Annotated in this window: 50 protein-coding genes and 1 tRNA gene (1 of these 51 running past the window's edge); 34 read left to right on the top strand and 17 right to left on the bottom strand. The window is 49.4% G+C overall.

Translation table 11 applies throughout. The annotated features are described in order from the left end of the window. A protein-coding gene (locus DEF47_RS11530; RefSeq protein ID WP_012188269.1) for a helix-turn-helix transcriptional regulator crosses the window boundary here: on the bottom strand, nucleotides 1-870 show its 5' portion. Its footprint begins 90 nt before the window's first position; the window shows 870 of its 960 coding nt (coding positions 1-870); the start codon lies at nucleotides 868-870; its stop codon lies off the left edge, out of view. Nucleotides 871-1001: 131 nt separating this feature from the next. On the opposite strand from DEF47_RS11530, the gene DEF47_RS11525 reads away from it, so the two are divergent. From DEF47_RS11525 to DEF47_RS11500, 6 genes are all read left to right on the top strand, one after another. Continuing rightward, the gene (locus DEF47_RS11525; RefSeq protein WP_012188268.1) at nucleotides 1002-1448 is read left to right on the top strand and encodes a VOC family protein; all 447 of its coding nucleotides are present in this window, start codon (nucleotides 1002-1004) and stop codon (nucleotides 1446-1448) included. A 282-nt stretch (nucleotides 1449-1730) separates the two neighbouring features. Beyond that, nucleotides 1731-2744: a sensor histidine kinase gene (locus DEF47_RS11520; protein WP_012188267.1), complete on the top strand. Its 1014-nt coding sequence runs from the start codon at nucleotides 1731-1733 to the stop codon at nucleotides 2742-2744. A 22-nt stretch (nucleotides 2745-2766) separates the two neighbouring features. Next, entirely contained in the window at nucleotides 2767-3489 is a 723-nt protein-coding gene (locus DEF47_RS11515) for a response regulator (RefSeq protein WP_012188266.1), read from the top strand. An 88-nt stretch (nucleotides 3490-3577) separates the two neighbouring features. Then, nucleotides 3578-4684, top strand: coding sequence for a DegT/DnrJ/EryC1/StrS family aminotransferase (locus DEF47_RS11510; protein WP_012188265.1), 1107 nt, complete (start codon nucleotides 3578-3580; stop codon nucleotides 4682-4684). Between the two features lie 190 nt (nucleotides 4685-4874). Beyond that, entirely contained in the window at nucleotides 4875-5783 is a 909-nt protein-coding gene (locus tag DEF47_RS11505; protein WP_012188264.1) for an undecaprenyl-diphosphate phosphatase, read from the top strand. 31 nt (nucleotides 5784-5814) lie between these two features. Further along, nucleotides 5815-6501 carry a hypothetical protein gene (locus tag DEF47_RS11500; protein WP_012188263.1) on the top strand — a complete coding sequence of 229 codons (687 nt, stop codon included), beginning with the start codon at nucleotides 5815-5817 and terminating at the stop codon, nucleotides 6499-6501. A 46-nt stretch (nucleotides 6502-6547) separates the two neighbouring features. On the opposite strand, the gene DEF47_RS11495 is transcribed toward DEF47_RS11500, so the two are convergent. The 3 genes from DEF47_RS11495 to DEF47_RS11485 all read right to left on the bottom strand — a co-directional run bounded on the left by DEF47_RS11495 (nucleotide 6548) and on the right by DEF47_RS11485 (nucleotide 8344). Beyond that, a complete protein-coding gene (locus DEF47_RS11495) occupies nucleotides 6548-7153 on the bottom strand; it encodes a DUF333 domain-containing protein (protein WP_012188262.1) in 606 nt (201 codons plus the stop codon). A 116-nt stretch (nucleotides 7154-7269) separates the two neighbouring features. Then, a complete protein-coding gene (locus DEF47_RS11490; protein ID WP_012188261.1) occupies nucleotides 7270-7671 on the bottom strand; it encodes an EVE domain-containing protein in 402 nt (133 codons plus the stop codon). A gap of 70 nt (nucleotides 7672-7741) precedes the next feature. Beyond that, nucleotides 7742-8344: a superoxide dismutase gene (locus DEF47_RS11485; protein WP_012188260.1), complete on the bottom strand. Its 603-nt coding sequence runs from the start codon at nucleotides 8342-8344 to the stop codon at nucleotides 7742-7744. A gap of 466 nt (nucleotides 8345-8810) precedes the next feature. Between DEF47_RS11485 and DEF47_RS11480 the strand changes: the two genes are divergently transcribed. Continuing rightward, entirely contained in the window at nucleotides 8811-11336 is a 2526-nt protein-coding gene (locus DEF47_RS11480; protein ID WP_012188259.1) for a U32 family peptidase, read from the top strand. A gap of 95 nt (nucleotides 11337-11431) precedes the next feature. Here DEF47_RS11480 and DEF47_RS11475 read toward each other — a convergent pair whose 3' ends face one another. Both DEF47_RS11475 and DEF47_RS11470 read right to left on the bottom strand, forming a co-directional pair. Then, nucleotides 11432-12316 (bottom strand): alpha/beta hydrolase, encoded by an 885-nt coding sequence (locus DEF47_RS11475; protein WP_012188258.1) that lies wholly within the window; start codon nucleotides 12314-12316, stop codon nucleotides 11432-11434. A 2-nt stretch (nucleotides 12317-12318) separates the two neighbouring features. Continuing rightward, nucleotides 12319-13821, bottom strand: a complete 1503-nt coding sequence (locus tag DEF47_RS11470) for a protein kinase domain-containing protein (protein ID WP_012188257.1) — start codon at nucleotides 13819-13821, stop codon at nucleotides 12319-12321. A 264-nt stretch (nucleotides 13822-14085) separates the two neighbouring features. On the opposite strand from DEF47_RS11470, the gene cas10 reads away from it, so the two are divergent. The 8 genes from cas10 to csx15 all read left to right on the top strand — a co-directional run bounded on the left by cas10 (nucleotide 14086) and on the right by csx15 (nucleotide 22544). After that, the gene (gene cas10 / locus DEF47_RS11465; protein ID WP_012188256.1) at nucleotides 14086-15936 is read left to right on the top strand and encodes a type III-B CRISPR-associated protein Cas10/Cmr2; all 1851 of its coding nucleotides are present in this window, start codon (nucleotides 14086-14088) and stop codon (nucleotides 15934-15936) included. A 25-nt stretch (nucleotides 15937-15961) separates the two neighbouring features. After that, on the top strand, nucleotides 15962-17416 hold the full coding sequence (locus tag DEF47_RS11460) for a type III-B CRISPR module-associated protein Cmr3 (RefSeq protein ID WP_012188255.1): 1455 nt from the start codon (nucleotides 15962-15964) through the stop codon (nucleotides 17414-17416). Beyond that, nucleotides 17406-18902 (top strand): type III-B CRISPR module RAMP protein Cmr1, encoded by a 1497-nt coding sequence (gene cmr1 / locus DEF47_RS11455; RefSeq protein WP_012188254.1) that lies wholly within the window; start codon nucleotides 17406-17408, stop codon nucleotides 18900-18902. Before DEF47_RS11460 ends, cmr1 begins: the two co-directional genes overlap by 11 nt. Beyond that, a complete protein-coding gene (gene cmr4, locus DEF47_RS11450; protein ID WP_012188253.1) occupies nucleotides 18902-19783 on the top strand; it encodes a type III-B CRISPR module RAMP protein Cmr4 in 882 nt (293 codons plus the stop codon). Before cmr1 ends, cmr4 begins: the two co-directional genes overlap by 1 nt. 10 nt (nucleotides 19784-19793) lie before the next feature. Next, nucleotides 19794-20264 carry a type III-B CRISPR module-associated protein Cmr5 gene (cmr5, locus tag DEF47_RS11445; protein ID WP_012188252.1) on the top strand — a complete coding sequence of 157 codons (471 nt, stop codon included), beginning with the start codon at nucleotides 19794-19796 and terminating at the stop codon, nucleotides 20262-20264. Beyond that, complete coding sequence (gene cmr6, locus DEF47_RS11440; protein WP_012188251.1) at nucleotides 20261-21202, top strand: type III-B CRISPR module RAMP protein Cmr6; 942 nt, start codon at nucleotides 20261-20263, stop codon at nucleotides 21200-21202. Before cmr5 ends, cmr6 begins: the two co-directional genes overlap by 4 nt. Before the next feature lie 63 nt (nucleotides 21203-21265). Then, nucleotides 21266-22120, top strand: a complete 855-nt coding sequence (locus DEF47_RS11435) for a PDDEXK family nuclease (RefSeq protein ID WP_012188250.1) — start codon at nucleotides 21266-21268, stop codon at nucleotides 22118-22120. A 34-nt stretch (nucleotides 22121-22154) separates the two neighbouring features. Beyond that, entirely contained in the window at nucleotides 22155-22544 is a 390-nt protein-coding gene (gene csx15, locus DEF47_RS11430) for a CRISPR-associated protein Csx15 (RefSeq protein ID WP_012188249.1), read from the top strand. A gap of 220 nt (nucleotides 22545-22764) precedes the next feature. On the opposite strand, the gene DEF47_RS11425 is transcribed toward csx15, so the two are convergent. From DEF47_RS11425 to DEF47_RS11410, 4 genes are all read right to left on the bottom strand, one after another. Further along, the gene (locus tag DEF47_RS11425; protein WP_012188248.1) at nucleotides 22765-23523 is read right to left on the bottom strand and encodes a class I SAM-dependent methyltransferase; all 759 of its coding nucleotides are present in this window, start codon (nucleotides 23521-23523) and stop codon (nucleotides 22765-22767) included. 23 nt (nucleotides 23524-23546) lie between these two features. Further along, on the bottom strand, nucleotides 23547-25286 hold the full coding sequence (locus DEF47_RS11420; protein WP_012188247.1) for a DUF7407 domain-containing protein: 1740 nt from the start codon (nucleotides 25284-25286) through the stop codon (nucleotides 23547-23549). Between the two features lie 153 nt (nucleotides 25287-25439). Next, a complete protein-coding gene (locus DEF47_RS11415) occupies nucleotides 25440-26165 on the bottom strand; it encodes a cyclic di-GMP-binding domain-containing protein, MshE-related (RefSeq protein ID WP_012188246.1) in 726 nt (241 codons plus the stop codon). 17 nt (nucleotides 26166-26182) lie between these two features. Next, entirely contained in the window at nucleotides 26183-27532 is a 1350-nt protein-coding gene (locus tag DEF47_RS11410) for a CoA-disulfide reductase (protein WP_012188245.1), read from the bottom strand. A gap of 61 nt (nucleotides 27533-27593) precedes the next feature. Here DEF47_RS11410 and DEF47_RS11405 point away from each other — a divergent pair, with 61 nt between their 5' ends. Beyond that, nucleotides 27594-28367 carry a lysophospholipid acyltransferase family protein gene (locus DEF47_RS11405; RefSeq protein ID WP_012188244.1) on the top strand — a complete coding sequence of 258 codons (774 nt, stop codon included), beginning with the start codon at nucleotides 27594-27596 and terminating at the stop codon, nucleotides 28365-28367. A 123-nt stretch (nucleotides 28368-28490) separates the two neighbouring features. Here the strand turns inward: DEF47_RS11405 and DEF47_RS11400 are convergent, their stop codons facing one another. Further along, nucleotides 28491-29222 carry an SIR2 family NAD-dependent protein deacylase gene (locus DEF47_RS11400; RefSeq protein WP_012188243.1) on the bottom strand — a complete coding sequence of 244 codons (732 nt, stop codon included), beginning with the start codon at nucleotides 29220-29222 and terminating at the stop codon, nucleotides 28491-28493. Between the two features lie 368 nt (nucleotides 29223-29590). On the opposite strand from DEF47_RS11400, the gene DEF47_RS11395 reads away from it, so the two are divergent. From DEF47_RS11395 to lon, 4 genes are all read left to right on the top strand, one after another. Beyond that, nucleotides 29591-29893, top strand: a complete 303-nt coding sequence (locus DEF47_RS11395) for a hypothetical protein (protein WP_012188242.1) — start codon at nucleotides 29591-29593, stop codon at nucleotides 29891-29893. A gap of 96 nt (nucleotides 29894-29989) precedes the next feature. Next, a complete protein-coding gene (locus DEF47_RS11390; protein ID WP_012188241.1) occupies nucleotides 29990-31504 on the top strand; it encodes a YifB family Mg chelatase-like AAA ATPase in 1515 nt (504 codons plus the stop codon). A gap of 163 nt (nucleotides 31505-31667) precedes the next feature. Continuing rightward, nucleotides 31668-33464, top strand: coding sequence for an ABC transporter ATP-binding protein (locus DEF47_RS11385; RefSeq protein ID WP_012188240.1), 1797 nt, complete (start codon nucleotides 31668-31670; stop codon nucleotides 33462-33464). A 139-nt stretch (nucleotides 33465-33603) separates the two neighbouring features. Further along, nucleotides 33604-36036 carry an endopeptidase La gene (gene lon, locus DEF47_RS11380; RefSeq protein WP_012188239.1) on the top strand — a complete coding sequence of 811 codons (2433 nt, stop codon included), beginning with the start codon at nucleotides 33604-33606 and terminating at the stop codon, nucleotides 36034-36036. Between the two features lie 254 nt (nucleotides 36037-36290). On the opposite strand, the gene DEF47_RS11375 is transcribed toward lon, so the two are convergent. The 4 genes from DEF47_RS11375 to DEF47_RS11360 all read right to left on the bottom strand — a co-directional run bounded on the left by DEF47_RS11375 (nucleotide 36291) and on the right by DEF47_RS11360 (nucleotide 40047). Next, on the bottom strand, nucleotides 36291-36776 hold the full coding sequence (locus DEF47_RS11375; RefSeq protein WP_012188238.1) for an NUDIX hydrolase: 486 nt from the start codon (nucleotides 36774-36776) through the stop codon (nucleotides 36291-36293). A 10-nt stretch (nucleotides 36777-36786) separates the two neighbouring features. Further along, nucleotides 36787-38646 (bottom strand): ATP-dependent nuclease, encoded by a 1860-nt coding sequence (locus tag DEF47_RS11370; RefSeq protein ID WP_012188237.1) that lies wholly within the window; start codon nucleotides 38644-38646, stop codon nucleotides 36787-36789. Between the two features lie 141 nt (nucleotides 38647-38787). Further along, the gene (locus DEF47_RS11365) at nucleotides 38788-39705 is read right to left on the bottom strand and encodes a DMT family transporter (RefSeq protein WP_012188236.1); all 918 of its coding nucleotides are present in this window, start codon (nucleotides 39703-39705) and stop codon (nucleotides 38788-38790) included. A gap of 266 nt (nucleotides 39706-39971) precedes the next feature. Then, nucleotides 39972-40047: transfer RNA gene (locus tag DEF47_RS11360), tRNA-Asn, on the bottom strand. A 994-nt stretch (nucleotides 40048-41041) separates the two neighbouring features. Here DEF47_RS11360 and DEF47_RS11355 point away from each other — a divergent pair. The 14 genes from DEF47_RS11355 (at nucleotide 41042) to DEF47_RS11290 (ending at nucleotide 53734) form a co-directional block, all read left to right on the top strand. Then, nucleotides 41042-41905 (top strand): tyrosine-type recombinase/integrase, encoded by an 864-nt coding sequence (locus DEF47_RS11355; RefSeq protein ID WP_012188235.1) that lies wholly within the window; start codon nucleotides 41042-41044, stop codon nucleotides 41903-41905. A 96-nt stretch (nucleotides 41906-42001) separates the two neighbouring features. Beyond that, nucleotides 42002-42568 carry a hypothetical protein gene (locus DEF47_RS11350; RefSeq protein ID WP_041303992.1) on the top strand — a complete coding sequence of 189 codons (567 nt, stop codon included), beginning with the start codon at nucleotides 42002-42004 and terminating at the stop codon, nucleotides 42566-42568. Nucleotides 42569-42722: 154 nt separating this feature from the next. Further along, the gene (locus tag DEF47_RS11345; RefSeq protein WP_012188233.1) at nucleotides 42723-44318 is read left to right on the top strand and encodes a DUF3987 domain-containing protein; all 1596 of its coding nucleotides are present in this window, start codon (nucleotides 42723-42725) and stop codon (nucleotides 44316-44318) included. A 285-nt stretch (nucleotides 44319-44603) separates the two neighbouring features. Further along, entirely contained in the window at nucleotides 44604-45740 is a 1137-nt protein-coding gene (locus tag DEF47_RS11340; protein ID WP_012188232.1) for a toprim domain-containing protein, read from the top strand. Nucleotides 45741-45808: 68 nt separating this feature from the next. Continuing rightward, nucleotides 45809-46798 carry a ParM/StbA family protein gene (locus DEF47_RS11335; protein ID WP_012188231.1) on the top strand — a complete coding sequence of 330 codons (990 nt, stop codon included), beginning with the start codon at nucleotides 45809-45811 and terminating at the stop codon, nucleotides 46796-46798. Then, nucleotides 46795-47187, top strand: a complete 393-nt coding sequence (locus DEF47_RS11330; RefSeq protein ID WP_041303989.1) for a hypothetical protein — start codon at nucleotides 46795-46797, stop codon at nucleotides 47185-47187. Before DEF47_RS11335 ends, DEF47_RS11330 begins: the two co-directional genes overlap by 4 nt. A 112-nt stretch (nucleotides 47188-47299) precedes the next feature. Beyond that, the gene (locus DEF47_RS11325) at nucleotides 47300-47749 is read left to right on the top strand and encodes a hypothetical protein (protein ID WP_012188230.1); all 450 of its coding nucleotides are present in this window, start codon (nucleotides 47300-47302) and stop codon (nucleotides 47747-47749) included. Beyond that, nucleotides 47739-48851, top strand: coding sequence for a hypothetical protein (locus tag DEF47_RS11320; RefSeq protein ID WP_012188229.1), 1113 nt, complete (start codon nucleotides 47739-47741; stop codon nucleotides 48849-48851). Before DEF47_RS11325 ends, DEF47_RS11320 begins: the two co-directional genes overlap by 11 nt. Nucleotides 48852-48871: 20 nt before the next feature. Continuing rightward, nucleotides 48872-49408 carry a hypothetical protein gene (locus tag DEF47_RS11315; RefSeq protein ID WP_012188228.1) on the top strand — a complete coding sequence of 179 codons (537 nt, stop codon included), beginning with the start codon at nucleotides 48872-48874 and terminating at the stop codon, nucleotides 49406-49408. A gap of 326 nt (nucleotides 49409-49734) precedes the next feature. Beyond that, nucleotides 49735-50724 (top strand): hypothetical protein, encoded by a 990-nt coding sequence (locus tag DEF47_RS11310; protein WP_012188227.1) that lies wholly within the window; start codon nucleotides 49735-49737, stop codon nucleotides 50722-50724. 46 nt (nucleotides 50725-50770) lie between these two features. After that, a complete protein-coding gene (locus tag DEF47_RS11305) occupies nucleotides 50771-51709 on the top strand; it encodes a replication-relaxation family protein (RefSeq protein ID WP_012188226.1) in 939 nt (312 codons plus the stop codon). 225 nt (nucleotides 51710-51934) lie between these two features. Beyond that, nucleotides 51935-52612 carry a hypothetical protein gene (locus DEF47_RS11300; protein WP_041303985.1) on the top strand — a complete coding sequence of 226 codons (678 nt, stop codon included), beginning with the start codon at nucleotides 51935-51937 and terminating at the stop codon, nucleotides 52610-52612. A gap of 10 nt (nucleotides 52613-52622) precedes the next feature. Beyond that, the gene (locus DEF47_RS11295) at nucleotides 52623-53315 is read left to right on the top strand and encodes a hypothetical protein (RefSeq protein ID WP_012188224.1); all 693 of its coding nucleotides are present in this window, start codon (nucleotides 52623-52625) and stop codon (nucleotides 53313-53315) included. After that, nucleotides 53300-53734, top strand: coding sequence for a hypothetical protein (locus DEF47_RS11290; RefSeq protein WP_012188223.1), 435 nt, complete (start codon nucleotides 53300-53302; stop codon nucleotides 53732-53734). The genes DEF47_RS11295 and DEF47_RS11290 overlap by 16 nt, the downstream gene beginning before the upstream one ends. A 746-nt stretch (nucleotides 53735-54480) precedes the next feature. Here the strand turns inward: DEF47_RS11290 and DEF47_RS11285 are convergent. Then, nucleotides 54481-56247, bottom strand: coding sequence for a hypothetical protein (locus DEF47_RS11285; protein WP_012188222.1), 1767 nt, complete (start codon nucleotides 56245-56247; stop codon nucleotides 54481-54483). Between the two features lie 11 nt (nucleotides 56248-56258). Then, a complete protein-coding gene (locus DEF47_RS11280) occupies nucleotides 56259-57626 on the bottom strand; it encodes a hypothetical protein (RefSeq protein WP_287045137.1) in 1368 nt (455 codons plus the stop codon). Nucleotides 57627-57671 lie beyond the last annotated feature (45 nt).

Genomic DNA, 57671 nt, shown 5'->3' with positions numbered 1-57671 from the left:
TGGCAGATCGATTTGTAACAAGCGGTGGGCAATCGAGGTTAATTCGTAGGTTTCCCGCCGCCAAATAATCCCAACCTCACTTTGCTCAAAGGTTCCGGCTGCGGGTGGCAGCACATGGCGCACCTGTTCCATGGTTGCTGCAAAAACAATCTCAACCGCATATGGCCCTGCCATGGTGGCCAACGTGGTGTGCATATGGTGTAACGCATCGAAATCTTGGGGACGCTCAAATGACTGATTAAGCAACTTTAGCTCTTGAATGCGATCAATGCGAAACGTGCGCAGATCATTGCGTTGGTGGCAATAGCCAACGCTGTACCAATACCCTTGATAATAGACGATGCCATAGGGATCAAACACCCGTACCGATGCATCCCCATTGTATGTTTGATAGCTCAGCCATACCTGCTGGCGCGTATGCACCGCCACACTTAAGCTGGCGACGATGCTTGGCTGCAAGAGGGCAGGCGGTGGAGCAACATGAAACGTAATCGCCTCTTGAAAAGCCCGTACCTGATCAAGCAGAATTGTTGGCATAACCCGTTCGAGTTTGGCGATCGCACCCTCAATTGCGGTCGCATCAACAGGAAATTGCAAAGCGTGAATCATGCGCAATCCCAGTACCAGCGCCAATGCCTCAGTCGGATTAATCATCAGGGGTGGGATGGTATAGCCGCGCCCAAGATAGTAAGCACCATCAGGGCCGCGTTCAGCCTCGACCGGAATTCCCATATCTTGGAGCATCACCACATAGCGACGCACGGTGCGTTGGCTAATTTCGAGGCGGCTGGCAAGTTCAGCACCGCGCATTCGCTGATGCGATTGTAAGAGCTCAAGGATGGTTAACAAACGGGTTGTTGGGCTATACATCGATTTAGAGTTCCTTGAATTAATTAGGTCTAATTCTGACCGCATTATACATTATACTCACGGAGTAAGATCAATTTATGAATGACTGACACAGCAAATAGTGACAGTCGTGAATGACCAAGGAGCAAATTATGACGATCGCTGTTACCCCTCATCTCAACTTTCATGGCAATGCCCGTCAAGCGCTTGAGTTTTATCAGGCTGTGTTCGAAGGGGAGCTTGTGCTTACCACTTACGCTGACGTTGGTGCACCAAAAGACACGCCGATCGCTGATACGATTATGTGGGGACAAGTAACGACGGCCAGCGGTTTCCGGCTGATGGCCTACGATGTTCCAACCACAGAGCAGCTACCCGCACTACAAACCGTGACTTCCCGCGCCCATGGGCTAACGCTGACTCAAGCATCATTCTTTATCTCGCTCCGTGGGCAACAGGTTAACGAGGTTATGGAGTTGTGGGCCAAACTGGCTGAGCAGGCAACAATCATCGAGCCGATTACCCAAACGCCTTGGTCACAGCTATTTGGCATGCTTACCGATCGTTTTGGGATTACCTGGGTTGTCGATGTGGTATAGCGGTTAAAGCGCCAATTAATCTATCTAACCCCCTAATCAGCATCTCTAGCATCCGACGGAATAGATTCGCCCTGAAAAGCAGGCTATTCCGTCGGCTGGAACTATTGATGGTTAATAGGCTAGACTACACCAAAAAACCGAGCGATTAATTATTGTTAACTTTTGACCCCATCCACCGATTAAGATCACCCCTATTCCTATCGCCAATCGGCTGTTGCATCACCCGTACAGCGTGCTATACTTCAGATCTCAGAACTAGCACCATGTAGGAAGGAAGTCCTTGTGGCCGATGCAGCAGCGTTACTTGCACAAGCACAGACCCAATTGGCAAATGCCTTGCAGGCCTTGCGAGGTGAGGCCGCCCAACTGCGCGAGCGCCATACGGCAATTGCCCAACAAGGTCGTCAGATGTATCGAACTGCCGATGAGTTAGCGGTTCAGCGCACCTTCGCCGAGCAACTTGGAACGCCAGCGGTCGGGCGGTTGCGCCAACAAGAGGCCGAGCTACGCAGCAAAATGGCCAACCTCGATGCTGAAACCAGTGCCACCGCCGAAGCCCTCAAGCGGCTCGAACAATTAATTCGCCAGATCGAAATGAGCAGCACCAGCCTCAGTGGCACAACCACAATAGGCCAACAAAATGACCCTTGGGCCTTGGCCTTACGTGGTCAAATTATCCAAGGCCGTGAAGACGAACGCTTACGCCTGGCCCGTGAAGTACACGATGGGCCAGCCCAAGTTTTAGCGAACGTACTGATGGGCCTCGAACATGCTATGAATTTGCATCAAAGCAATTCGCCGCAGATCGAGCCATTTTTGCACGAACTACGCAGCGCTGCCCGCCAAGGCTTGCACGAAGTTCGTGGCTTTATCGCCGATTTACGGCCGGGCGCGCTCGACCAAGGCTTCCCTACTGCCCTCGCTGACTATGTTCAAAAATACCAACAAACCACGAAGGTCAAAGTTACGATTGACCTGCTCCACTGGCCAAACCGCCTTCCGGCTGAAGCTGAGATTGTGCTCTATCGGGTAACACAAGAAGCATTGCAAAATATCCATAAACATGCTCGCAATGCCAATGTTTTGATCCGCAGTATGTTGCAAGGCAACCTGCTGATCGTCACCATCCGCGACGATGGCCCGGGCTTTGATCCACGAGAAGTTGTGCGGCGCTCTGGCAAAGAGAGTTGGGGATTGACCAGTATGCGCGAACGAGTCGCCTTACTTGGCGGAGATTTTGCAATTGCTTCACGCCCCGGGGCTGGCACTGAAGTTACTATTCGGATTACGATCTAAGCTCATCCAGAAGGAGATACCCATGGAGCTAATTCGCGTTCTTATCATTGATGATCATCCACTTTTTCGCCAAGGCATCTGCTGGAGCCTCGGCCAAGAAAAAGATATCGAGGTGATCGGCCAAGCTGAAAATGGCGCTGAGGCCATTAAGCTCACTGAAACCCTCAGCCCTAATGTTGTGTTGCTAGATATTAATTTGCCAGGCTTGAATGGCTTGGAAGTTGCTCGCGTGCTCAAACGCCGAGCTCCACGCATGGGCATCATTGTGTTGAGTATTCACGACGATGATGAGCAATTGTTCAACGCCATCAAGGCTGGCGCTGCTGCTTACGCTTCCAAGGAAATCGATCCCACGCAGCTGGTGGGCATGATTCGCGATGTTGCCCATGGCCGCTATGTGATCAACGAAAGCGTCATGTCAAAGCCGCATGTGGCCACCCGCGTGCTCAACCAATTCCGCGAGCTTTCTAACGTGGCTAACAACAGCGAAGATACCTCGTCGATGTTTGCGCCATTGACCAGCCGCGAAATTGAAATTCTCGATTGTATTGCCCGTGGCCTTTCCAACAAAGAAATCGCCAATCAGCTGTCGATCAGCGGCCAAACCGTCAAAAACCACATCACCTCAATTCTTAGCAAGCTCCAAGTCAACGATCGCACGATGGCCGTTATTCACGCTATTCAACAAGGCTGGATCAAACTAGGCTATGATGAAAGTCGCGAAAGCCGCAGCCGCACCGCTTGACGAACCAGCCTGCTCTCGGTTAAAGTTGGCCTATCGCTGTTAATTCGCAGCCTCGCAGTAGCGAGGCTGTTCTTTTTGGAGCAGAGTAATGTCGATCGCATTTAACGACCTTGGGCGACATGTCGCCACCATGGCCGAGGAGATCGAAGCAGCCAGCACCCGGGTGTTGCGCAGCGGTTGGTTTGTTTTGGGCCCAGAAGTTCGCGCCTTTGAAGCTGAATGGGCAGAATATTGTGGCGCACGCCATTGCATTAGCCTGGCAACTGGCACCGATGCCTTGATTTTAGGGCTACGGGCCTTGGGCTTGCAAGCTGGCGACGAAGTGCTGACCGTAGCCAACGCTGGCAGTTACACCACCTTCGCCACCCATACCGTTGGCGCAACTCCACGCTATGTTGATGTTGATCCTGTGAGCTATACGCTTGATCCCAGTCAATTAGCGGCTGCGATTACCCCACGCACCAAAGTCATTGTGCCGGTACATTTGTATGGTCAGGTTGCCGATCTTTCGGCGATTTTGGCGATTGCCGCCGACCACCAATTGCCAGTGCTCGAAGATTGTGCCCAAGCCCACGGGGCACGCTACCAAGGCCAACACGTCGGCACATTCGGCGCTTTAGCCACATTTTCGTTCTACCCAACCAAAAATTTAGGAGCGTTGGGCGATGGCGGGGCCATTATCACCAACGACGATGCCTTAGCCGCCCAAATCAAACAATTGCGCACCTATGGCTGGTCCAGCAAATATCAAGTAACCATCGAAAAAGGCACCAACAGCCGCCTCGATGAACTTCAAGCAGCCATTTTGCGCGTCAAATTAGCTCATCTTGATGCCCAAAATGCCCGTCGCCAAGCCCTTGCTGCTCGTTATAACGCTGGTTTAGCCGCAACTCCGCTGCAATGCCCACAACTTAATACTGCTCAGCATGTCCAGCATTTGTATGTGGTGCGCGTCGCCGCCGATCAACGCAATGCCCTGCGCCAACATTTACAAGCAGCAGGTATCGGCAGCGATGTGCATTACCCAATCGCCGACCATCAACAGCCAGCTTGGGCCGAGCGCTACCAAGATGTGAGCTTGCCGATCACCGAAGCTTTAAGCAATGAAATTCTGTCGTTGCCATGCTACCCTGAACTCAGCGATGCCGAAGTTGATCAGGTAATCGACTGTATTCAAGCTTTTTTTGCTGATTAACAAGTATTACCGCTCATTGGGCAGCAGCCAAACAAATATGCGGCATTAATCGCTGCTGCCTAGCATTCATACCTCAAGCGCCTATTTGTACCCCACACTGCTTCAATTGCCATCCGCTGCATCCTGCGTATAATGCAAACGCTGATCATCGGTTCGATGATCGTTAATTTGAACATTTCAAGGATGAGGTATGGCTCAGACATCACTCGAACAAACCGACTTATCGCCACGTCGCGAGGCCTTACAACTTTGGATTCCTTTGGGGATTGTGCTGCTTTTGACACTGGTGACGGCCTTTTTATTAACAGGCCAGTATCAAATTGCCGCCGGCAAGGGCATTGTCCAAGGCTTGGGCGAGCCGTTACCAATTTCGTCATCGGCACATTTAATTGTTGTGCCATGGTTTTTTGATTGGCAAGATCCCTTTTTTCAAACCCAAACCTTTGATGTTGCGCTGCATATGGGCACATTAATTGCTTTGCTGTTGTTTTTTTGGCGCGATTGGCTGAATTTAATTATGCATATGCATCAACCACGCAGCCAACAAGGCCGCATGTTTTGGTTTATCGTGCTGGCATCAATTCCAGCTGGGATTGTCGGTTTGCTCTTAGATAGTTTGGCGGAAGAGTATTTTCTTGATAAATATTTGGTGATTGCTGGCACAATGAGCATTATGGGCGTTGTGCTCTATATTGCTGATCGCTTTGCCCCGCGCCGTTATGAGCTGAGCGACTTGACTTGGAAACATGCCTTGTTGGTTGGTTGCGCTCAAGCATTGGCATTAATTCCTGGCGTTTCGCGCTCTGGCAGTACCATGACGATGGGGCGTGCCTTGGGTTTTACCCGCGAAACTGCCGCACGTTTCTCGTTTTTGATGGCAATTCCCATTACCTTTGGGGCAGGTGTGCTTAAATTGCGCGATATTGATAGCTCGCAATTGACTGCACCCTTTTGGCTGGGAATTAGCGTCTCATTTGTGGTGGGAGCATTAGCGGTTGGCTTTTTGCTGCGCTATGTTCGTACCAACTCGTTTTTGCCGTTTATTATTTACCGCCTTGTAATTGCAGCGGTGATTGTGGCCGTCTATCTCGCCCGCTAACTATTCTGGCGCAATCCGTGCAGGAGGAAGCATGATTTGTAGCGCGTGCCAAGCCAACATTCGGGATACAGCTCAGCATTGTACTGCCTGTGGTGCAAAAATTAATCAGCCAAGTGCCGCAACTGGACCATTGCCGCAAGCCAAACTAGCCAAACCACGGCGGCGCTGGGTTAAATCATGGTGGAGTTTTATTCTGGGCGTTCTAAGTACAGGCTTGATCTTGCCGCTCATCGGGATTATCGCTTTGTGGATTTTTGGCGGCACGAATGAGGCTCGCACGCCGTCGCCAGTACCCGACGAACGACCTGATATCAGCGTCGATATTGATCATAGCTATATCGAACAAGCGATTGCGACCAACCCTGATTTTCAAAATCCCCAAGTGATTTTGGGCAATCATCCCAAGGGCGGGGTGGCAATGACTGTCACGCTAGGCTACCCATTGCCCTTGGTTGGCGTGCAAGATATTCAAGCCCGTACCCAAATTGCCGCGATCGATGGCAAGTTGGTGGTAACAACCGAACATGTTGGTCTAGGTGAAAATGGTCGGCTGAGCATCCCAGGCTCGATCATTGAAAATATGCTTAGCTCAACCCTCAACCAAGAGATTGATAAGCGCCTGCGTTCAAATCCACAGCTGGAGATTGCAATCATCAACACAAGTACCAGTAATCAGGTCTTGCGGGTAGCCGCAATTATCACCACCAAACCAAAGTAAAACCCTTCTCCTAGGAGCGAGAGAAGGGTTTGCTTGGCAAGTTTGGTTATTCGGTAACCTCAACCTCAATTAAAAAGAGTTGGTTGGGGTCAGCATTCTCAAAGCCACGCTGGTACGCCAAGGCAAAACTGCCTGAACCAACTTCGACCGCTTGGAAATAGAAGGTTTCAGTGCCGCCAGAGCCTGGTTTTGGATTCGGATCTGAGGATTGAAATTGCGCTGCGCCTTGTTGCTGCAACAGTTTGCCAGCATCAGGGCCAGTGCTCCAAGCAAAGCCCGTGCTGGGGTTGCTTGCCAGCACAATTTCGATGATCTCGCCTTTTTTTAGGGTAATTTTGCTATTGTTATCTTGCATGGTCAGCCGCTTGACGCTGGCATCGCTGCCTGCTTGATTTTGGCTGGTTGGGCGACATTCGCCACGCTGAAAGGCCCATTCTTCACATTCGCTGCCATCGGGAAAGCCACAAAAACCCGTTTGATTGCCAGCTGCGTCTTGGCGAATATTCAGCGTGCCCCCGTTTTGCGTACAAAATGCCGAAGCCGGATTAACCATATTGGCCGCAGGCACGGCGGTTGGTTGATTCGCGCCACAAGCGATCAAGAGACTCGCGCACAGCCCAAGGCCCAAACCAAGAATTGATTGACGGATCATGTATTTTAGCTCCATTGCCAGATTTCCACGGGAGAACGTTCTCGTTGTTTGCAATTGCACTAGCCTAACGTGCTAGCTAGCTAGATTGTTCCCAACCTGGCAACGGCATTTTAGGATCAAGCTTGGGCGATAATCCAAGCCCATTGTTCAGGGTTGCATGGCACAACCGAAAGCCGCGATTGACGCACCAAGGCCCAATCGGCCAAGCTGGGTTCGGCTTTGATTTGGGCTAAACTTACTGGCTGAGCAAGCGGGCCAACTGGCTCAATCTCGACCACTACATGCTTGGGGTTTTCGCTGTTGGGGTCGGGGTAGGCGGTGCGACTAACCCGCGCAATGCCCACAGCAGCCCGTACATCGCCACTGTGATAGATCAAACATTGGTCATCAAGCTGCATGGCACGCAGATTAATCAAGGCTTGGGCGTTGGTTACGCCATTCCAAACCGTCGAACCATCGCGCAGCAAATCCTCCCAACTAAACTCATTTGGCTCAGTTTTGAGCAACCAAAACGCCATTTGTATCCTCCTTAACTCAAAAGCACGGATGGCAACAACCACCCGTGCTCAAACCTGTGGTTAATCAGGCTTACTTATCGTTTTCAGCAACTTTGTTCCAATCCAACACTTCCCACCACGTTTTGATGTAGTCGGGGCGGCGATTTTGGTAGCGCAAGTAGTAGGCGTGTTCCCAAACATCCAAGCCCAACAAGGGAGTTTGGCCTTCCATGACTGGTGAGTCTTGGTTGGCGGTGCTGGTTACGGCCAATTTACCTTCGCTAGTGCGAATCAACCAAGCCCAGCCTGAGCCGAAGCGAGTGGTTGCAGCCTTGGCAAATTGTTCCTTGAAGGCATCGAGTGAGCCAAAGGTCGCGTTGATTTCATCGCCAAGTTTGCCGGTTGGTTCGCCGCCGCCGTTTGGGCTGAGGATGTTCCAGAACAAACTGTGGTTGGCATGGCCGCCGCCGTTATTGCGCACAGCGGTGCGAATATCTTCGGGCAAGCTGTTCAAATCGCTGATCAACTCGTGCAATGATTTGCTTTGCAATTCGGGATATTTTTCCAAGGCAGCGTTGAGGTTATTCACATAGGCAGCGTGGTGCTTGCCATGGTGAATTTCCATGGTTTGCGCATCGATTGCTTTTTCTAAGGCATCGGTTGCATAGGGCAACGCTGGCAGTTCAAAAGCCATTGTATGGACTCCTTTTGATCTCAAGGATGCGACTTTGCACGCATCAACACACGGTTCCCACTTCTATTGTAGCAGAAGTTGGGCCATGCTTGATGCACAATCATGGGCACATTTGAAATCAGGGTTCGGGGTTCAGATAGCAGGGGTCAGGGATTAGGGAACAGGAACCGCGAAGAACGCAAAAAGCACGCAGGCTGGGGATCGGGAATCACTCAGTTTTAGGTTCATCAGGCAACCACTGAAAATCAAAAATTGAACTTTAGGGGGTGCAGGGGGATGAAAACCCACTGCGTTTCCCTCCGGCGGAGGGACGGAAGGGTGGCGAATCAAAGAGCTAGGAAACCGATATTAGAGGTCAGCGAGAAGATCATAAAATAACCAATTGGCTAAAATGTGTTAAGCTTAATCCCAACGATGATTAATCCCATGCAATCCCAATTGCTACCACAATAGATGTAGGAACTTCATGAGCGAACAACGCCGTTTTTCCAAGCCCGAAGTGATGAGTCCAGCGGGCTATTGGCCGCAGTTGCATGCCGCAATCGAAGCAGGTGCAGATGCGGTTTATTTTGGTTTGAAGCATTTTACCGCCCGCGCCAAGGTGGGTTTTACGCTCAGCGAGTTGCCCGACGTAATGCGTACCCTGCATCAACGTGGTGTGCGCGGCTTTGTGACCTTCAATACCTTGGTGTTTGAACACGAATTGCGCGAAGCCACCCGCTCGTTGGCAGCAATTGCCGAGGCTGGAGCCGATGCGGTGATTGTGCAAGATATTGGCATCGCTCAGCTTGCCCGCCAAATCGCCCCCGAAATGGAAGTGCATGGCAGCACTCAAATGAGCATCACCAGCGCAGAAGGGGTTGAATTAGCGCGTCGTTTCGGAGCCAATCGGGTAGTTTTGGCCCGTGAATTATCGCTGGCTGAAATTGCCGCAATTCGCCAAGCCACCGATTGCGAGCTAGAAATGTTTGTCCATGGAGCCTTGTGCGTCTCGTATTCGGGCCAATGTTTCTCCTCGGAAGCATGGGGCGGGCGTAGTGCCAACCGCGGCCAATGCGCTCAAGCCTGTCGGTTGCCCTACCAATTATTGGTTGATGGCAAGCACAAACCCTTGGCCGATGCACGGTATTTGCTCTCGCCAGGCGATTTGTATGCTGTGCCCTTGATGCACGATATTATCAAATTGGGTATTTCGTCGCTGAAAATCGAAGGCCGCTACAAAGATGCCGATTATGTGGCCTTGACTACCAGCGCCTATCGCAAGGCGGTTGATGAGGCTTGGGCTGGCTTGCCCTTGAGCATTACACCCGCCGAAGAGTTGCAATTAGAGCAAGTCTATTCGCGTGGCTTAGGCACATTTTTCATCGGCGGAACCAATCATCAAACCGTAGTCAATGGCCGTGCACCGCGTCACCGTGGCGTATTGATCGGTACTGTCAGCGATATCTATGGCGAACGGATTGTGCTCAAGCCCCACGAAAATCACGCCATCGCCCCGCTCAAGGCTGGCGATGGCGTGGTCTTTGATGCCGCCAACTGGCGCAGCCCTGAAGAACGTGAAGAAGGTGGGCGAATTTATGGCATCGAAGCCTTGCCAACTGGCGAAATTGAGCTACGTTTCGGTCCGCAAGCAATCAAGCCTAACCGCATTCGCATTGGCGATTTGATTTGGCGTAGCCACGATCCTGAGCTTGATCGCGCTGCCAAGCCGTTTTTAGAGGCCGCCGCGCCTGTCGCCAAACAACCTTTGCAGGTGCATGTTGTAGCCCACGAAGGCCAGCCTTTACAATTAACCTGGACGGTCAGCAATTATCCTCAATTCAGCGTAACCGTGCAATCGCCTGAGCCATTGCCACGCTCGCAGAACCGCGCCTTGACCAACGAATTTCTGTTTGATCAAGCTAGCCGTTTGGGTAATACCGCCTACAGTTTGGCCGAAATGAATGTTGATAGTAGTGGCCAGCCGTTTGTGCCCAGCTCGTTGCTGAATAACCTGCGCCGCCAAGCAATCGAACAACTTAGTGCCTTGCAAGCCGCCACGCCAACGCGCCAGATTCAAGCGCCACTTGAGGTTTTGGCCCAAGCACAGCAAACTGTTCAAGCAACTCCAAGCCTCAGCAATACGCCTCAATTGCATATTTTGGTACGCACGCCTGAGCAATTACAAGCTGCCATCGCCGCCAAACCGGACAGCATCACCCTCGATTATTTGGAATTGTATGGCTTGAAGCCAGCAGTCGAGTTAGTCCAAGCTCATGGAATTACGGTGCGCGTGGCTAGCCCACGGGTGCTCAAACCTAGCGAACAACGAATTATTCACTTTTTGCTCAAGCTTGGCTGCGAAATTGTAGTACGTTCAACGGGCTTACTCGAAGCCTTGCGCCAAGAGCAACACCCAGCCTTGATTGGCGATTTTAGTCTGAACGCCGCCAATAGCATTACCGCCAACACCCTGCTCGAATTAGGCTTAGAGCGGATTACGCCGACCCACGATTTGAATGCGGCCCAAGTTGCGGCCTTGGCTGAGCAATTGGGCAGTGCAGCGGTTGAAGTGATCGCCTATCAACATTTGCCTGTATTCCACACCGAGCATTGTGTGTTTTGCCGCTTCCTCTCAAATGGTACGAGCTTCAAAGATTGTGGCCATCCCTGCGAGAAGCATCGGGTCGAGTTACGCGATCTGAATGGGCGGGCGCATCCAGTAATGGCTGATGTTGGCTGTCGCAATACGGTGTTTGGTGCTGAAGCACAAACGGCTGTGGAGCATCTTGATGCTTGGCGAGCTGCTGGTATTGTGCATTATCGCTTGGAATTTGTGCACGAAACGGCTGAACAAGTAGCGGCAATTATTGCAGCCTTTGATCGCACCTTGCTCGGCCAACAACCCAGCAGTGTTTTGGCCGAGCAATTACGCAAGGCAGCGCCGCAGGGCATCACCCAAGGCAGTTTGTTTATTCCCAATGATTATCTGCGCGTACCATTGATGCAGTAGTGAGCAAGGGGTCAGGGGCTAGTTGTCAGGGGTCAGAAAAAGTAATGCTAAATTCCTCAATTTCTGGCCCCTAGCCCCTGAAACCTAGCACCTCGTCACAAATAGCGCTCGAAAAACTCGGCGACTCGTTTAACATAGGCTGGGCGATCAGCGAAATACGCTCCGCAATGAGGCATGTCTTCAACAATCCACAGTTCTTTCGGGCCTTGGGCGGCGGCATACAAATCATAGGCATCAACCACGGGAATCACCGTATCACCAGTGCAATGAATAACCAGCAATGGCCGTTGCCCATAGCGAATCAAGGCCTCGATTGGCCGCACGGCCTCGAAGCGATAGCCATAACGTTGGGCAGTAATCTGGTCGGCTAAAGCTCGCAATGGGCGAGGCGGCAAACGCCGATTGGCCAAAGCAAAATCAACCAAATTGGCCATTTCGGCAAAGCTACTATCAGCAACGACAGCCTTAACCGCTGGCTGATCGGCGCTGCCTAACAGGCTGACCGCCGCACCCATTGAATAGCCAATCACCCCAATTTGCGCTTCGGGCAAGCGTGCTTCAACATACTTGATCGCGCCATGCAAATCGCCAACCTCGTGATAGGCCAACGAACAAATTGAATCATCGCTCTCGCCACGCCCGCGAAAATCGAAAATTAGCACATTCATGCCTGCTCGCCACAAGCCTGAACCAATGCCAAGCAACTCGTCTTTGCGGCCCCGATGACCATGGCAGCCAATCACGACCCGCTTGCTTTCAGGGCGGCCAAGCCACCATGCTCGAATTTGCAAGCCATCGACCGAATTAAACCGAACTTCTTCCCAATCAACCCCGGTTTCAAACGGCGTAAAAGCAAACAGCGTTTCACGTTTGAGCGCGGCAGTTGGGCCACTTAAACGATGGGCGGCATAGGCCGCGATGCCAGCAAGTGCACTGGCGGCGGCACTCAGGCCAGCCCCAAGCCATAATTTACGTTTCATAACTACTCGATACTAAAAACCATTTCAACATCACCAATCCGAATCCGGTCGCCAGGCCGCAGATGGTGCGGTTGATAGGCAGTCATCGGCACGCCATTGATGCTTGTGCCATTGATGCTGCCCAAATCAATTAATAAATGATGGTCACCCTGTTGTTCGATCACGGCATGGCGGCGCGAGGCCACGCCCCGATCATGCTCAGCCAAATCGATCTCAGGATGATGATTTTGCGCCGGATCACGCCGCCCAATCCGGCAAGGAAAATGAGTTAATGCCAATTCCCACACCGCGCGGGGCGAGGTAATGACCAGCTTGGGCACAGCCCGTTTGATTGCCGCACCACAACCAGCGCAAAACCGCGCATTGGGTTTATTCATACGGCCACATTGATCGCAAATTGGGCCATTAGCTTGGGGCGGCGGTGACCAAGCAGGGGTTTGAACTGGCGGTGCCCACGATGGTGGCGCAGGCTGGGGCACTGGTTGTTGGTAATTCGGCGGATTATTGCCCCAGGCTGGTGCTGGATTGGGATTGCCCCAAGCTGGCGCAGGGTTTGGATTGGGATTCGGATTACCCCAAGCTGGCGCAGGATTTGGGTTCGGATTGGGATTATTAAGAACTGGTGCGGGCATCGACATCATGGTGGGATCATCGCGCTTATCGGGCACAATCACCCCACGATCAACCGCCAACAACGCTTGCTCAAACGAAGCCATGGTCTGAAAGCGTTTTTCGCGATCCATCGCCATTGACCGAATAATTACCTGCTCCATCTCTGGCGTAACCGATTGATTGTGCTTAATCAACGAGCCATCTTTAGGAGTCTGCAGCGGCACAGGTGGCAGATTGGTCAGCATATGCAGCAGGGTTGCGCCCAAAGCATAAATATCGGCTCGTGCATCGGTTTGGCCCTTGCCATATTGCTCCGGTGGCGCATAGCCCGCCGACCCCATGGCTACTGTATCTTTACTTTTATTGGTTTTGTAGGTTCGCGCCACGCCAAAATCGATCAGCTTAATAATACCTTCAGGCGTGAGCATCACATTTGGCGGCTTCATATCACGAAAAATAATTGGTGGATTTTGGCTATGCAAATAATTGAGTACGCGGGCAATCTGCACACCCCAATTCAGCACATCACGTTGAAAAAATGGCGCATTCATTTCACGCTGCTTATCTTCGAGCGTTTTGCCTTGGACAAACTCCATCACCAGCGTGGGGCGACCAGCCTGCTCAAATGAATCGACGACTTTGGGCAAGTTGGGATGATCGAGCGTTTGCAATAATTGCGCTTCTTGGTCAAAGAGCTTGCGATTTTCGGCAATTTCCTCGGGAGCGGCCTCGATTGGCGGGCGCATCTCTTTAATCGCCCAGGTCGAGCCATCGCTGAGGCGCTCGCCGCGATAGACCGCGCCCATGCCCCCGCGCCCGATGATGCCGAGAATCCGATATTGATCGTGTTGTCCTTGAAGGATCGTGCCATCAGGCAGCAAATCAGCAAACACAGTTTCCCCCGCCGCTACATGATTGCGTAGCCTGTATTATCAACGATTGATACGCCAAAAGTCAAAGGGTTGTGGCAACCATTAATCAACAATTAAGCAAAAAATACTCACATTGGATACAAAAAATCACTCGAGATTGCATCTATACCTAGTACAGGCTGTGATTGACAATCCTTGGTAGGATAGGACATAGCTCCTACCATTCCACCAAGCCACGCCAACTATACCACTCTCTGTTGCCAGTTAGTTCTTTGGGGAGTTGTAATGTCTCATTTATTACTAATCGCGATTGGCCCAGTTCAAGATTTCATCGCCAGTGCTCGTCGCACCCGCGACCTCTGGTTTGGTTCGTGGCTACTCAGCGAATTAGCCAAAGCAGCGGCAAAAAGCATTTATCAAGCTAAAGGCAATTTGATCTTTCCTTATCCAACCAATCCAGCCCAAGATTTAGCGCCAGAAAGTGCCTTCAATGTGCCTAACAAAATTTTGGCCAAGGTAGAGGGCGATATTAAAAAGATTGCTGACACAGCTAAACAAGCCTTGGAGCAACGTTTAAATCAGATTCGTGATGGCGCATTTGATCAAGTTAAAGGAACGTTCTACGATGAACAAGCTGCTGATCAAATCGCCGCATTGGTTGAATTCAATTGGGTTGCCCTGCCCTTAGGGACTGATTATGCGAAAACTCGCGAGCAGCTTGAGCACTTAATGGCAGCCCGCAAAAATACCCGTAATTTTAGCGAGGTGACGTGGGGCACAAACGCGCCAAAATCCTCAATCGATGGCGAACGTGAATCGGTAATTGATGAAAAATACTATCCCCCTGCTGGGATGGCGAATACCTCGCCAGAATACGCCAAAATCGTGGCTAGGCTCTATCGTGATTATGGCATCAACGTCGGTGAACGTTTATCAGGCGTTGATATGCTCAAACGGCATGGTCAAAAAGGTATCGATTCAAGGTTTCCAAGTACCTCACATATGGCGGCAATTCCGATGTTCAACTTTTTAAATAAATATGATGAGGCAAATGCCAATATCAGTCTTATTGATCCATGGAATAGATACATTAATTTTTTCAATACAAATTCCACTCTGATAAAATATATTGACAATGAAAGAACCCCAAAATCACAAAAGAATTTCGGTAATATAGATGGATCACTCTTATTTGCTGAGCGATTTAACGACACATTAGAAGGTAATGATCTATCCGATGCTCAAAACGCATTGGAAGCATTCTATACCGCTTTAGGTGTTAAAAAACGTCCCATTCCCTACTATGCAATCCTCCATGCTGATGGCGATGCGATGGGTAGTGTGATTAATAACCAAGAGGTAATTGAAAAACATCAGGAAATATCAAAAGCCTTAGCAAAATTTGCAGATAATAAACGTGACATCAATCCTTTGAATGATTCTGAAGAGCGATCTGTTGCAACCATCGTCGCAAAACATCAAGGAGCCTTAGTCTATTCGGGCGGCGATGATGTTTTAGCATTTTTACCGTTGCATACTGCATTGGAATGTGCCGATGCGTTGGCTAAAAGGTTTCAAACGCTTTTAAGTAACTTTAAAGATAAAACAGATCGTTCGCCAACGCTCTCGGTTGGCATTGCAATTGTCCATCACCTTGAGCCATTATCCGATGCCTTAGATTTGGCACGCGCTGCTGAGAAAAAAGCCAAAGGCTTTGTAGGCAAAAATGCGCTGGCAATCAACCTCAGCAAACGTGGCGGTGCAGATCGAATTATCGTTGGCTCATGGATTGAAAGCAAATATTCATTTTACAATCGACTTAAAAAATTAATTGAATGGCATCAAACCGATCAAATCCCCCTTGGTTTTGCCTTTGAACTGCACGATTTATCTATTCGCCTAAAAGACTTGCCCGCCAACATTTTTCACGCCGAAGCCAAACGAATCATCGAGCGCAAGCATACAAGCAACGGAATAAAGGTCTCGTCGGCGATTGCTACAGAATTATTAGCTATGATTAACGATTTGGTTCCAGAAACGCTGACCCAAGCCCACATAATGATCCAACAATTTGCAGATGAAGTAATTATTGCAGAATTTATTGCCGACGCACAAAAGCTCGCCAATGGTAATTAATTCAACAAGTTTTCGGAGGATTGTGATGAATACACGCCGCGAACGTTCTAAGCAAAAGCAACAAGCCAAAAAGCAAAATAGTAGCAATACCCAAGTCATTGCGCAAAATTTAGTAGCCCCAATCAATGATCAAGTAGATGAATTGATAAGTGTGTCCAACAATTCAATTCAACCTGAGGCAAGCGCGGATCAACCAGCCAATGCTGAAATTACAACTCAGCAAGCGTGGCTGATTGAGCCACGTGACCCGTTGATTGTGCGCGATGGCCGACCATTTAACAATACACCTGGAGCACGCGCCTATACTCAGTCGTTTCCACCACCATCGGTTTTGGCTGGGGTTATTCGCTCCCAAACCGCCTATGCTTCAAAACTCCAATTTACTCGTAACTCCGATGACAACCGACATCAGGGAAATAAATTACAGCCAATTCAAATTTATGGGCCAGTATTAGTTGAGTTGTTAGAGCCAAATGAAGCCAATGCTGAAGCTGAATTCTTATGCCCTGCACCCGCCGATGCACTGTTGTTTGAGCCTGAATCAAAAATCGAAGATAAACCATCCGAGTCTGTGCCTTGGCTCCGCCGTTTAATCCCAATTCAGGCTCCTGCGAAGCTCGTCAGTGATTTTAACGAGCTTGGCTTGGTTGGTTTAGTTGAACCCGATCCGCGTAAGCCCGCCAAAGAGCAACCGCACTTTTGGTATTGGAAGCGTTTTTTGCAATGGTTGCAAGATCCAGCAGGATTGATTGATCAAACTCAAACTGCCGCAGTACAAAAAAGCACTGACTTGGGAATTCAAGGCTTGCCAATTGATCAACGGACGCATGTTGAAATTAAACCTGATAGCCAACAAGCCGAAGATGGTCGTCTATTTCAAACCCGTGGCTTGAGCTTTACCCAAGCCAATGATCAACGATTAGCAGAAGCACGACGTTTGGCATTATATGTGCACGCCGATTACCGCGATACAACTGGTTTAACTATTCCACAGCCAAGCATTGCACCTTTGGGCGGCGAACGCCGTTTGGCGCGTTGGGAGCCAACTGAGCGTCAGTTGCCAGCATGCGATCAAGCTATTCTCGATGCAATCGTAAAAGCCAACGCCTGCCGTGTAATTCTGCTCACCCCAGCGATGTTTGCAAAGGGCTATCGCCCAACTTGGCTATTCGAAGATCCCCGAGGTGTCCAGCCAAAGCTTGCAGCAATCGCGATCAAGCGTGCTCAAGGTATTTCAGGCTGGGATTTAGCAATTCATAAGCCGAAACCAACCCGCCGCCTAGCTCCCGCTGGCACGGTCTTTTTCCTTACATTCCCTGAAAAGGAAAATTCGGCTGCAATTGAAGCGTGGGTTCGCAACTATTGGATGCATTGTATTAGCGATGCTGAGCAAGATCGCCGCGATGGCTTTGGATTAGCAGTGCTCGGCGCGTGGGATGGGAAGTTGGCTAAAATCAAGGGAGTACCAAATGAATCGTAAACCTAAATTCTCACCACTAAAAATAGCATACGAGCATCCAAGCTATAAAGCTGGGAAGAACCCTAGCGCATTTACCGTTGGCGAACACACCTATATCACCGAAACCCGCAGCTATAGGTTGATCACCCCATTATTTGGTGGCGGCGTTAAGGCTGGGGTGAATGACCCAATTACGCCAATTCGCGCCAGTGGCATTCGCGGTCAATTGCGCTTTTGGTGGCGAGCTATTCGCGGCGGCGGCTATCGCTCAATTGATGATTTACGGGCAAAAGAGGCTCAGATTTGGGGTAGTGCCAATACTTCATTCTCTTCTGAAAAAGAAAGAGAGGATGAAGATTCTGGCAATCTGGTAGATGATAAAAATCAAGAAAATAATAAATTAAAAAATATCATTCCTATTCAAATCTCTGTTGAGATAAGTTCTGATGGAGAAGAAAAATATCCATATGTTATGAAAAAGAATGCTATAGGAAATTATAACCCAGAGCCTATATCTAGTACTGCGCCTGCATATGCATCTTTTCCATTAAAACCAGAAATGAACGCTATAAGAAAATATGGACCTAAAACTCCTATCAATCCTATTCGTAATAAGATTATTTTTAGATTAAAAATTACCTACTATCAGCATCATAAGCTGGAAATTCAGGCTGCACTGTGGGCATGGGAAATGTTTGGTGGAGTCGGTGGTCGTACCCGACGTGGATTTGGTTCGATCACTCAGTGTGATAGTGATAATAAACCACAAAATGCAGAATCAGTTGCGCAATGGTTAAAACAAAACATTAAAAATTATACAGAAGATATTTCAAAAAGAGGTTTTAATTGGATTAATGATATTCCTAATATTGTAGAAAGTATTAACGAGAGTAAATTTTTCTGCTCATCAAAAGGCTTAAATGGTATACGTATTTGGAATAATATGATAAATACGTTACAAAAATTTCGCCATCAACGAAATCAGTATGGCAAAAAATTTGGTAGAAATCATTGGCCTGAGCCAGATTTTATTCGAGAAATCACGGGGGAGCAATCTAATGATCATCAAGAAGCTATTATTAAGGTTGACAAATTCCCACGGGCAGCCTTTGGATTACCAATAATATTCCATTTTATCAATCGTAAAGATAAAAAAAATCCTAATGCTCCTAGAGATCCTTATGATACAACGCTAGTGCCCAAAGGTTTTGAGCGCTTTTCTAGCCCTTTGATTATTAAGATTATTCAATGTGCTGATGAAAGTTATGTTGGAATTGCACTTATTTTGAGCAAAACCCAAGTCCCTAATCAATTACAACTGAAAAAGGGTGGAACTCCATTGCTCAATCCTAACGATCAAACCGAAGATTTTCAACATCTCTTGACACCTAATGAAGCACAACAAATCAAGCAAATTGAAGCTAATAAAGCGTCAGGTTCACTACTGAATCAAGGAACCGATATTCTTAAAGCATTTTTAGCCTATCTTGCGAAGGAGCTACGATAATGACTACTAAACTCGTTTTTGTGCATGCGCTTTCACCACTTCATGCTGGCACTGGCCAAGGCGCTGGAGTTATCGATTTGCCGATTGCTCGCGAAAAGGCCACTAATTTGCCCTATTTGCCTGGCTCATCGCTCAAAGGCCCGTTGCGCGATGGCTACACTGGCGCTCGTAAAGATGAAATCTTTGGAACTGCATCAGATAACGCCACTGGTAATGCAGGTTTTGTTCAATTTTCCGATCTGCGCTTGTTGTGCATGCCAGTGCGTAGCTTGTATGGCACCTTCGCATGGGTCACTTCGCCGTATATTCTCAATCGCCTTGCCCGCGAAATCAAAAATCTTTTTACTGAAAACACCCCACCAAGCTGGATCGAAAACCCTGATGTGGATCAATGTTTTGTCGTTGCTGGATCAGCACTTAAATCAAACTTACCAAAATCAGCAAAGCGCAAGGATATTTATCTAGAGGATTTAGATTTTGAATCTCAAGCGGATCAAGCTGAGCTAGTAACCCAATGGGCTGATTGGCTGAAAAAACGTATTTTTGGCGATTCACCAGAGTGGCAAACGATGTTTGTTGAGCGTTTCTGCATCGTCAATGATGATGTATTTAGTTTCCTTTTGAATACTGCCACCGAAATAACCGCCCGCATTCGGCTCAACGATGAGACCAAAACAGTTGCTGATGGTCAACTTTGGTATGAAGAAGCTTTGCCAGCCGAATCGATTTTGGCTGGCTTGATGTTGATTGCCCCGCCAGCCTCAAAAACAGACTTAATTCAAAGCATTACGACTGAGCTACCACGCCTGTGGCAAAAACCAATTCAGCTTGGAGGCAAGGCCACCGTCGGGCGCGGAATTTGTCGCGTGATTGTGAAATAGGAGCAGTAGCATGAGTAATTCAGTCTTTCAAACTCGTGATCAACAATATGCTGCTTCAGCGTATGCTCATATTGAAGAAGTTCTAGAAAAATATCCAAAGCTGGATGTTAAATCAGGTGATACACTCGCACTGTTGTACAAAAAAAATCGCAAACGCTACGGGGTCATAGCACATAAATTGCCTATATTAATTAGAACTGCTGGTTTAACTCAAGCATTGGCATTTATTAGTTCACGGAGTAAGAAAAAGAAAACTGGCAAAGAAGATGAATTTAGTTTATTCCTAAGCCATCTTGCAAAAACAATAAACATAGATACAAATGATCTTGTTCAATATAGTATCCAACAACACCTATCAAATTATATGTACATAACCCAACAGGTGCTTGATGCACTTTTATGGTATAAGCGCTTTGCTCAAAGTGTACTTGATGTTGATCCGACTGATCAACTTGATGACGAGCAGGGAGCTGAAGTATGAGAAGTAGTCGTTTAGATATTAAATATGAGCATATTTCAACAAAAGATAGGCCTAGTGATTGTAATGCAGGTTTATGGCTTGATCGCTATTTGCCCACCCAATCCAAGCAATTAACTAACGCAGAGCAATCAATTAATTCATTACCCCAGCATTTTGCCGATGTTACCAAAATTGCGCACCAAATGCATAGCTCTAAACTGTATCAACAATTTTTTGCCCGCTGGTTGAACACATTAAAGGAAATTCCCGATATTTGTTTGCTGAAGGCGGAAGTCAAGGGTCGCATGGTCGTGGGGCTGGGAGCCGAAAGTGTGCTCGAAAACTCAATTGCCTTGCAACGCACCTATGGCATGCCCTACATCCCAGGTAGCGCATTAAAGGGTTTGGCATCGAGCTTCGCCCACCAACGCCTTGGCCAAAGCCCAGCCAATGCAGCTCCTATCAACGATTGGGCTAAGGGTGGCAAATTTCATCGCGAATTATTTGGCACAACCGAGCTAAGTGGTTGCGTCAGCTTTTACGATGCCTTGTATATTCCTCCTGATACCCCAAAACCAGATGGCCCTTTATATTCCGATGTGATTACCGTGCATCATCGTGACTATTATCAAGGCAAGAAAAAAGTCTCTTCCACAGATGGTCAAGCGCAGAGCAAAAAGCAAGCTTTTTCCAACAGGAATCAAGAGCAAAGTATGCCGCCAGCCGATTGGGATAGCCCAACGATTATTCCATTTCTCAGCGCAACTGGCCACTATTTGGTAGCACTCAGTGGAGTAGAAGGTTGGCGTGATGCCGCCCGCACGTTGCTAGCCAATGGCCTGACGCATATGGGTATTGGCGCAAAAACATCTAGTGGTTATGGCCGAATGAAACTTGGGGAAATGTGTAAGAACGAGCAACAAATCGAAGCCCTACTTCAACGTTTGAATAAAAAATAAGAGCGCTTTTGATGAGTTAAAAAGGTTCTTCATTAATTTTTATTTTCACTCAAGGAGTCATCGATGAAAATTCTTTTATCGCTAGTTGGTGCCCAACCTTTGCCGAACCTTATTCCTATCTATCACCTTAAACCAGATTTAGCATTGCTTATTTATACTGGTGGAACAGTCAAACAAGCTAATAATACTGCGGCGCTTCTAAGATCTAAAAATATTGAAACTGAAATTATATGTACGGATTCTTATGATATCTCAAAGATTACCCGACAGATAGAGGAAGGTATTTCTAATTTCAGCGCAGGTAATGAGATTTACTTTAATGTTACTGGTGGAACAAAACCGATGTCATTTGCCGCTGCCCAGGTAGCACGAAAATATAACTTTCCTGTGGTTTATCTTGAGAGCGAAGCAGGCAAAAGTAAGTTGCATACATATGCTTGGAAAGATTTTGAATTCCATCTCATAAAAGAAGATTCTATACCACCTTGTATAGCACTAGAAGATTGGCTAGATGTTCATTTAGGCTTAGAAAATTGGTCTATCGAGAAAGTAAAAGAACCTTTTGAACAAGCAGTTATAGGTATTCTGGAAAAGAATAATATTGAAATATTATCAGCTGTACGCTCTTTCTCAGGACAGATAGATTTAGATGTAATTTATCGTAAGGGTAATCATTTTGGTATTATTGAAGTGAAATTCGGAGAAAAAGGTAAAAAAATTGAAGGTATAAGACAACTTAATACAACGGGTTTACACTTAGGTATTTATTCAAATAAGATTCTAATTATTACAGAACAACCTGGGAAATCTCAATTAGCCCTTGCAGATGCATCAAATGTGCAAATTCTTTCAGTTAATTTTAATGGCTCTACTATTGATGAAGAGTCCGAGTTAAAGATATTAAATATTATTAAGTGATACTATTCGAGTGGAATTTAACAAAGGAAACCCTATGCTTTTGATTAACTTTGCGCATCCATTGACTGATAAACAGTTTGCTCAAATTGTAGCGATTGTCGATGAAACACCCGAAATTCGCTTTGTTGATACCCAAGTGAGCCGCATGCGGCCTTTGGCTGAGGTGGCTTACGATTTGATTGAAAGCGTTGGCTTAAAAACCGCCGATTGGCAAACCATCCCAATTATTATCAATCCGCCAGGCTTGGCTCCACTGGCTTTGGCCATCATCGCTGAGTTGCATGGGCGTTCTGGCTATTTTATGCCAATCATCAATATGCGCCCCGTCCACAATGCCACATCACCAACATTCGAAGTAGGCGAGATTTGTAATTTAGATGCAATTCGTCAAGTTGCCCGCACCCGACGGATTCCTAAACTGTAACTGATTAGGTGAATTCCCTCACCCCAACCCCTCTCCCACTGCGGCGGGCGAGGGGAGTTCCACCGTTCATGCTGAATGGGTTCCCCCTCTCCTCGCTCTGCGGGAGAGGGGGCTAAGGGGGTGAGGGCATGGCAATCGGCGGTACTCCCACCCAATCATTGTTAAAAACATAACCTTGAATAAAGGGGCTAGGGGGTAAGGGCAGTATGAACCGTTACATCTAGCTAAACTGCCCGACATACACCGTTGTTGTATATAAAAAGGCTACTTTGCCTTCAACCTGATGCTGTTGCCAAGCCTCAATCAGCCCTTGGCGTAGCGGATGATAGGTGGGTTGCTCAGGCGTGGGCGTGTACGACGAGGAAAAGGCCCGACCCAACAAACCAGCTTGATCAAAATATTGGGCGTTTTGGGCGGTGTAGCATGCTGGTTGGTTGCCAAAGAAATCGGCGATGCGTTGTGGTTCGATGTTGGTATGTTTGACGCTGGCGTAATCGCTGCCAAATTGGTGTAATAGCGCTTCGTATTGCTGCAAAAATGCTGTGCCATCAAGCGAACGTTGGTTCCAAATTAAGCCTACCCAGCCCTCAGGTTGTAAAATTCGTTGCCATTCGCTGCGCGTCGCCTGTGGCTCAAACCAGTGAAATGCTTGAGCCGCCGTAATCCAATTGACGCTCTGATCGGCCAAGCCTGTGGTTTCGGCGCTGCTATCAACCGCTTGAAATGTAGGATAACGCTCGGTAAGTTGCAAGCTGGCTTCGCGCATCGGTGCGTTGGGTTCAATCGCATAGACAGTTGCCCCATGCTGGAGTAGTTGCTCGCTCCAAATCCCTGTGCCTGCCCCAACATCGGCCACAACTGAGTTTTGGCCAAAGCCATGGTGTTGTTGCAAGGGCACGAATATTTCGCTAGGGTAATTTGGGCGAAATTGCACATAATCAGCTACCCGATTGCTGAAGCGCTGACGATTATCGGTCATTGGGCTACTCCTTCAAGCAAATACTACGATCGAAAGCTATACCACCATTCAAAAATCAATCCGACCAAGGCCAAACCAACCAGCATCGGCCATAATGGCGTACCTTGGGGCGGCAAGCGATCACCCTCAGGTTGCGGGCTTTGGCTAATCGTTGGCTGGGTTTGTTGTTGCAGATTTGACTCCTGTGGATCGCCAAAGTTGACCGCAATCCCGCCACGATTACTCCCAACGACCCGATACAAACCTGCTTGATTCAGGCGCTGATCAAGCGCTTGGGCCTCGCTATCAGGGCGGGTTAGCGGCGTATTGGGGGCAAAACTGCCCGCCGCCAGTTGCTCAGGCAATGATCCACCCGTTAAGTTGGCGATGCTGGCCGCTGTCAACAAAGGAAATGCCAATTTTGCGCTAAGGTTCGCATTATCTAAATTAAACAGCCAAACGATGGTTGCTCGCTCTTGCCATGTGCCACGCAGCACCAAGGGCGCTTGCGTATCAGTTTCGATCACACTGCTCAAGCCTGCGGGAATATCTTCACGCTTGATCGGGCGACGACCACCCCATTGCACACTTGAAAGGTCGATGCCAGCAAAATCGGCATCCAAGACCGCGCTGCTAGCCTGCTCACCTAGCACACTATCTTGGGTTGGCAAGCGTGGGTCGCTCGGCGGATTGACAATCAACAAGGCGCTGGTTGGCAATTGCTGCGGTAAAACTCCATTCAACACAGTCAAATCCACCCGTTGATTGCTGACGCTTGGGCCAACGCTTAGCTCAATATTGGGCAAACTGCGCAGCATTCGTTCAAGTGGCGAGGGAGTTAATGTGGCCAAATGAACTCGCAATGAGCCAGAGCGACTGAGCGCAAGCACCGCCCGATCATCAAGCGCATAACCATCGTTAGGGCTAAGTTGTAATTCAGCCAACTCGCCATTGGCTACTTCCCACGTGCGCTCCTCGCTGCCACCAGGCTGAATGACCAAATTTTGCTCCGATTCAATTTCACCATCAACCAAAAGAGTCAAGGTTCGGGCCGCAGGCAGATCGCTAAAATTGGTCACACGGGCATACAGGGCGTTGCGCTGGTTGGGCAAACGGCGGCTCGCAAAATTGACAATGCCACTGTTGGCGGTGCTTTCGCCCAACATCCGCCATTCTAATTCGGCGGCAACCGATAACGGCGTGCTGTTGGCGGGCAATGCGCCATCGCTTAGTACAATCAGTTGGTTTTGGCGATCGTTGGCGAGGGTGGCATTGGCAATGCTCAGCGATTGAGCCAAGTTGGCATTATTACCAGCGGGAGCCAGCTCGGCCACAATTTGGCGCAATTGTTGGCGTTCAGCATAGCCGCCATAGCCAAGCAAACGCGCTTCGTGATTCAGCTCAACCAGCGCCAGGCTATCATCACGCCCCAAATCGTTAATCAAATCCTCGGTTTGTTGTTGAGCTTGAGTAAATGAGCGATTGGCCGCCATACTAGAGGTGGTATCAAGAATAATTACGAGGTGGCGTGGTGCAGCGGCTCCAAAAATCCAAGCTGGTTGGGCTAAACTCAAGGCTAAACAAGCAGCAACCAGCAAATGCAAAGCCAACAGCAAGGTTAGGGGCAATTTGCGTTGTTGGCGCTCAGGTGGTGGCGTTAATGCCGCCCACAGCCGAATCGTCGGAATCCTCAGCCGTTGGCGGCGCTGGCGCACCATATGCAACACCACGATGATCGGCAAGGCGATTAAGCCAATTAAACCCAATGGCACAAGCAAATTCATCTGGATCGCTGCCTCACAACCATCTCAGCCGAGGCCCAGATGCTTGCGCTGAATGAACAAACAGCATGGTTTGCACCATGCTGTCGTATTATAACGAGCTTTTGGGTCGCGTTGGAAGCGAAGAATCAAAATAATGCTGCGACCCCGGCCAAGCTAGCGTTGGGGTAACTCGTTCATGAAGGTATGTTGTTGCTCATTGATTGCTTGTTGCAATTGATCACGCGAGAGCATGCCCGAAAGCACCAACAACTCGCCAACCTGGAAATTCTGGCCGCGTACCTTCAAATCGGCTTGACGGGCAATGACTTGATTAAGTTGGGTCCGCGTAATCAGGCCTTGCTCAATCAAATGTTCACCCAATCGGTTGATCGTGCTGGCATGGCCACCCTGAGCACGCGCCATTTTTTGCACTTCTAGAACCTTGCCAAGCGCTTGGGTGGTGAGCCACCGTCGCCGCAACAAAATATCGCCGAGTGGCACGATGCGGCCATAACGCGCTTCTTGGGCTTGCTCGCTTAAAGCTGCATCAAGTTGGATTTGCTTAATAAACTTTTGCTCAACCAAATATTCGCCCAAACGCTTGACCACTGCGACTGATTTTTCAACCGGCGGAGCTGGTGGCGTTTGATCAACAACGACTTGCAAGCGCAAAAACTCTAAGCCCATGAGCGCCGCTTCATTGGTTGGCTCAAGCTCAAGCACCCGTTGCAAACAATCACGGCGTTTTTCTGGCTCCTCCAAAACCCCGCTGAGCCAGAGCCAAGCTGGCGCAAAATCGGGGTTTTCATGAATAATTGAAATCAATAAGCTGCGCCCCTCCTCCTTCCGGCCAGTGCTTATGGCAGCACGGGCATGGGCAAAAAGCGTTTCGATGCTCACAGAATGTCCTTTCAAGCTTAGCCTTTAGCCAATGCTTGGGCAGCAACCAACAGTGGGTCCCACACCGATGAAAATGGGGGTGCATAACTCAGGTCTTGCCAAGCAAACTCATCTACCGTCATTCTTCCCGCGAGTGCCACCGCTACCACATCAACCCGCTTTGCTACATCGTCGAAGCCAATAATTTGGCCACCCAACAATGTGCCGTCAGCTGCGTCGGCAACCAACTTAACCGTAATTGGCCGAGCATTGGGGTAGTACCCCGCATGATCGGTTGAATGGATGATTTTGCTACGAACGTGGTAGCCATGGTGGAGAGCTTGCTCAACACTTAATCCAGTTGCGGCAATATGTAAATCAGCAAATTTGGTGACTGCTGTGCCCACAACTCCGCGAAATGGGCGTTCGTGGCCTGCGAGATAGGCTCCAAGCGTCCGCCCTTGTTTATTGGCAGTCGTGCCCAGTGGTAAATACACGGGCTTATTGAGAATTCGATGATCAACGGTACTGCAATCGCCAGCGGCATACACCCTATCGACGCTAGTACGGCCTAATTGGTCGATTTTGATTGCGCCATGCTCGCCAAGCTCAGCACCACAGCTTTGCGCCAATTCGCTATTCGGCTGTACCCCAGTCGCGATAATCACCAATTCGGCGGGAATATCGCGACCTCCAGCGACCACATGGGTCACTCGATCGTGCTTACCTTCAAGGCCTTCCAAGCCACAACCAAGCGCCAATTGCACGCCCGCAGCTTCAAGTCGGGAGATAATCTGGCTGCTCATATCGTGATCGAGTGAGCTTAACACGGTTTTGCTGCGATTGACCAAGGTTACGCCAATCCCACGATCGAGCAAGGCCTCGGCCATTTCTAGCCCAATATAGCCAGCACCAACCACGACAGCATGCTTGGGTTGCTGTTCGCTGATGTAGGTTTGAATCGCCAAACCATCATGCATTGAGCGTAACCGAAAGACCCCCTGTAGTTCAATCCCTCGTACTGGTGGACAATTGACTCTCGCGCCAGTTGCCAGCACCAAACGATCAAAATGATCGTGGAACGTACTATTGGTAGCCAAATCGCGCACGGTCACCCGCCCCGCCGCTACATCAAGATCAATCACTTCATGTTCGGTTTTGACGGTCACGCCATCGCGGGCAAATTGGGCTGGAGTGCGGGCGATTAACGCCTGATAATCAGCAACTGCCCCGCTAATCAAATAGGGCAACCCACAAGCAGAGTAAGAAACATGGGCTTCTCGGCCATACACACAAATATCCAAATCGGGATTGGTGCGTTTGGCTTTGGCGGCAGCACTCGTTCCGGCGGCGACGGCTCCAATCACGATCACCCGTTCGCTAGCCATTCCAAGCTCCTTTAGCTATGCTACTATTTGGACAGATTGTCACTAGCATGAGACCTTAATTATGCCACCAAGCCCTAGCAAGAATCAACCACGTTTGCCAGCTCAACCGAATCGTTTGGGTGCTTGGTTGGTCTATCGGGCCTTGATCCGGCCTGCATTACGCAAAACCTTTGATCAAGTATTGCTGAATGTTGGGTCAACCGCTGACATTCTGCGCAACCGCGAGCCGATTTTGGCCTATGTAACCCATACAAGTTGGTGGGATGGGCATCTGGCGTTCGAATTATTTCGCACAGTCTACCCACGCCACCACTATTTAATGATGGAAGAAGCTCAGTTGGCCCGCTATTTCTTCTTTCGTTGGTGTGGCTGTTTCTCAGTTAATCGCCAAGAGCCACGCGAAGCCTTGCGCTCAATTCGCTACGCCAGCAGCCTGCTCCAACAAAAACAATCTTTAGTTTGGATCTTTCCGCAGGGTCAGATTATACCGCCAGATCGCCGTCCGCTCCAACTTTTTCGTGGGGTCGCCGATATCGCCACCCGCACAGGCAATTTGTGGTGCTTGCCAATCGCCTTGCGCTACGAATTTGCTGGCGAACAACGGCCAGTTGCCCTGATTCGATGCGGCGAGCCAACTTGGGTTGATGCTGATACCACTCGCGAACAGCTGCAACCACAACTAGCAACCAACCTAACTCGTGCCGCCGATCAACTACGTGATGATTGGAATCAACAAAATCTTGCTCAGTTTCGGCCAATTTTGCAAGGCACAGCCTCAGTCAATCGCCGTTTTGATCAAATTTTAGGGCCAATTGTGCGCTGGTGGCAACAATAACCAACATTTGGAGATCGGAACAAACGAAACCGCGAAGGACACAAAGCGCAGAACAGCTTAGGCTAACAACCTAAGCAATGCCCCTCGCCTGCCGCAGCGGGAGAGGGGTTGGGGTGAGGGCATTTAAAGCTTCCAAACCTCCTTAATCAATTGTGGCAACAGCTCATCGGCACTGCCTGCCAGTGAAAACGTCGCAATCCCTCGCAACGGGATATCAGGATTAATTTCAATTACGGTTTTTTTGCGCCGCAAGGCTCGATGCGGCAACGAAGCAATTGGCTCAACAATCGCCGAAGTGCCAATCACCAAAGCCACATCGCTGCTATCAAACGCCGCTTTGGCCGCTTGCAAAATTCCAGCATCCAACAATTCACCAAACCAAACAATATCAGGCCGCAGCGGCGCACCACAAGCCGGGCAAATTGGCTGCTCAGCATTCCAGGTTTCAACCAAGTTGCCCTCACGCGAACAGATCGTGCGAGCCAAACTGCCATGCACCTCGTAAACCTGGCTTGAGCCAGCTCGTTGATGCAAACTATCAATATTTTGGGTAAACAGCTTAAATTGTGTACCCAATTGCTCCAACTGCGCCAAGGCATAATGCCCAGCATTTGGTTGAGCTGCCTCACACTGGCGTTTCATGGCTTGATACACCTGAAAAACTCCAACCGGATCACGCTCAAAGCCCGCGAAGGTCGCAACTTTATCAGGATCATAGGCCGTCCAACGGGCATCGGCGGCAGCACTACGATAGGTCGGGATTCCGCTGGGAGCCGAAATTCCCGAGCCTGTTAACACCACCAACGATTGGGTTTGGCGTAAGGTTTGAATTAAGTCAGCAGCAAATTCGGCCATGAATTGATCTCCTTATCAATAATAATCAGAACTATTGTGCTATTTATCAAATGCTAGTGCAAATAGTTATTGGCCTTGGGATAATCAAATTTTATTAACGATTTATTATTTGGATAATAATTTGCTCAAAAATCTATTGAAATTCGGCTGCGAATGTTTTACTATCAATAAGAGAAAGATTTAGAGATAATGATGCTCTTTAGCAACGCTCTACTTTGCATTCGACTACTTGAGCAAATGGGTTGGATTTGTGCCTAGCTGTACGTGATACCATTCCGTACCGCTATTTTTATTGATTTTTACGCATACCATTCGTGGTATTTGCCATAAACGTCCTATCAATCCTTCGTGCCAAAGGATCGCAGAACATGCAAACCGAACGTGTTAAAAGCCGTGGGGTCTTGCTCAAATTAGCAAGCCATATAGTCCAATTAGCCGTGATTGTTCGCGAAGCTGAAGGCATCAACGATAACGATGCCTACATGGTTGCTGAAGAAATTATCAACCATGTCAGTGCTGCGCATCAAGTACCAAGCCAAGATTGCTGGCCAGTGCAAACCGTTTGTCGTGCCTGGCAAATTGTTGTACAACGCCAACCAGCCTGTCGGTGTGCCGATATGAACAGCGTCGCCGATAAATTGGTCAAGCTCGATTGGGTTGCTGTCAACTAAATTTCGGCAATTTCCCTCAATTTCATCGACTCCATGCCAAAAATCGCCAACATGTGGCTCTAACTCCCGATAGCAGCTTGTTATGGGGGTGTCATTATGTTGGCGAAAGTTTGGAGTTGCGCCGTGGTAGGTTTAGATGGCGCGTTAGTTGAAGTCGAAGTTGATCTCAGTCGTGGCCTGCCATCATTCACAATTGTCGGCTTACCTGATACTGCTGTGCAAGAGGCCAAAGAGCGAGTACGAGCGGCGGTACGCAACAGCGGCGGCTCGTTTCCCGATTCGCGGCTCACCGTTAATTTGGCTCCAGCCGATTTACGCAAAGCTGGCCCAGCCTACGATTTGCCAATTGCTGTCGGCATTTTGTTGGCTTCAGGCCAAATTGCTGCCGATGTAAGCCAAGCCTTGTTTGTAGGCGAACTATCGCTTGATGGCGCGGTTCGACACACCGATGGCATCTTACCAATGGTCACGATTGCGCGGCGCGAAGGCTTGCAAACCGCCTATGTGCCCCATTGCGATGCAGCCGAAGCAGCCTTGCTCAGCGGCATCACGATTATTCCAGTGCGTTCAATCGTTGATATTGCCGCGCACCTCAACGGCGAGCGCTACATCGAAGCCTACGAAGGCCAGCCGCCAGCCGCCGAAAGCCTAAGCTACAACGTCGATTTTGCCGATGTCAAAGGCCAAGAACACGTTAAACGCGCTTTAGAAGTTGCCGCGGCTGGCGGGCATAATGTGTTGATGAGCGGCCCGCCTGGCTCTGGCAAAACCTTACTAGCCCGCTGCGTACCTTCAATTTTGCCACCGCTCAGCCTCGACGAAGCCTTAGATGTGACCAAAATTTATTCAGTTAAAGGCTTGTTGCCCAGCGATATGCCCTTTATTCGCACTCGGCCATTTCGTGCGCCGCACCACACAATTTCCAATGCTGGCTTAGTTGGTGGTGGTCGCACCCCCCAGCCAGGCGAGATTTCGCTAGCCCATCGCGGGGTGCTGTTTCTCGACGAAATGCCAGAATTTAGCCAACAAGTGCTCGAAGTGCTGCGTCAACCACTCGAAGATCATACCGTGGTGCTCAGTCGGGCTGCTGGAACTTTGACATTCCCGGCAAACTTTGTGCTAATAGGAGCCATGAACCCTTGTCCATGTGGCTACTATAGCGACCCCACCCGCCAATGCGTTTGCCCACCAGCTGCAATTGCCCGCTATCAAAAACGTATCTCAGGGCCATTGCTCGATCGGATTGATATTCATATTGAAGTGCCACGCCTTGAGTATGAAAAACTTGCGAGTGTGCGTAGTAGCGAACCATCGGAGCAAATTCGTGATCGCGTGGTTTTAGCTCGTCAACGCCAAGCCGAACGCTTTGGCAAACATCCTATGTTGACCAATAGCGATATGGGGCCAGCTCAATTACGCCATGCCTGCGAGCTAGATTCGGCGAGCCAAAGCTTGATGAAAGCCGCCATGCGACAATTACAACTTTCAGCCCGTAGTTATCATCGCGTGCTTAAATTGGCCCGAACCATCGCCGATTTAGCTAATCTTGAGCAAATACAGCCTGCGCATTTAGCCGAAGCGCTCCAATATCGCCCGCGCCGAACCGAATAACGGCTGGTGGTAACATCTGCTAACCAACACAGCGATTGACATCACCCATCAGCCACGTACAATCATCAGTAACCGATTGATTGATCATACAGCGCTTGCTGGTTGCTGGGCAAGCACGTATATACGTGCCAACGAGGGTATTGTTGGCTGAAGGATGGATGTGATGCTGGCACAAGCACCGAAACAGTTGGGAAATTTGCGCCATTTAGAATTGCGGCGCATGTTTCAATATGTCTATCCCTATCGTTGGCGATTAAGCTTGGCGCTGTTGTGTTTGGCGATTTCAAGTGGCATTGGCCTAGTTATGCCATTGGCGATTCGCAATTTGGTCGAAACGGTCAAAGATGCTTCAAGCACCGCCGCCTTAGATAAAGTGGCGATCGGCTTGATGGGCGTATTCATCGCGCAAATGGTGTTTAACTATATTCAAGGCTATTTTTTGACCTACGTTGGTGAACGAGCAGTCGCCGACCTGCGAATTGAGGTTTATTCGCATTTACAACGGCTATCATTGGCCTTTTTCAGCGAACGCCGCGTCGGCGAATTGACTTCACGAGTCACCAACGATGTCACGGTGATTCAGGGTATCGGTACAAATGCGGTTGCCGCGTTTCTACAAAATGGCATTACCTTTATCGGTAGTTTCATTATGATGATTAATCTCAGTTGGCAATTGACTGCGATTACCCTATTGCTGATTCCCCTGTTGATTGTACTGGCGATCATCTATGGCCGCCGAATTCGCAATATGTCCACCGAAGTCCAAGATCGCATGGCTGAAGCTTCATCGGTGCTGGAAGAAACCATCTCGGGCGTGCGCATCGTCCAATCATTTGCCCGTGAACCATACGAAGTTGAGCGATTTAGCGGAGCGATTGAGCATGCTTTTTCGGCCTCGATGCGCCGCACCAAAACCCGTGCTCAGTTTGTGCCAATTGTCTCGTTTTCGGGCTTTGGCGCGTTGGTGTTCGTGCTTTGGTTTGGCGGTCGCCAAGTATTAAATGGCACAATGCAACTTGGCGATTTAATCGCCTTCTTGTTGTATGCCGCCGTGATTGCTGGCTCGTTGGGCACGTTTACCAGTTTATATAGCCAATTGCAAGAAGCACTTGGTTCGACTGCCCGCGTATTCGGCATTTTGGATACTGCTCCCGAAATCGCCAGCAAAACCAATGCAATCAACTTACCGCCAATTGAAGGCGAAATTTATTTAGAGGATGTATCATTTAACTATGGCGAGGCTGCAACTCCAGTTTTGAGCAACATCAATCTCAAAGTTGAGCCAGGCGAAGTCATGGCGATTGTCGGGCCGAGTGGTTCAGGCAAATCAACCTTGGTTAATCTTATTCCGCGTTTTTACGATGTAACAGCGGGGCGGATTACGGTTGATGGTTTTGATATTCGCGATGTCGATTTGCCCTCGTTACGTTCACAAATTGGAATTGTGCCGCAAGAAACGTTATTATTTAGTGGTACGATTGCCGATAATATTCGTTATGGCAACCTTGATGCGCCGATGGAAGCGGTGATTGAAGCCGCCAAAGCTGCCAACGCTCACGAATTTATCAGCAATTTCGAGGGTGGCTATGAATCGATCGTTGGGGAGCGCGGGATTAAACTATCTGGTGGGCAACGCCAGCGGGTTGCAATTGCCCGAGCTTTGCTCAAAAACCCACGTATTTTAATTCTCGATGAAGCAACATCGGCAATGGATAGCGAATCGGAAGGTTTGGTGCAAGAAGCCTTAGAACGCTTGATGCAAGGTCGCACCACGTTTGTAATTGCCCATCGGCTTTCAACGGTCAAAAATGCTACACGAATTGCCGTGATTGAAGCCGGCAAAGTGACCGAACTTGGTAGTCATAGCGAACTTTTGGCTCAAGCGGGCACATACGCTCGTTTGTATCAATTGCAATTTGAAACCAACGAAAGTGCCGGATCTGTGCTAACAGAGTATTAAAATTAGCAAGATTATGCCAAAATAGGACAATCGATGCTTGCCGTTAAGATAAGTTAGCGTATACTATAAAGACGTATTATGATGCTTTTAACCCACTCTGTGTGGCCATTCTGCCACAACGAAATGAGGGATTTTTGATATGACCCGAGAAAAAGACCGCCCTCGTACAGGTACCGAGCGCACTTTACCGTTGGTGGTATTGGGCGAAATTGTGATCATGCCGCACATGACTGTGCCGCTCCAGGTTGGGCAGGGCAAGTCTTATCGGGCCATGGAACAAGCCATGGAAGACGATCAACATGTTTTGTTGATCTTTGTTTCTGAGGCTGAAATTGAAGCTTATAAGGGCCACGAACCCCAACAACTACCCAAAGTTGGCGTGGTCGCACGCTTGGAAGATTTCTCCCAATTGCCCGATGGCACGGTAAAAATTGTGCTCGAAGGGATTACCCGCGCTGAGATTGTTGATTGTGTTCAGAGCGATCCCTTCTATCGGGTAGCTTGCCGCTACTTGCCCGATCAGGAACCCAAAGGCATCGAAGTCGATGCATTGATGGATACGGTCAAACAACAAATTACTGAATTTGTCGATTATTTAGGCGAAATTCCTCAAGAAGCAGTTGCCTTTGTGCACCGAATCACGACACCTGGCCATTTGGCCGATTTGGTGACTTATGGCCCAGCCTTCTCATTCCAAGATCGCTTGGAATTGTTGAATGAAATGGAGCCATTGGCTCGTTTGAATCGGGTGCAAGTGATTTTGGCCCGTCAATTAGAGCTGTTGCGGCTCCGCGCCAAAATTCAATCCGACACCAAAGAAGTGCTCGATCAAGGCCAAAAAGAGTATTTCTTACGCGAACAAATGCGGGTGATTCGCCGTGAACTAGGCGAAGATGACGATGGCGATGATCCAATTGATGAATTGCGCCGCAAAGTCAACGAACTCAACGCGCCGCAATATGTCAAAGATCAAGCCTTGCACGAAATTAAGCGCCTCGCTCAACAAGGCATGAATTCGCCCGAAGCTGGCGTGATTCGTACCTACCTTGATTGGATTATCGCTTTGCCGTGGAATGCCGATCAAGTCGCCGCGATTTCGCTGGTGCAATCGCGCCAAGTGCTTGATGAAGATCATTATGGCTTGGAAAAAGTCAAAGAGCGAATTTTGGAATATCTGGCGGTGCGCAAGCTCGCTGGTAGCAAAATGCGTTCGCCAATTTTGTGCTTCGTCGGCCCGCCAGGCGTGGGTAAAACCAGCCTTGGTCGCTCGATTGCTCGGGCCTTGGATCGTCCATTCGTGCGCCAGTCGCTGGGTGGGGTACACGACGAGGCCGAAATTCGCGGTCACCGCCGAACTTACATCGGAGCCATGCCAGGCCGGATTATTCAAGGCATGAAAACCGCCAAATCGCGTCAAGCAGTCTTTATGCTTGATGAAATCGATAAAATTGGCAATGATTTCCGTGGTGACCCAACTTCGGCATTGCTAGAAGTGCTTGATCCTGAGCAAAACAACACGTTCTCAGATCACTATTTGGAAATTCCATTTGATTTGAGCCAAGTGGTGTTTGTGGCAACCGCTAACCAACTTGAGCCAATTCCAGCGCCGCTGCGCGACCGGATGGAAATTATCGAGATTGGCGGCTATACCGAGGACGAAAAACTAGCGATTGCTCAAGGCTTCTTGCTGCCCAAGCAACGCGAGTTCCATGGACTCGAAAGCAGCCAGTTGGAATTAACCGATGCTGCGATCTTGAAGTTGATTCGCGAATATACCCGCGAAGCTGGTGTGCGTAACCTTGAGCGCGAAGTTGCGGCCTTGTGTCGCAAAATTGCCCGTAAGGTAGCTGAATCGCAGGATGAAGAAGCACCACAAGAAGGCAAGAAGCGCCGTAAGAAGGCCAAAAAAGCCGAGCCAACCAAGTTCTTGATTGACGCTGCTGATGTGCCAATCTACCTTGGACCTGAACATTTCAGCTTTGGAATGGCCGAAGTTTCCGATCAAATTGGGGTCGCGACTGGAGTTGCTTGGACACCAACGGGCGGCGATATTCTTTCCTTCGAAGTTTTGCCATTGACTGGCAAAGGCGAATTGCGCCTCACTGGTCAATTGGGCGATGTGATGAAGGAATCGGCCCAAGCAGCCATGTCGTATGTGCGATATCGCGCCAAAGAGTTGGGCATCGAGCCAAATTACTTCGACGAGCATTCGATCCATATTCACGTGCCCGAGGGTGCAGTGCCCAAAGATGGCCCATCGGCTGGGATTACATTGACGATTGCGTTGATCTCCGCGATGACTGGCCGAGCGGTGCGCCGCGATGTGGCAATGACAGGCGAAGTCACCTTGCGCGGGCGGGTCTTGCCGATTGGTGGCTTGAAAGAAAAAACATTGGCCGCTCATCGTGCAGGCATCAAAACTTTTATCTTACCCAAGGAAAACGCCAAAGATATTGTTGATCTGCCTGAAAAAGTGCGCCAAGATCTGCAATTGATTCCGGTCGAAACCATGGATGAAGTGCTGACAATTGCATTGATGCCATTTATTCGCCAAGACGTGATCGCCAGCTAAATTAAGCTGATCACAATCAAAAACGCCCCTTGCCTAGATATTTTAGGTGAGGGGCGTTTTTTAAGGCGGAAGTCAAAAATCAAAAGGCAAAAGAAAGCATGATAAATGTAGAGCATAGAGTTGGAGAGTGATACTATCAAGCAGAGGCGCAGAGAAAAATGGCTATAGGGTAAAGGCTTTTGGCTAGCGGAACATTTTGGGGTGTTTCAGCCTATAGCCTATAGCCCATAGCCTACTCTCTTCGTGGATTGGAATTATCGCCTGAGTAGCAGGGCTACCTGCAACACATGGCGATAGACTGGCACAAAGCTCGGTGGCAGGTAGTCCCAAATTTCAGCAAGTGCAATCATGCGGCGTTGGCGAATTTCAAATTGGGGTTGCCATGGCTGGATTTGAACTTGGGCTAGCCAAAAACTTCGCACCAGCACTAAGTCTTGCTCAACTCCCGTCAGGCATTGGCTTTGGCAAAAGCCCAATAACTCGGCAGATTGAACGCTTGCACAAGCTTCCTCAGCAACTTCACGCCGCAAAGTTGCGTCCCACGATTCACCAATTTCACTGCGTCCCGCAGGCACATCCCAATCGAGGCCATTTTGGCTCACCACGATAACGTGTTGCTCAGGAGTAAGGCAAATGCCTGCCGAGCCATGGGCCTTGCCTGTTGGCTCGGCATCGGCGGCATACCAAACCACTTGCCATGTTTGTTGATGCGTATTAATGTGCCAAGTCGGTTGCTGCATGCTTAGGCCTTTAGCTAGGATTCAGCTTTGCAATAAAGTCATAGATTTTTATAATTATCTGTTGAGTTGATTCTGGTAGAGCCTTAAATAACTCTAAATGCCTCAATTGACGTTCCTCTGTGTCTAATTTTGCTAGTTCTGCATCGGTTAATGGATTAATATACTTAAGTGCTCTTTTGCAAAAACCAAGTTTATCGGTAATGGTTCCTGAATCAGCTTTATAAGAACCTCGACGATGCTTCTCACCTTTTATTACATAATTTTCAATAAAATCCCCTAACGATTCATTTTGGTAATCTGTATATGCAAAAGAATTTATTTCGGGGTTTGGTTTTTGAGTAGATGTCTCATATTCAATTACGACTGAACGAATAACTTCCGGTGGTAGGCTATTTTCAATTTCACGACAAGGCAAGATAATTAAATCTGTTCCTAATTTATCTTTTAGTTGTTGTTTTCGATTCTTTTTAGATTCTCCATCATGATCAATAACTAAGATAGCTTTTGCACATAAATTTTTGATATTTATCAATTTTTCGTTATCCTGTTCTTCAAAAAAGGAAAAATTGGTAATATTACCACCACCATATTCGACAAAAGCATAATGAATATCTTCTTCGAGCTTGGGTTTTGGATTTGGCAAAGTTTTCATATACATTTGGAGCATTTCACGCAAATACCAACGGTCGGTTATCCCTTCAACCCAAATTGTGGCATTGACCAACAAGACTGATGAATTTCGTACTCCTAACAATTCTAAGGAGCTGCTCTGATTGTTATCAACATTCTCAACAACGAATTGCGGTGTTTGGTCATCGTCGCTGCTGGTGATCGATTTTCGAAAGCTATAGATTGAAATCTCAGGAATATCAATTGTAATATCTAGCAAATGATTAGAATGGGTAGTCATAAAGAATAGATGGCGACCTAATGAATGATAGAACTCCAGAATTTTGCGCTGCATACTTGGGTGCAGAAAAAGCTCCGGCTCCTCGATAAAGAAAATGCAATTCTCAAGACTCACAAATGGCAAAAAGGTCAAAATAATTGCCGATTGAATCCCATCGCCAAGCTCATGGATTGGGCGCTCAAGCTCATTGCCAATTTTAACCACCACAATCTTTTGTTCTTCACTGGGAATTAGAGTAACTTCTTGGCCTTCAAACAAGCTACGTGAAATAAACTCTTGATACTCTTTAATTTTCTTTCGTTTTGCATTATCACCAAGGAGATAGCTTCGTAGTTCTGTATAAAGTCCTAAGCCCGTAAAAACTTCAGGTTTATGTTCAGCATCTTTAAAATAGCTTTCAAGGGTTTGCTGTTTATAAAAATCATTATAAGCATTATTGAGCGGTCGTAAGCCGCGAAGGGTTGGAATATAGATATTCTTTGTTAGATTTAATTGAGTAGATTTTAATATTTCAACTATTTCTTTTGAAATATTTTTGATTTCTTTAAGTTGCTCGTATATTGATTTGTATTCTGATAAATGATTAAATACGTCAAAAATGTTTTGATAGTTATTATTTGTATTTGTATTATTTTTAGTTATTAGCTTTGATTTTAATTGTGTAAGAAATGAAGTATCATATCTGCTAATTTGTGGGTGTCCTATGAAAGTATAAATATTGATAATTTTATCAATAGCATTTTCTATAGTACGATTGATAAAATCGACATCTCTTATTCGAATTGAAAAATTGGCTGTTTCAGTTAGCAAGCACATAAAACGGCTTTTACCTGAATTATTTGCACCAACTAAAATATTGACCCGTGAGAGGCTATCGAGTTGAGTAAGTGGCTGGTTTTCAACATTTTGATAGCTGCTTTTGACTGAATCTGGTAGATATAAGGTTTCAATTTGCTGCATACATTTACCCTAAGGCTTGAAGGCTGCTGACTGTCAACTATATTCAGGCGCGGGTTGATTGTCAATCGGGCAGATTGCTGAATTAACCAAAAAACCACCCATCAAAAACTGATAGGTGGCTTGTAAGTCGTTCAGGCATGCTCACGCATTGCGTGCTAGCAAAACGACTGCCGCGAGGATCAGCAGGCCACCGCCAAGTTGCCAGAGGCTAATTGGTTCATGTAAGACGACGACTGCTGCTCCTACCGATACCAAGGGTTCCAATGCTGAGATCGTTGAGCCAGCAGTTGGGCCAATCCGTTCAAGTCCAATAAAAAACATCACAATCGCCAGCACGGTAGAAATCAGCGCAATGCCAATAATTGCTAGCCAGCCATCTATACTTGCTGGCCAGACCGGGCCACGGGCAAGCACAATTCCAAGATACACCACCGCTGCCGCACTCATAATCACCGTCGATGAAGGAATCGCTCCGGCCTGCGCGGTAACTCGGCTACCCGCCGTAATGTAAATAGCGTAGATCACCGCCCCGCTGATGGCGAAAATGATGCCGAGCGGTTTGCCACCACCAATTGGGCCAATTGCCAACGCTGAGCCTGCCAGTGCCAACACCAGCGCCAGCATTATCCGAGGGGTCAGTCGTTCCTTAAAAAACACAACCGATATTATGGTAACCAAGCCAGGATAGAGATAGAGCAACACAGCAACTAAGCCCGCCGAGGCCATGGTAAGCGCAACAAAATAGGCCAACGATTGAGCCACATAGCCAATCCCGCCTAGGAGGATCAAGCCGATCAGCAGCTTTCCACGTGGCAGCCGTTCACCACGAACGCGCAAAATACCAAACATGACCACGGCGGCAATACTGAATCGTAAACATAACACCGTGATCGGCTCAGCACCATCGGCGTAGGCCAACCGCGCAAACACACCCAGCCAGCCAAAGGCGATCGCCGAAAGCAGCATAGCCGCAATCCCAAGCCAGCGCTGACGGCTTGTTGATGGATCGACATGGTGGGGTGGCGAAGAAATCGATGAATCACCAACAGCCTGCTTCATAACATCCTTTCTTGGGATAATCCAAGAACTCTACAATTAAGCATAAATGGTCTAGATGATCGTATTCAATATTTCGAAAATTGCAAAAGACCCGTTGAATTTTTCGGCTAAAAAAGGAGCACTGACCCAATTTCAACAGACGAATGAAGGTCTGAGAGTTGGGTCAGCGCTATGGCAATAGTTATTTTTAGGGTTATCGTGAGTACAGTTTTTTGTACTTAATCGACAAACGCCCATGTGATTGCTCAATGGACGTTTGTTGGTTGTGGCTCCCTGACTAGGACTCGAACCTAGGACATGCTGATTAACAGTCAACCGCTCTACCAACTGAGCTATCAGGGATTATCAATTGTAAAAAGAAGTGGCTCCCTGACTAGGACTCGAACCTAGGACCCATTGATTAACAGGTTCGCCTAAAATGCGAAGCAAGCACCCTGTTTCGACAGGCTGCTTTGAAGGAGGTTTTGTATTCGTTTGCTTACCAGCAACACCACATTGCTGCAATGCACTGCCGCCCCAACCAGCATTTTCTTACACAGCGTTAACGTTCTGCTGGAGTAGGATATGGTACGCTGATGCCTAACTTGACTCGACACATTCGAGCTTACCAACAGGACTATTGATATCGGGTGCTTTATTAAATCAATAGTCTTCCCATTGGATCTGGCATGCGCTCGTTGCTAGAAACCCAATAACAGGTGGTTGATGCTACGACACGCCACCTGCTGGATAAGCAGGACAGATGCTATGACACGCTGCTTATCACCACGCTTCATGGGCATTCAGGATCATTGAATCCATGGAGCTTTACCATAGGTCGTCTGGGAGTCCTGCTCACCGACTTCTTTATTTACGAACGCCGCTTGCGGCCTTCATAATTCAATGCGCTCCGGCTTTAACCAATTCATAAAAGATGGCCGTTCGGAGATTGACGGCCATCGCTCGCCATCGACACAATGCAAGGTTACGATGGTTGAGTTTGATATACCCATGACCTTGACTCAGTGTGTTTCCTGTCTTCCTCACACCTATTGGTGAATGACGGTTGGCTTTGTGTTGCCGCCAATTTGGAACGGTAACCCTCGCCACAGCCCTTTGCCAATACCAAACGTGTAGGTTGCTTTGCTATACCCAAAAAATGGCGACCGCCATTGCTGGTTGTGCAAGCACCCCTTAACGCGGTGTGTCTGAAGACCTGTCATGAGATACCCCTTTAGCACCACCTGCGGGGGTATCCCATCACATACTCTTTCCGCTCCGCGCGGCCTCGAGTCGAGTATCTGCGAACGCACACGCTATCCCATTGGGATACCGCGATAGATCGAGGTCATGATTAATGATTACGCAATGGATCGAAGAATATTTGTCCGCCAAAATCGCCGAACGCCGCAGCCCTGCTACCATCACTACCTACCGCATCCGGTTAGGACGGTTTGGTACTTGGGTGCTCGAGCAACCGAATCAGGTGCTCACTCGTGCGTTATTGCGGGCCTACAGTGCGTATTTAGCCCAACAAAACATCAGCATTACCAGTCACTATAGTTATCTCAACGATGCCCTGGTCCTCGTGCGCTGGCTTGCTGAAGAAGGCTATATTCAACCCGTTAAGACCGATAAACTCAAACCCCGATTACCAAAGCGCTTACCTGCCCACTACACGATGGATCAAATTAAGCGCCTCCTGCTGGTTGCCGAGCTTCGTGAAAAAGCCATGCTCTGTGTCTTACTGGATACCGGCGTTCGGGTCAGTGAACTGATTCAACTCCGCCGGACCAGCTTTGACTCGGAAGGCTGCGCCATGATTCTTGGCAAAGGCAGCAAGGATCGGTATATCTGGATTTCATCCGTGACCCAAGAAGTCCTTCGAACCTACATCGCCAGTCGGACGGATACGAACCCTGCGCTGTTTGTCAGCCATCGCCAGCAAAAAACCCTGACGATTAGCGGCGTACACCAGAGCTTCGATCGCGTAGCTTCCGACGCGGAGATCCGCAATGATGTGCGGCGTTTGATCCACTCCTTTCGTGCCACCTTCGCCCGCGAACTGATCAAGAAAGGCCTTGATGCAGAAAGTCTGCGGGTGTTGATGGGCCATGAAACGATTCAAATGTCTCTGCACTATGCACAACTCTCATCCCATGAGGCGACCCAAAATCGGCAAGGCGTGAACCTCCTCGAGAAGGTGGAGTCATGCTTATAAGCCTCCAGTATGCCCACCTATCCCGGTAGAAACAAGGGAAAAAGTGTACAGAAAGTCAGCACGTTTTTGACAAAAAACGTGCTGATAGGGGGATCTATGCCCATCGATGTTGGAATTGGTTTGGCCATGGCCACGATGCTGTATGCCGTGGTGCTTGAACGCTACAAGCACTATTTGGAGCCAGATTGGACGTGGATTGAAGTGGTTGTCGGAACCCTGCTGTGCGTGACAGCCGCAGGGATCGCCATCCGCCTTACGCCGAACGCCAGCTGGCCCCAGTATGAGCACCAGATCATCGCCAGCTTTGGCATTGGTGGTGGGGTCATTATTACGTGGCAAGTCTGGCGCATGATCAAACGTCGCCAACAAACCCGTGCGGTTGTCTTTGACCTCGTGAATGGCGACCACCAAGAAAGGGATGTGGATGCCACGGCGACGACTGCGTTGGCCGAACGTGGTGAACGAACATCGACTCGAAGCGCTGGCGAACGCCGCGCAATCGTCGAAGCAAGCTATCCGAGCCAAAGAGTTGCTCAACCAAGTGGTGCATCAGCGCTATCACTTGAACAATCCCGAAGCCGTCGAACTCATCCTGACCAAGATCGCCCTGCTGCTCGCAGAGATCGAGGCCAATCAGGAACGAATTCAGCGCCTCTTGATTGATGCAGCCCACGGCGAAGAGAAAACGCCCGAGTCGTAAAACCCAGTTGCCCCAATGGCCATTGTGCGATTGGGGCAGCATCCTCATTCCCTGCCCATCAATAGAGATAGTAGTGTGCTGTGGTGAGCATCCTCCCGCAGCACCGAGGATAGATCAATGACGACACCGTTATACGCGCAAGTGCGCACCGCCATCCAGCAATTGCTCGCAGGCCAAACCCTTGACCTGAGCCGAGACTGGGGCGAATGGTTATCAATGATCCAAAGTTTGGTGTATGCCTTTGAACAGGGCGGCGCTGCTGCCGTCCAAACCGCGCTGGAAACCGCGATGCGGGTTGATAGTCGCGTTGCGGCGCTGGTGGTTGACCCCGCGCCACCCACAGCTTTGCGCACGATGCCACCCTTACCGAGTGACTTGAGCAAAGCCATCCGCCAGCACGGCGCATGTGGCCACTGGCTCGATACCTATATCAACTACGCCAGTTATGCCAGTCCGGTCACGCCCGCGATTTTTCATGAAGCGGCAGGCCTCTTTTTGGCGGCGACCGCGATCGCGCGGCGGCTGTATTTGCAAATTGGCGAAACCCAGTACTACCCCAATGTCTATGCGCTGTTTGTGGCTCCTCCTGGGCGTTATGCCAAATCGACAGCGATGAAGGTCGTCGAGCGGGTGTTGCGTCGCGCAGGTCTTGGCCATTTGCTGTTACCCGACAAAAGCACCCCTCAATCGCTGCTCCAGCAGTTTTCGACCGTCATTCCCGACAAGCTGGACAGCTACAGTGATTACGACCGGGAGCAATGGCTACTCGCTCGCGCCCAAGCCGCTCAACGGGCATGGCTGCTTGATGAAGCTGGATTTCTCTTCAGCGATATGAAAAAAGAGTATATGGCCGAGCTGCTCTCGCTCTTACTCAAGCTGTTTGATAATCCCGAGTACTTGGCCCACGAAACGATCACCCATGGCCGAACAACCATCCGTGATGCCAGTCTTTCATTCCTTGGCGCAACCACACCGAAAAACATTGAGGAACATCTGCGCAGCGAAAAGCTATGGGATGAAGGCTTATGGAGTCGCTTCGCAATTCTGATTCCTGAGCACGACCCAATCTATGCTGAGTTCCCTGATGAACTCACTATGCCCCCGGCGCTACTCGATGGCCTGAAACAGCTTGATTTGCTGTTTCCCAAGCCTGACGCTGAACTGATCGATGATGTGCCCGAGGAGAATATCAAGCGCTTTGTGCGGATCTATAACGAGCATCCCCCCAGTGCCATCCGCCTCGCGTCCGGGGTCATGAGTCTCTGGAAGCGCTATGACAAGGCCGTCCGGTTTGACCTGCCCAATAACGGCTTACCCGATACCTTGTATGCCAGCTATGCCCGTTTCCCGGGGCATGTGTTGCGGGTGGCCATGATTCTGGCCGCGATGGATTGCCCTGAGTTACCCGTGATGATGCAGCTCGATCATCTCAAACGGGCGATCAGCATCGTCGAGCGCTGGCGCAATGACTTGCATCGGATTTGGAGCGATGGGATTCAGAGTGAAGAAACCAAACTGGGCGATACCATCCTTGCCATCCTACGATCATCCCTTTCTGGATTGACGGTGCGCGATTTGTGTCGCCAGACTCATCAGTCCAAAAAAGAGATCACCGAAGTCTTGGAAGTCTTACGCCTCGCAGGCCAAATTGATGTACTTGAAACCAAATCTGCCAATGGGCGCACCATGCAACTCTGGAGGTATAGCGCATGAGAAGTGTCACAGTGTCACAGAAGCGTCACACATCGTTTGTGACGCTAGAAACCCACTCAGGGAGACGCTTCCTTGAGAAGTGTCACAGTGTCACAAGGGGACATGTCCAATTTAATAAGGAACATGTACGCGAGACCTGCAAAGCTCCCAAAATGGCCAGAATACTGTGACACTTGTGACACTGTGACACTTCTCCGATTTATCCCATTGGAAAGCCCTAAATCGTTGATTTTGGCTGCGTGACACTTCTGTGACGCTTCGTGACACTTCTCGTGGGAGGGTTCAATGATTGAGCATCTTTCGGGCGATGATTTTCTTTCCTTGGTTGGCCAGCGCACCGCCCTGCGCAAAGTGGCCGCAACCAATGGCGGTGAATGGGCTGGAGCCTGCCCCTTGTGTGGTGGGAAGGATCGCTTTCGAGTCCAACCGCATGGGGATCGTGGTGGCCGCTGGTGGTGTCGCAGTTGTCGCGATGGCCAGCCGTGGGCTTCGGATATTGATTTTGTATTCCTGCGCGATCAGGGCTTTATCCCCAGCAACGATCATCCAGAATGGCCAGAATTGATCAAAGGGGCTTTTGCCACACTGGGGTTGACGATCGAGCAATCACGGCCATCGACGAGAGTCGTCCCTGACCCTGAGCCACCGACTGCCTGTGAGCCACCCGCAGCGCTCTGGCAACAAGCTGCCCTGAGTTTTCTTGGCTACGCGGTTGATATGTTGTGGAAGGATGGGGAGAGCCAGCCCTCGCCACGCACCTACTTACACCAACGCGGCCTAACCGATCACACGCTCCGCTCTGCCGCGATTGGCTATAACCCCAAGCCGCTCTACCGTCCGCTGCACAAGTGGGGACTGACAGACCCAACGAAAGACGGCGTGTGGTTGCCTGCGGGCTACGTCATCCCATGGTTCTGTGATGGACAGCTCTGGAAGCTCTCGATTCGCCAAACCACCCCACGCGACGAGGGAATGAAATACGTGACGATTGCTGGCAGCAGCAACGTGCCCTATGGCATTGATACCTTCCGCGCAGGTCGCCCCGGCATTCTGGTGGAAGGCCCGATTGATGCGTTGGTCGCCCAACAGGCGCTCGGCCAATTCGAACGCCATGGGCAGCCACTCAGCGGGGTCGCGGCGATTGGCACAACCCAAGGGCGCAGCTTTCGCTGGCTCGTCCAATACAGCCTCTGTCAACCACTCTTCATCGCCACCGATGCCGATCAGGCAGGCGATAAGGCCGCTGCCTATTGGCTCGATATCTTCAAAGGCAAAGAGGTTGCCCGCATGCGGCCTGACCCGCACGATTTTGGCACGATGGTCGTGCAGTGTGGTATGGATTTACGGGCGTGGATTGCCACCCATCTTGATCGATGGTGGACGAGCGACCTCGCCCCTAGCCCGATTCAATCGGTTGCCTAAGACCTGAATGTTTTCTCCTGATATTTAGCGGCGATGGGTGGGTGTCATCCATCGCCGAGGAGCCTTTTATGACAACGATTGTCCATGGAGCCAATATCGGCCATGGTTATGTCAAATATACAATCAATACTGGTGATCACGAAGAAACGATTATTTTCCCAGCACTGGTGGCTCCCGCCAGTAGCACCGATGGCAATCTGCACGATGTGCCCACCGTAGATGTTCACGGCACGCTGTGGTGGACAGGTGATGATGCCCTATTGCATCCGGCTCCCTTATCGCTCCGCTCGCAACAACGGCTCTACGATCGCCACATTATCCCCGCACTGGTCAAAGGAGCGTTACAGCGCCTCAAGCAGCCCTGTGGTGGTGCATGTGTGACCGGACTCCCCGCTGCCTGGTCCGGCGAACGAGAGTTGGCCGTGGCCTTGGGGTCGCGGCTGCGGGATGCGGTCGCCACCCAGTACTACCACGGTACAACCCTCAAAACGGGCATTCGCGTGATTAGTGAACCCCTTGGCGCGTTGTATGGCGTGTTGCTTGACCCGAGTGGGGCGATTACTACCAGTGGCTATGAGCTGAGTCGGGTTGGGGTGATCGACTTGGGCCACAACACCGTGGATGCCTGCATTGTGCAAGCGATGAATGTTGTGCCCGAAAGTGCGATGAGCTTCGAACTCGGTAGCGCCAGTCCACTCCAGCAACTCCAGACTAAGATTAGCGGGCGTTACAACCTTGATCTGACCTTACACGAAGTTGATCACGCGGTGCGGGCAGGCTATGTACGGGTCGCGGGTGAAGAATGCGATCTGCCAACCGGATGGGATCGCCCATGGCTGGCCAATGGGCAACAGGTCGCCGATGCCCTTGTGCGAGCGTGGGGCAGCGGCGCGAAACTGGCGGCGATTATCGTGGCGGGCGGTGGCGCAGAAATGCCCATGCTGGTTCAGGCGATTCACCAGCGCTTCCGCCAAACGATCGTTGCTCCCAATCCACAAACCGCCATCGCCCGTGGCTATGCCCGCCGTGCGCGACGCTACGAGGAGTTTGGCCAATGAGCTTTGATGAACGCCTGACGACCCGCAGCTCCGGCGTGCTGAGTGCGATGATTGCCAGTCTTGGCAACGAATCCGCCGTGCTCCGCGCCCTCGTGATTATTGGCCTGCACACCTGTGGCAAAAACATCCAAGTATTCACCGCCGATGCCTTAGCCAGCGTTGCCCGCCTTGATGATCACGCCGTGCGGGACACCTTGCTCGCGGTACTGATGAAACCTGTTGAACAATCGTTGCACCCACGTTCCCCCAATGTTGAACCTGTGTTGCACGCCAGTACACCGCCTGTTGAACAATCGTTGCACACCAGTACACCACCTGTTGAACATATCCCAGTTCCGCCGCCCACGACGCTCGATCTTCCGCCTGATCCCGAGTACCAAGATGTGTAGGAACCACCAACATCGTTTTGAAACACAAACCGCCGATGAAATCAGCATCGGCGGCGTGCATCACCGGAGAACACCAAAGTGATGCAGCGCTAGTATATCAAAGGAGAACACGATGACAACATCCGATGTGTTATTTGATCTGCACCGCCTTGACCCCAGCCGCAAACTCATCAAAGGCCTTGCCTGCACGCTCGGCTGGGGCAATAGCATTGTCACCACCGTTTCGACCCTGAGCGATTTTCAGCACTGGCTGTGGGGGATTCGTGATTATCGCGGCATCCTCGCAGGGCTAGGGGTCGCGCTGTTTCTCTTCCTTGGCCAACTCTATACCTTGCGCCGGACTGCGTGGGGCTATGGCTGTTTTCTGGCTCCCGATGCCATGATTACGGCTTATAAATGGTGTGAATGGTTGTTTTACCCCATCGCCTACAAACTGGCTTCCGGCCTGCCAGCGCTGGCCCTCGCGTGGGGTGCTGGCTTGGCACTCGGGGTGGTCTCAGCGCGGTGGCCCGAATATCTCGCCTTTGGCCGCACTGTACAGGAGCATCCGCATGGATATTAATTCGCCGTGGCTCTATCCGTTGATTTTTCTGTTTGCCTGTAGTTTTGTTGGCACGTTCCTCTGGTGGCATGCACGCACCCCTGCCAGCGAACGTCGCCCTGCCGCTGCGCCTACCGCACCCGCCCGTGCTGCGAGTCCGGCGCGGCCAGCGGTGGTGGATCGTCCGCGTAGTGAAGCCCCACTGGAACCCACGACCACCAGTTTGCCAACCTATTCATGGCCTATGCTGCTCGATACCTTAGCCAAGCGCCCGCATATTGGCATCGCTGGCCCTTCGCGCCAAGGCAAGTCGGTACTGAGTATGGCCCTGACCTATCTTCGCGCCGTCGATGGTCACCAGCTGGTGATTCTCAACTCGCATGCGCGACCGAATGACTACGGCGGCTTGCCACAAGTCTACGACTATCCCGCAATCAACCGTGTGATGAAAGCGTTACTTGCTGAGCTGGGGCGACGCAAAGCCGCTGCGGCCACAGGTGCAGATAGTTTTGATCCGATTACGGTGGTGTTGGAAGAAGCCCCCGATGTGATGAGCAAGGTGCATGGCGAAGATGGCTCGGCTGCCAAACCCAAAGTGCCTGTTGCCCAGCGCTTTGTCGGCGAAATGTTACGCCAAGCGGCCAAGTATCGCATGCATCTTATCCTCGTGACCCAAACCACGTTGGTCAAACCGCTGGGCATTGAAGGCGATAGCGAAGCACTCGATAACCTACTGTGGATTGCGATTGGTGATCGGGCCTTGGAGAAAATGAAGTCGCCCGTGGTTGCCCCATGGCCTGCGGCGATTGAATGGAATTGTCAATGGTTTTGGTGCGATCGCGAACCTGCGTGGATGTTGTCCACCCGCCCGATTGACACAGCACGCCTCTGGCGAGTTCCCGATTCCATGGGCGATGCAGTGGGTGATTCCCCGCTTGGAACCATGGGAACTAGCGATGAGAGCCTGATCGACGAGGCCACCCTGACCGATGTCATCCTGATTACCAAGCTCATTCTTGCAGGCAAAAGTGGCAACGAAATTATTGACAGCTTGGGTGGCAAACGCACGCGCCGTCTCAGCCAAATTCGCCAGGTCAAGCAGGTGCTTGATCTTGGTGCTTAATAGCGAAAGGAATCTTTTTTATGACCACGACACCAATAACCATTACCTTGACCGAAACCCTTGATCTGCCCAAGCACGGCCAGCATACTGTGCAAATTACCGTGACCCCACCCAGCACCGAGCCGCACCATCTCGCCCCCTTGCTGCAACAGGCGACGATGACGCTCTTTCAGCAACTGGATGCCGCACTAATTCGCGTTCAGCAGCCACCGCGCTATCTGTGTGGCGCACTGTGTAGCGTGTTGGTCTGCCCGTTTCTTGGGTTGTATCTGCGTGTACCTCAAAGCACGCCGCTCGAAACCTTGCTTGCGGAAACGGTCGTCGATGCCAAGGGCGACGCACACCAGCTCTGGACGGTCGCGCTGATGGCCGTTCCGCCAGCGCTCGTCTTGCCGCATATCCCCGTGCTTATTCATGCCTTTTCGATCCAAGGGGCGAAGTCATGGCGGGAATATCGCGGCGAAGGTGATACCCTGCTTGCAGAACGCTTGCATGAGTGGCAACACGCTATTCCTGAACCAGTACGAACCGATGAACACTGGCTCAGTGGACTTTAATCGAGTATTCGAGGCCGTGGCTGCCACATCAAGCAAGCCACGGCCATTTAGTGATCGGCATGGTTGCGGCATACAAGCCCATTCATATCGTGTTCAAACCATGTTCATATCGCGTTCAGATGGCTTACAAATCGCCAAGCAAAAAATAGCGCATTAGAATGGGCTAAATTGGCCATTTAGTCGTGCCGACATTCTTTAACAGGCTGCGCAGCCACCATTTGTATATGCTTCGGCATAAACCTGCGTTATATCACATATTCGCAACGTTGCATTACAGTCAACCGTACAAGGCATAGCTCGTCTTTTGATGAAAGGGTTGAACAGCTATGGATACATCAGGAAATACCCTAGAACTCTGTATTGATATTCAGCAAAAAGTTGATCAGTCCGTAACGAGTATGTATCAGGATTGGTTAGCTGAGGTAAAAAATCGAAGTATTTTCTTTAAATTATATGCAATCATTTATACGATCGTTTCTCTAGGAATAATATTTAGTTTAAGTAGAAATATGAATTGGCAAGAAATAAATTATCCTATTATCTTTACACTTATAATACTATCTATACTAGCTATACCATTCTATAATTTAATAATTTATCTAAAGAAAAGATTTAATTTAGGTTCAATATCTATATTAATATTAATCAAGGTATACTTTATATGCAGTTTATTTTCTATTTATATCATCTTACATAAATATGGGGAGTTCAATATAATTACAAACCTCGCAAACTCAATTCTTTATAGCCTCTTCTTTACTTTTTTTGCATGGATTATGTTTGGACACATAGTAAATAGAACGTTCTTTGTTATCTTCCTAGAACTGCCATATTCAGAATCTCAATGGATACCATCATTTGAGGCTATTCAGATACAATTAGTTCAGACATTGAAAGATACCTTTGATAAACAGCCCCTTTCAAAATTAACAAATGCCCTTGAACTGCTCCATCAACGACGAGAGAGTCGTATTCATCACACAACTATTCTTAGTTTTGCAGTAGCCGTCCTAGCGCTTTTAGGTATTGTTATTTCTATGAATCCTTCCATATTTACTCAAATCGACAAATTCCTCTTACTCTTTAGTATAACGAAACAACCAACTTCAGGTATGAGTATGACCATGGGTATAGTTATGTTCATTGGTTTGGTTTTGGTGGGCGGCTTTATTAGCGCACGCATTTACTACGGTGCATTTCTTAGCTCATCGACACAGATTGTCTTGCGTGCCTATCTCCAAGATCGCCAGATTGAAGAAGCGAAGAAAGATGCAGCCTTTTTAGAGCGCAGCCTCACCGTATCAACCCCTTCCTGAGAATACCTATTTTGCAGCAACCAATTATCGCGTGAGGAGTGATTGAATGACCACCCATACCACCGTTGGCCTTAATCCCACTGAGCTGCACGTTCTCGTCCTCGTTGCTCGGCTTGGTCGATTGCTGTCTCGCCACCTGCGCACAGCGTGGGGCCATCCGTTTACCGTGACAATTCAGACCATCAATCGCACGTTGGCCAAGCTCGTCGATGCCAAGCTGCTGACTTATTGCGAACACTTTCAATCGCATGGCTATGATCCGCGTGGTGCGATCGGCTGGACGCGCCATGGCCGTTTATACAGTCTCACACCCTTCGGCTGGGAGATGATCAAACAGGCCTTTCCGATGCTCGAGGAAGGCAGTGAGCGGCTCGCTCCAACGATGTTCAATCCCCAACATCAAGCGGAACATCAAATTGAATATGCGGAAGTCATCACCAGTCTGATTCAGTCGCTGCCGTATGTGCCTGGTATTGTCGGCATGAGTAGCTATATCGAGATGGACTTAGGCCCAACCGCACGGCCACGCGCAGACGGCATCGTCGTGGTACGCCGCTGGATCGATGCGACGCAGCCCGATTGCGAGCGCTCGTCGTTATATCCGTGGCTTGGGATTGGAAAGCAAACAGGTCAGATCGATCAACTCTATGCCATCGAGATCGATCGGGGAACCGAGGAACTGAGTATCATCACAGGCAAGGCGCATTCCTATGGGGAGTTGTATCGCTCGAAGTATTGGGAAGGGCGGTATAGTTGGCCGCTGATTGCCTTTACGGTGCCGAGCGAACGCCGGAAACGCGCCGTGCTCGATGCGTGGGAAATCGGCTGGCCCGGCAGTCAACTCCTGATTGCCACCATCGACGATGTTCGTGAATCGGGTATTCTCACACCAATCTGGACAGCCCAGTATACGAAACACGGCCAACGGATTCAGCAGATCCATCGCTTTTTACGGGCGGGGTGGTTTGAGCAAATCATCGCATAAAGATACGAACCGCGCTTCACGCAAAGGTGCGGTCGTGTGAAAAGCAAAAGGCATTAGGACTGTTCAACATGTGGAATCAATAAGTAGAATAGGCTACAATGGAGGAAAGTGATATATAATCTAATTATACTGTAAGATATTATGGCATGAACTCATCATTCTTTAATCTAAATGTACTATAATTCTTATCATAATTACAAGTTTGTAGTAAGGTATGAGGTCAATATGGCATTATCTTTTGTCATGAATATTCCTGACGAAGAGTATCCGACCATTTCGAGTATAGCTTCGTTAACAGACGAGGAATTCGCTTTCCTGATTGAGTCGATAACCCAAACTCCTGTTCGCTATCATCCTAGATCCTTTGCTGCTGCCGTAAGCGAGAAATTCAAATATCCCCATATTGATGCAGAACGGATCATTCGTACAATCATAAGTTTATATGGAGTAAAGAGCCAAATACCGACTTCTACTGATAAATTAGTCCCAAGCATTATTAACGCATTTGTACAGCGAAATCCGGAAATATCAGATGCTGTAATACAAAATCTAGGCCAACGACTAGAGAGACTACTAACACTCTATAGTCCATTAGGTATAGTGGCATCTGCTTACAAAGTAGCATCTGATAGTGAACGATGTATTGTAGATACTCATACATTTTTAGATTTGCGTCCTATTTTTAATGATGATAATCAGGAACTATTGTCAAATGTTATTCTCTATAGGTTAAAGTTAACATATGAAAATAACGACGAACAAAAAGATATAAACTTCACATTTGATATATACGATGTACTTAAATTACGTTATCAGTTAGATTTATTAATAGAAAAATCAAATAATCTTCAAGAAAAATTGGAATCTGTCAATATACATATTCTTGACTCGAATCCATCATAGGAGAAACGATATGGCTACTACTAATAAAAAACCTAAAGTATTTTCTTGGCAGCCTATGGATCTTCTACCTAATCCTAGTATAAAAATCAATCCTCCCGAAGCAGCGTCATGGCTCAGAACTCTTGAACCATTTGTTTTTCAAGCTAACCATGATAACAATGCAGTTGCTCGTATTCCTAAATTAGTAAATGAGGAGGTAATATATATCTATTATGACCCTAGCCAGAAACGAACAATTGAAACTGAACCTTATAATTATGAGCATCGGCAACTTCATGAAACTCCATCTATTAGTAAACAAGTTTTAAGATGGCTTAATAAAGATAAAGATCACTTTGACCATATACATCAGGCTATTGAGAAATCAAGGTTTATGCTTGAGCTGGAAGATAATTGGGATGAAGAGGGTAGCGTTGGATATAAAGAAGATACATGGATTAAGGCAGTCAATTTACTTTTGGATATGGTAAAACAATATTTTGCCATGAATAATCAAAAGATACCTACTCCTATAATTGGCCTTGGCCCAGATGGTAGTATTGATATATCATGGAAACATTCAAATAAACATCTTCTAATAAATGTTGACGCAACTGATGATTTAGTAACATACTCTGGTGATAATGCTGCTGACAACTCTCTTAGCGGATCATTTGACTTAAGTGAGGGTGGTTTATGGTTATTGGTATGGCTGATGAGCTAGCTAATGAGCGTTATGCATCAGAATCTATTCCAGATAAAGACTTTCTGTATATGAGAGTACATAAAAGTTTTATTCAAAATGGAAATCCAGGATATGGGGCATTTAAGCCTCAAGGAGATGGTTTATCAACTGATTGGGACAACTATTCTACTCCTCAAGAAACACGTGCACGTGCCACATCAACAAAAGACCTTCCAATAAATTTGTATGCTGTGGTTAAAATGTCAGTTGCCCTAGTACGTGCAATAACTGAACTAACCGTTGTTCATACACCTATAAATAAGGATGAGGAAAATGGTCCGAATCAAGCACATACCGACATTAAAGGTATTGATATGGCAAATCGTGTACAAGCCAATGTACTTAGAAGAAAACTAAGTGAAATTGCACCTATCGTTTTAGATGTAGGCCAAGAGTAAAAACAAGACCAAAAACATCTAAATACGATGTTTTTGGTCTTGTTTTGTAGTTATCTTTAAATTGTCGTGACAAGCTTCATACCCCGCAAGTCTTGGCCCTCGTTCTTAGGCGATACGCACAATTTTTCACTACAAGTATAATAGCTAGTTGCCGCAATTATGAAGGCGCGGCTTTTCTCACTGAATTATGTGTAACTAAATGCTCCACTACATACCATTGCACACGAGATCACAAAAAATGCTATGCTAAATTCAAACCTTTTTCTCTCATCTCTCCCACAAGCAACTCTGATTTGCGAACCGTTTGTGGTTTTAGTGAGCTTGCGTCAGCCCAGCGAATTGTGTATAGTCTGGATATCCTCGTTGGGGGATTACAATATTGGATAGATTATCACCTTGTATGGCTTCTACCACCTCCGAATCACCTGAATCCTCTTTGGGCATTACAAATAAATACCCTTGACCAGCCTTAGGTAAGTTTTCGTCTTTGGGGGGTTCAAATAGACTGAATCCTCTTTGCAGACTACAAGTTGGTTGGAGCGACTATGCCTTCTGCACGGAAAGCTGGATTCGAAAGATCTCAATCCTCGCCAAGAGATTAGAACTTATCCCATCTCAAGCATTTTGAATATTTGAAATTATCTCAGCATGAACGCAATCCTCGGCAGTATAATAATAACAATCATAAAAAACGCCTGTGATCAGCATCCTGATCACAGGCGTTTTTGCTTGTAAAGCCTGTTTGTTTACTGGATACCCACCTTGGCGGTCACCATCTCCAGCTGTGGCAGTGGCTCCTCGGGCACAAGATGCACTGCCGCCAAATTGAAGCCATCGACCTGCACTTCGGACAACACAAAGCCATTCAGGCGATTGGCCACCGCGCTACTGGTGGGCAGCACATCACGAAACAGCAGCATGTCACCCGGTCGCGCTTCGGTCGCTGGATAGACCATGCCATCCACGGTTTCCAGCACCGCACAGGTCAGACTGGCAGCGGCTTCGCCTTTGGCGGCATCACTCAGAAATACACTGGTTCGTTGCGTGGCCACGGCGAGCGTCCCACTATCAACCATCAGCGCCGTGCGCCGAATCAATCCGCTATTGGCCAAGGCTTGGGCATCGGTTTGGATGGGCGTGCGCTGGCGTTGGCCCTGCTCATCCTCATACACCCCATAGCCACTCGTCCAGCGTCCATCGCTATTGCCGCCTTGGGTATAGCTGCATTGCTCGGTACTCACATACCATACCCGCCCTGACTGGCGTGGCCGCACAAACAGTACCCCATCTTCATCAACACCCCAGACCCATGGACGGTTACTGGTATCCCCCAGCTGCACCTGCTCACTCAAGATCGTCGCCCACGGCAGATCTTCTGCCACCAGATTGGCGATATCGACGAGCGGACTTTGCACTTTGCCATCGCTATTAAAGACCGCCCATGGATTGACCGCCAATACCTCACTCAAGGCATACTTGGCCAATTGATCCAGCGTGACGGTTGCTGTGGTGACAGCTTTGACCCGCACATTAGTAATCACCAACTCAATATCGCCATCATTCCCATCCCATAGCGGCTCGACCAGATCGCTGCCAAGGTGCGCATTGCGAAACACGGCAGTAAAGGTCGTCGCAGTCGTGGCCGTCACGACGACTTCCTCCGGATCCGCGCCGCCAATCGCCAACTTGGCATTGACCGCGATCCCCGCCATCGTGCCAGGCGTGACCGTGCGCGTACCTGCCGTAATCGCTGCGGTATGCAGATTCGTGGCTGCACGGGTACAAAACAGATTGAAGCCCAAGCGCGAACAGCCCACGCCACTCAGGAAGCTCAGCGTGCCGCTTTGGGTGGTAATTCCGGTCGCGCCGATGCCAACGCCATCAAGCGTCCAAAGCGAGGATAAAAAGGTTGTGCCATCGTAGCGGCTGAGGCTGGCTCGCCATCCAGCAGGCGCTTTCAGGGTGTAGCTCGCCTCGATGGTTTGCCACTGGACACTCGCCGCAGCGGGCTGCGCAATCGAGAGCATGCCAATACTGCTGGTGGTAAAGCCATTGCCGCCCGATGGGGCAATCCGCAAGCGCCGCTCGGTTTCGAAGCTGAAGCGCTCGGGCGTGCGGCTCGGAATCAGGTCGCTGGGCACGTCCTGCCAATCACCATAGCGCGTGCTACTCCACCAGCCCGTGTGGGGAATATCTTCGAGCGCTTTGACGAGGCCCAAGGCCAAGATCTGGATTGAGACAGCCCCATCCGCCGTGCGGATAATCGTCACATCGTCGCCAGCGGCGCGGCCCCACCAGATGCGCTTCGAGCAGCGATTGAAGACTTTGACATAGACAAACGGCAGCGTTTTGAACCAATAGGCTTCCGGCATGGTGCAGGGCATGGTGACACTGAGATCACCACAGCCCTGCTCGGTATAGCGCCACGTGGCGGCGGTCACCCGATCGGAGACATCCAGCATTTGGCTACTCGTCAGATCCTGTATGAGAATTTGGAATTGGGGATCAAGCATTATTGCCTCGCTTACTCTGGCATCCGGTAGGCCCGATAGCGGTCAAGGGTCAGCACATAATTGGTCACGGCGCTGGCTGCATCGACAATCCGCCAGTTGGTGCTATAGGTTCCGACATAGACCGCATCAAGATTGGCATCGGCTCCCGCTACGGTTTGGGCAGGAACCTGTACGGGCAAGCGACCCCGTGCACCAACAAACTTGCCCGTAATCGCCACCCGTGGGCGATAGGTGGGTTGGAAGTCCAAGACAAAGCCGGTAGGACTGCTATTTAAGGTGAAGGGTTCAAGGATGCGCACGCCATGCTCAGGGCGGGTGGTATCGACGAGGTAGCTGGTTTCAATATCGACGGTCGCGGCGGCGCTGGCGGTCACCCGATAGCGCAAGCGGGTGCTGACGCTATTAATCGCAATCTCGCGGAAGATCACCAGTTGCGGGTTGGTCGTGCTGCCGCCACTGACGACCTCTTCGGGCGAGACGAGGCTTTGACCATTCTCCAGATTGTCGAGGATGGCCGCAATCCGCACACTCACGCCAGCGGTGCGCACGGCAATCTTGCTCACCACCGTTTGCCGCCCACTCACGCTAAAGCCACCCGTATGCTGCGGAGTCGTGCTCGTCACACCAGCACTCAGGGTTCCCCGTAAGACAAAGGTATCGCGAGCTTTTTGGGCCGACTGGTTGTTACTGGCCCACGTGGCATCGGTGCTCCAGCTACTGCCCGCCACCACCTGAATCCCGCCTTGTTTACTCACCAGCAACGCCGAGAGCGGCATGTTCAAGAAGCCACTGCTGGTTGGGGGATAGTTGCCCGCCACGGTCACGCGAGCAGGCGAGGCAGTCGCATGCAGGGTTGCGCCAAAGTTCAGGCTCATCACGCTGCCATTGGCCACACTGGCTGAGGTGACCCGATCATAGTCACTGATCTCGCTCGGCAACCACCAGCCGCCTGACTGAAAGCTGATCGCCACCCCGTTAATGCCGGGCGGAATCGCTTGCAAATCGGTATCGATCAGTCCAGCAGGCACATCGGGCACGGTCGCATCGAGCAGGCTGCGCACGAGCGGCGTGCTGCGATTACTGCCAAAGGGTTGAAACAGCACCCGTGGCCGAAGGCTGTCATACTGCTCGGGAGCCGTGCGGTAATAGGTCGCGGCGGTCAGAATCCGCCCTAGTTTTTGCAGCCGACTCATGGCATCCGCTGCCGTGCTGCCCACAATATTGATCAGCCACTGGGTTTCCACCGGACGATCATCGTGGGTGCTAGGAATCGCTCCGCCGCCCAAGACAAAGGTGGCATCGGCTCCCGCGCTGGGGTCGCCAATCGTAAAGGTATCGGTTCCGGCAATCAATGAACAGGTGCGTTGGGTCGTTGGCATACGATTCGTCCTTTTCTATTCCGACAAGAGGTACATATATCTAGA

Origin of the sequence: Herpetosiphon sp., from assembly GCF_003512625.1 — a bacterium.
In the GTDB taxonomy this organism is placed as follows: domain Bacteria; phylum Chloroflexota; class Chloroflexia; order Chloroflexales; family Herpetosiphonaceae; genus Herpetosiphon; species Herpetosiphon aurantiacus.
This window is presented reverse-complemented; position numbering and strand designations above follow the sequence as displayed.

Excerpts from the sequence above, each read along its gene's own strand:
- DEF47_RS11525 (WP_012188268.1), top strand. The coding sequence starts at position 1,002 with ATGACGATCGCTGTTACCCCTCATCTCAACTTTCATGGCAATGCCCGT.
- DEF47_RS11515 (WP_012188266.1), top strand. The coding sequence starts at position 2,767 with ATGGAGCTAATTCGCGTTCTTATCATTGATGATCATCCACTTTTTCGC.
- DEF47_RS11510 (WP_012188265.1), top strand. The coding sequence starts at position 3,578 with ATGTCGATCGCATTTAACGACCTTGGGCGACATGTCGCCACCATGGCC.
- DEF47_RS11505 (WP_012188264.1), top strand. The coding sequence starts at position 4,875 with ATGGCTCAGACATCACTCGAACAAACCGACTTATCGCCACGTCGCGAG.
- DEF47_RS11500 (WP_012188263.1), top strand. The coding sequence starts at position 5,815 with ATGATTTGTAGCGCGTGCCAAGCCAACATTCGGGATACAGCTCAGCAT.
- DEF47_RS11495 (WP_012188262.1), bottom strand. The coding sequence starts at position 7,153 with ATGATCCGTCAATCAATTCTTGGTTTGGGCCTTGGGCTGTGCGCGAGT.
- DEF47_RS11490 (WP_012188261.1), bottom strand. The coding sequence starts at position 7,671 with ATGGCGTTTTGGTTGCTCAAAACTGAGCCAAATGAGTTTAGTTGGGAG.
- DEF47_RS11485 (WP_012188260.1), bottom strand. The coding sequence starts at position 8,344 with ATGGCTTTTGAACTGCCAGCGTTGCCCTATGCAACCGATGCCTTAGAA.
- DEF47_RS11480 (WP_012188259.1), top strand. The coding sequence starts at position 8,811 with ATGAGCGAACAACGCCGTTTTTCCAAGCCCGAAGTGATGAGTCCAGCG.
- DEF47_RS11475 (WP_012188258.1), bottom strand. The coding sequence starts at position 12,316 with ATGAAACGTAAATTATGGCTTGGGGCTGGCCTGAGTGCCGCCGCCAGT.
- cas10 (WP_012188256.1), top strand. The coding sequence starts at position 14,086 with ATGTCTCATTTATTACTAATCGCGATTGGCCCAGTTCAAGATTTCATC.
- DEF47_RS11460 (WP_012188255.1), top strand. The coding sequence starts at position 15,962 with ATGAATACACGCCGCGAACGTTCTAAGCAAAAGCAACAAGCCAAAAAG.
- cmr1 (WP_012188254.1), top strand. The coding sequence starts at position 17,406 with ATGAATCGTAAACCTAAATTCTCACCACTAAAAATAGCATACGAGCAT.
- cmr4 (WP_012188253.1), top strand. The coding sequence starts at position 18,902 with ATGACTACTAAACTCGTTTTTGTGCATGCGCTTTCACCACTTCATGCT.
- cmr5 (WP_012188252.1), top strand. The coding sequence starts at position 19,794 with ATGAGTAATTCAGTCTTTCAAACTCGTGATCAACAATATGCTGCTTCA.
- cmr6 (WP_012188251.1), top strand. The coding sequence starts at position 20,261 with ATGAGAAGTAGTCGTTTAGATATTAAATATGAGCATATTTCAACAAAA.
- DEF47_RS11435 (WP_012188250.1), top strand. The coding sequence starts at position 21,266 with ATGAAAATTCTTTTATCGCTAGTTGGTGCCCAACCTTTGCCGAACCTT.
- csx15 (WP_012188249.1), top strand. The coding sequence starts at position 22,155 with ATGCTTTTGATTAACTTTGCGCATCCATTGACTGATAAACAGTTTGCT.
- DEF47_RS11425 (WP_012188248.1), bottom strand. The coding sequence starts at position 23,523 with ATGACCGATAATCGTCAGCGCTTCAGCAATCGGGTAGCTGATTATGTG.
- DEF47_RS11420 (WP_012188247.1), bottom strand. The coding sequence starts at position 25,286 with ATGAATTTGCTTGTGCCATTGGGTTTAATTGGCTTAATCGCCTTGCCG.
- DEF47_RS11410 (WP_012188245.1), bottom strand. The coding sequence starts at position 27,532 with ATGGCTAGCGAACGGGTGATCGTGATTGGAGCCGTCGCCGCCGGAACG.
- DEF47_RS11405 (WP_012188244.1), top strand. The coding sequence starts at position 27,594 with ATGCCACCAAGCCCTAGCAAGAATCAACCACGTTTGCCAGCTCAACCG.
- DEF47_RS11400 (WP_012188243.1), bottom strand. The coding sequence starts at position 29,222 with ATGGCCGAATTTGCTGCTGACTTAATTCAAACCTTACGCCAAACCCAA.
- DEF47_RS11395 (WP_012188242.1), top strand. The coding sequence starts at position 29,591 with ATGCAAACCGAACGTGTTAAAAGCCGTGGGGTCTTGCTCAAATTAGCA.
- DEF47_RS11390 (WP_012188241.1), top strand. The coding sequence starts at position 29,990 with ATGTTGGCGAAAGTTTGGAGTTGCGCCGTGGTAGGTTTAGATGGCGCG.
- DEF47_RS11385 (WP_012188240.1), top strand. The coding sequence starts at position 31,668 with ATGCTGGCACAAGCACCGAAACAGTTGGGAAATTTGCGCCATTTAGAA.
- lon (WP_012188239.1), top strand. The coding sequence starts at position 33,604 with ATGACCCGAGAAAAAGACCGCCCTCGTACAGGTACCGAGCGCACTTTA.
- DEF47_RS11375 (WP_012188238.1), bottom strand. The coding sequence starts at position 36,776 with ATGCAGCAACCGACTTGGCACATTAATACGCATCAACAAACATGGCAA.
- DEF47_RS11370 (WP_012188237.1), bottom strand. The coding sequence starts at position 38,646 with ATGCAGCAAATTGAAACCTTATATCTACCAGATTCAGTCAAAAGCAGC.
- DEF47_RS11365 (WP_012188236.1), bottom strand. The coding sequence starts at position 39,705 with ATGAAGCAGGCTGTTGGTGATTCATCGATTTCTTCGCCACCCCACCAT.
- DEF47_RS11355 (WP_012188235.1), top strand. The coding sequence starts at position 41,042 with ATGATTACGCAATGGATCGAAGAATATTTGTCCGCCAAAATCGCCGAA.
- DEF47_RS11350 (WP_041303992.1), top strand. The coding sequence starts at position 42,002 with ATGCCCATCGATGTTGGAATTGGTTTGGCCATGGCCACGATGCTGTAT.
- DEF47_RS11345 (WP_012188233.1), top strand. The coding sequence starts at position 42,723 with ATGACGACACCGTTATACGCGCAAGTGCGCACCGCCATCCAGCAATTG.
- DEF47_RS11340 (WP_012188232.1), top strand. The coding sequence starts at position 44,604 with ATGATTGAGCATCTTTCGGGCGATGATTTTCTTTCCTTGGTTGGCCAG.
- DEF47_RS11335 (WP_012188231.1), top strand. The coding sequence starts at position 45,809 with ATGACAACGATTGTCCATGGAGCCAATATCGGCCATGGTTATGTCAAA.
- DEF47_RS11330 (WP_041303989.1), top strand. The coding sequence starts at position 46,795 with ATGAGCTTTGATGAACGCCTGACGACCCGCAGCTCCGGCGTGCTGAGT.
- DEF47_RS11325 (WP_012188230.1), top strand. The coding sequence starts at position 47,300 with ATGACAACATCCGATGTGTTATTTGATCTGCACCGCCTTGACCCCAGC.
- DEF47_RS11320 (WP_012188229.1), top strand. The coding sequence starts at position 47,739 with ATGGATATTAATTCGCCGTGGCTCTATCCGTTGATTTTTCTGTTTGCC.
- DEF47_RS11315 (WP_012188228.1), top strand. The coding sequence starts at position 48,872 with ATGACCACGACACCAATAACCATTACCTTGACCGAAACCCTTGATCTG.
- DEF47_RS11310 (WP_012188227.1), top strand. The coding sequence starts at position 49,735 with ATGGATACATCAGGAAATACCCTAGAACTCTGTATTGATATTCAGCAA.
- DEF47_RS11305 (WP_012188226.1), top strand. The coding sequence starts at position 50,771 with ATGACCACCCATACCACCGTTGGCCTTAATCCCACTGAGCTGCACGTT.
- DEF47_RS11300 (WP_041303985.1), top strand. The coding sequence starts at position 51,935 with ATGGCATTATCTTTTGTCATGAATATTCCTGACGAAGAGTATCCGACC.
- DEF47_RS11295 (WP_012188224.1), top strand. The coding sequence starts at position 52,623 with ATGGCTACTACTAATAAAAAACCTAAAGTATTTTCTTGGCAGCCTATG.
- DEF47_RS11290 (WP_012188223.1), top strand. The coding sequence starts at position 53,300 with ATGGCTGATGAGCTAGCTAATGAGCGTTATGCATCAGAATCTATTCCA.
- DEF47_RS11285 (WP_012188222.1), bottom strand. The coding sequence starts at position 56,247 with ATGCTTGATCCCCAATTCCAAATTCTCATACAGGATCTGACGAGTAGC.
- DEF47_RS11280 (WP_287045137.1), bottom strand. The coding sequence starts at position 57,626 with ATGCCAACGACCCAACGCACCTGTTCATTGATTGCCGGAACCGATACC.